Source organism: Mesorhizobium sp. B2-5-7 (genome assembly GCF_006440875.1).
GTDB classification, from domain to species: Bacteria; Pseudomonadota; Alphaproteobacteria; order Rhizobiales; family Rhizobiaceae; genus Mesorhizobium; species Mesorhizobium australicum.
On the sequence record NZ_VFUO01000011.1, the window covers coordinates 1 to 54,217 of the forward strand.

Here is a 54,217-nt window from a genome sequence, read left to right on the forward strand (position 1 = left end):
ATAGTGACGGGGAGAAAGACGCTGTCATCGCGGCCTTCGCCAATCATCACCTTGTAAGAGGAGCGCCGAGGTCGCGGCAACTCCCTTCTCCCCGTCACTATACGGGGAGAAGGTGCCGGTAGGCGGATGAGGGGCAGCGCCGACCTCTGAAGGGATAATCGTCAGACTTGCCCGACATCACTCCTAAACCAGAACCAGTCCCTGCCGCATCGCGATCGCGATGGCGTCCGTACGATTGGCGGCACCGAGCTTGATCAGGATCGCGGCGACATGGAACTTCGCTGTGTGGACGGAGATGTTGAGCCGCCGCGCGATCACCTTGTTGGGCGCCCCTTCGGCCAGCAGCGCCAGCACTTCTGCCTCGCGCGGCGACAGCGCTGGCCGGGCGGCGGCGCCATCGTCGACCGTTTCCTCGCCGAACAACCCGCTATGGCTTCCATCCCCATCGGCCGCATCACCGCGGTCGAAATCCTCATGCCTATCCAGCATCGAACGCCCTTCGCCGGACACCCGGTAGCCGGCGGCGGCCAGCCTGACGGCAGCGGCGATCAAAGCTGCGTCCGCGGCCAACGGCAGCACCGCAAACACCTGGCCTTGCGGCCGGCCCGCGCGGTCCGAAAGCAGTACTTTTGGGGTCGTGCTGCCGCCGACGCCGGCTCGATCGACCGAAGCCGTGCCGTTGGCGACAGCGTCATCGACGATGGCGACATCGGCGACCCCGCCGCCGGCCACGACCGGCAGCAGATCGTCGGCCATGGCAAGCGAAGTCGACAAGCGCTCGGCACGCACGGCATCGCGCAGTGCGATCAGCACCACGAGCTGGCGTTCGCCGCGCGCCACGTCAGGCCTTATCAGCGTGTCGCTTTCCATCCGTCCTCTCAGCTCAGCGGCTTTTCGCCGATCGTCAGCACGACGTCGCGCTGTTCGCCGCCGCGCACGACACCCAGCTTCACCGAAGCACCGGCGCTGTCGGGCCCGAGCCGGCGGATCAGATCTCGCGGACCATGCACAGCCTCGCCGTTCCACGCCACGATGATGTCGCCGAGCGAGAGGCCAGCGGCCTTGGCCGGGCCATTGTCGTCGAGGCTCATCACCATTGCGCCACGCGCGTCGCGGTCGCGTACCGGATGCAGGCCGGCGCCGAGGTAACCACGTGCGACATGCCCCTTTTCGCGAAGCGTCGCCACCGCGCGTTCGATCGTCTCATAGGGCATGACCAGCGCGCGGCCACGCGGGCCGAACAGAAGCATGCCGATCAGCGCGCCCTTGGCGTCCAGCACCGGGCCACCCTCGAAGCGGCCGCCGGCACCGACAGCCAGGTTGATGCGCCGGTCGATGGTGCCGCCGCGCATCGAGCGCCAGGCCGGGCCGACTTCGCCGACCGAGCCCGACACGGCCAGCACCGAGCCCTGGCTGCTGCCGACAGCTATGGCGATATTGCCTGGCCGAACGGGGCTGGCTCTATCGAGGACAGGCGCCGTGGCCGCATCCGCGGGCTTCAGCAGGGCGACGCCCGTCGAAGGATCGCGGCCGACCAGTTCGGCCTTCGCCGTCTCGCCGGAGGCCAGTGTCAGTTCGATCTCCTCGCCGGCCTCGACGGCTTCCTCGGCGGTGACGAAATAGCCGTCGCCCCAGTGGAAGGCGCTCGCCGTGCGGTGATGATGCGTGGCGAAGCTTGCCGTTGCCGGCGTCGCCTTGTCGGCGATATCGGCGATGGCATCGGACAATGCATTCAGATTGAAGTCGCTCATGATGATCTCCTGGGTTTTCTCATGCCCAGATATCGCTCGGCAGTACGCCAGGAGGTACTCGCCTGACGGCTAGTTGCGGGTTCGACTGGCCATCTGGTCAGGTCGCGGCGGTTCCGGCCGCTCCGCACATATAGTCACGATCAAGCCTGAAAACACGGAGCCCCCATGGCCCTCGCCGCGCCAAAATTCCAACCGGACGAGACATTGCTCGACGCCTATTCGACGACGGTTGCCGACGCGGTCGACCGCATCGGCCCGGCTGTCTGCCGCATCGAGCGCATCGGGGGGCCGGGCGGCCACGGCTCGGGCTTCGTCATCGCGCCTGACGGGTTGGTCGTCACCAATTTCCATGTCGTGGGTGACGCCAGGACGGTACGCGTCTCGATGCCGGACGGCACCTCCAGCGAAGGCCGCGTGCTCGGCCGCGACCCCGACACCGACATCGCCCTCGTGCGCGCTGACGGCAGCTTCGCCGACGTGGCGCCGCTGGGCGATTCCAAGCGGCTGCGGCGCGGCCAGATCGCGATTGCCATCGGCAATCCGCTGGGCTTCGAATGGACCGTCACCTCCGGCGTCGTCTCGGCGCTCGGCCGCTCGATGCGGGCTTCGACCGGCAGGCTGATCGACGACGTCATCCAGACCGACGCCGCGCTCAACCCCGGTAATTCCGGTGGTCCGCTGGTCTCGTCGGCCGGCGAGGTGATCGGCGTCAACACCGCCATGATCCATGGCGCGCAAGGCATCGCCTTCGCCGTCGCCTCCAACACCGCGAACTTCGTCATTTCCGAGATCATCCGCTTCGGCCGCGTGCGCCGCGCCTTCATTGGCGTCTCCGCCGACACGGTAAACCTGCCGCGGCGCGCGGCTCTCTTGTCGCAGGTCTCGACCAGCACGGCGGTACGGCTGCGCAGCGTCGAGAAGGACGGCCCGGCGGCCAGGGCGGGTCTCAGGGAAGGCGACATCATCGCCGCAATCGACGGCCGCCCGGTGACCGGCGTCGACGACCTCGTGCGCATGCTCGACGCCGAGCGCATCGACCGCGAGACGCTGTGCACCGTGGTGCGCCGCACCGGCGTCAGCCAGGTGGCGGTGACGCCGGTGGCGCGGGCAAGTTGAGGCTGCCGTTCAAGCCCCCGTTGGCGCCTTCCGCATACTGCGCCAGGAATTCCTCGCTGGGCGGGATCGGCTTGATGACGTCGATCAGCACGCCGTTGGGATCCCTGGTGATGAAGTGGCGCTGGCCGAAAGGCTCGTCACGCAGCGTTCGCAGGATAGGCAGGCCGGCAGCAAGGATCCGGTCATGGATCGCATCGGGATCGCGGACCTCGAAATTGATCAGCAGCCCGGAGGTCCGCCCCCGCCCCTCCTCGGGGATCGTCTCGTGGTCGCCCTGGACGATGCCGAGATTGACGCGCTTGTTGTCCACCGACCGCAGATGCACGTACCAGTCGCTCTCAAACAACGGCCGGAAACCGAAATGCCTGACATAGAAGGCCGCCGTGCCGGCGACATCGCCGGTCATCAGCACCGGATAGTAGCTCGTCGTCTTCATCTTTCCTTCTCCCGTCAACTAACATACAGTCTGCATGTAAATTGAATTAACATACAGGCTGCATGTATGCAACAGGAATCCGCGCGTCGTTCCAACCGCGATCGCACCGAGACAACGCGCGCCGACCTGATCGCGGCGGCGCGCAAACTGTTCACGGAAAAATCCTATGCCGAGACCGGCACACCGGAGATCGTTGCCGCCGCTGGCGTGACGCGCGGCGCGCTCTACCACCATTTCGCCGACAAGCAGGCGCTTTTCGCCGCCGTGGTCGAACAGGAAGCCGCGGCGGTGGCGCGAGAGATTGACCGCGCCTCCCCGCCTTCGCTCAGCGCCCGCGATGCGCTGATTGCCGGTTCCGATGCCTACCTCACGGCCATGCGCGCGCCCGGCCGCACGAGGCTCTTGCTGCTCGACGGCCCCGCCGTGCTCGGCCGCGCCGCCATGGACACGATCGACAACCGCCACGGCAACCGCTCGCTGCGCGAGGGCCTTGTCGCGGCGATGCGGACGCAGTCGATGAAAAGATTGCCGCCCGAAGCGCTGACCGCCCTGCTTGCCGCCGCCTTCGACCGCGCGGCGCTCGCCATCGAGGCCGGTGCGTCGGGCGAAGACTACCGTGCCGTGCTGACGGCGCTGATAGACGGACTGTCGCGCGCCTGAAGTGCCCCCGCGAATGTATCGTGCAGTCATCGCCCGGGTGCGGGGCGACGATGTCGCCATGCGTAAACTTGTCGCCGGCTGCCACTGCCCGACCAGGACATCACGATTGCCGCAAGCCGCGGCTAGTCCGTCCAGCGCCGGAACAATGCGCTGGCGTTCACGCCGCCAAAGCCGAAGCCATTGGAAATCGCGTAGTCCATCTCCATCGGCCGGGCGTGGTTTGCGACGAAGTCGATCCCGTCGCTTGCCGGATCGGGGGCGCTCAAATTGAGGGTTGGCGGTGCGACCTGGTCCCTGAGCGCCAGGACCGTGAAGATCGCGCCAAGCCCGCCGGCGGCGCCAAGCAGGTGGCCGGTCGCCGACTTCGTTGCGCTGACGGCTATGCCGAAATCTTCTCCGAAGACCCTTTTGATCGCGGCGATTTCCCCCAAGTCGCCGACTGGCGTGGAGGTCGCGTGCGCGTTGAGGTGGCGGACCTCCCGTGCCGAAATACCGGCTTGGGCAATCGCGATCTCCATGGCCCGGCGCGCACCGTCGCCATCCTCGGGGCCGGAGGTGATGTGATAAGCGTCCGCCGTCGTGCCGTAGCCGACCAGTTCGGCGAGCGGTTTGGCGCCGCGCGCAAGCGCGTGGCTCAATGCCTCGATGACCAGGATGCCGGCGCCTTCGCCCATGACGAAGCCGTCGCGCGACATGTCGAACGGGCGGGAGGCCTCCTCAGGACGATGATTGAAGGACGTGGAAAGAGAGCGTGCCGCGGCAAAGCCGCCGAGGCTGACCGTATTGATGCAGGCTTCCGTTCCGCCGCAGACCGCGATGTCGGCCTCGTTGGCGCGGATAAGACGCGCCGCATCGCCGATCGCCTGGATGCCGGCCGCGCAGGCCGTCACCGGAGCGCCGAGCGGACCCTTGAACCCATATCGGATCGAAATCTGTCCCGCCGCCATGTTCACCAGGAACGACGGCACCGTGAACGGTGAGAGACGCCGAACACCGCGCAGGTCGACGGTTCGCACCGCTTCGGTTATCGCGGGAAATCCTCCGACACCCGACGCGATGATCGTCGCGGTGCGGGTCCTGTCATCGTCCGAGACCGGGTTCCACCTGGCCTGGGCAACCGCCTCTTCCGCAGCCGCCAGCGCAAAGACAATGAAGCGGTCGGCCTTGCGCTGGTCCTTCGGCGCCAGGACGATGTCTGGATCGAAGCCAACTTCGGGGTCTTCCAGCAAGGAAGGAACCATTCCACCGACCTTCGCCGGCAGGTCTCGCACCATGTCGTCCGGAAGCTTTCGAAGCCCCGAACGGCCGGCCAGCAGGCGCGACCATGACGCTTCGACGTTGGCCGCGAGCGGCGTGACCGCTCCCATGCCCGTAACAACGATCCGTCGCATCTATTCTCCTATCACTTGGCCAGCGCGTGCGGCTTTCAAGCCGCGACGGCTTCGCGAACCTGAGCGGTGGCGGCACTCAGAAAAGCCTTCGCGAGATCGGGATCATTGACGGCGCGCGAGAGGACGACCGCGCCGACCATTGTCGAGAGAACGGCCATGGCTTTACCGCCGGGCGCATCGCCGTCCGCCTCGCCAACCCATGAGCCCAGCATCTCGAGGTATTCTCGGATGCCGGCCTCAAATGATGCCTTCACCTCGGCGCCTTGCCTGGCAGCATCCGAGCCAAGCGCAACCACCGGGCAGCCGTCCATCCTTTCCTCGCGATGCCCCGTGCTGAGATAGAAGTCGATCACGGCGCCAAGCGGATCCTCAGGGCTCGCCGCGGCCGCCGTCGACCATCGGTTCGCAGCGCTTTCCAATGCCCGTCTGGACGCCTGCGCGACCAAGTCGTCCTTGGACGCGAACTGCTTGTAGAACCCGCCTTGGGTCAGCCCGGCGCCCTCCATCAAATCCTTGACGCCGATGCCATCGAATCCGCGCTCCCGAAAAAGCCGGCTCGCTACATCGATCACGGTTTGCCGGTTCTGCTCAGCTTGGCTGCGAGTCACACGCATCATTCGTCTCCTTTTTTGATTGCGTTCATAATCTATATCAGTTATAGAGTACGAATGCAATCTATTTTCACAGAAGGCGATGGGCATGAAAAAGAAACTCATTATTGGGCTGGGGAGCGTTCTGGTCGCGGGGTTTGGGGTGGCTGCATTCGTCACATTTCCCATTCGCACACAGGCAGCCGCCGTCGTGGCTGACCCGAGGCAGGAAGCACCGATCGTCAGACTCGTGACGGCAGTGGCGGTGACAGGATCCGAACGCGGCTTCACGGGTACAATTGCCGCGAGGGTGCAGAGCAATCTTGGGTTTCGCGTACCCGGCAAGATCATCGAGCGCCTTGTAAATGTCGGCGAACAGGTCAAGGCGGGGCAACCGCTGCTGCGGATCGATGATACCGATCTTGCCCTTGCCCTCACCGCCAAGCGCAACGCTGTCGCGGCTGCGCGCGCTGTCCTGGTTCAGACCAGTGCCGACGAGAAGCGCTATGCGGTTCTGGTCAAGAAGGAGTTGGCCGCAACCCCGCAGCGTTACGAGCAGGCGAAGGCAGCACTCGATACCGCGACTGCACAGCTTGCCGCCACCGAAGCGGAAGCGAAGGTCGCGGAAAACGAGGCGGCCTATTCCGTCCTGGACGCGAACGCCGACGGAACCGTCGTCGAAACGCTTGGCGAGCCAGGACAGGTTGTCGCCGCGGGACAGACCGTGGTTCGGATCGCGAACGCCGGCCCCCGTGAGGCGGTGGTCACGCTTCCCGAAACGATCCGGCCGGCGATCGGCTCGGTAGCCGAGGCGGGCTTGTATGGGGGCGATGGGCGGCATTTTACGGCGCATCTCCGGCAGTTGTCGGACGCTGCCGATCCCCAGACTCGTACCTATGAGGCCCGTTATGTGCTCGATGGTGAGGCCGCGGCAGCACCGCTTGGCGCGACGGTAACCATCCGGCTTGCAAGCCAGGCAAGTCAAACGGAAGTCCAGGTGCCGCTCGGAGCCGTGCTGGACGATGGTCAGAAGACCGGCGTTTGGAGTTTGGACGGCGCAACCTCGACCGTACACTTTCGGCCCGTCAAGCTTGTTCGTGTAACCAGCGAAACCGCCGTGATCTCCGGGCTGAGCTCGGGCGATTCGATCGTTTCGCTCGGTGCTCATCTCCTGCAGGAAGGCGCTCGCGTCAGGACTGCCTCTGAAAACAGGAGCAACTGATGAGCCTCAATTTTTCCGCGATCGCCGTTCGCGAGCGAGCCGTTACCCTTTTCTTCATCATTCTGCTCGTCGCCGCCGGCGCCTACGCTTTCCTCATGCTTGGACGTGCGGAGGATCCCAACTTCACCATCAAGACCCTGACGGTCACGACGGTATGGCCGGGCGCGACGGCGCGCGAGATGCAGGACCTCGTCGCCGAACCGTTGGAGAAGCGACTTCAGGAGCTGACCTGGTACGACCGTGTCGAGACGACGACACGGCCAGGCTATGCCTACTTGACGGTCACGCTGAAGGACAGCACTCCGCCATCCAGCGTGCAGGAGGAATTCTATCAGGCCCGCAAGAAACTCGGGGATGAAGCCCGCAACTTGCCGCCCGGCGTGCTCGGCCCCTTCGTCAACGACGAATATTCCGATGTGAGTTTCGCTCTTTACGCCCTCAAGGCGAAGGGCTTGCCCATGCGGGAACTCGCCAGGCAGGCCGAGACCATTCGCCAGGACCTTCTGCATGTGCCCGGCGTCAAGAAGATCAACATCCTCGGCGAACGTCCCGAACAGATATTCGTCGAGTTTTCCTATGCCAAGCTGGCAACCCTCGGCGTGTCGGCGCAGGATATCGTCGCTGCCCTGCAGCGGCAGAACACCGTCACACCGGCGGGCTCGATCGACACAGAGGGGCCGCAGGTCTTCATCCGCGTCGACGGCGCCTATGACAGTGTCCAGACGATCGCCGACACGCCGATCGTCGCCGCGGGACGGACGTTGAAGCTCTCCGACATCGCCGTGGTCCGGCGCGGCTACGAGGATCCTGCCACCTACGTCATCCGTCACCAGGGTGAGCCGACCATCATGCTCGCGGCGGTGATGCAGGAGGGCTGGAATGGTCTTGAACTCGGCAAGGCACTGGAGGAGAGGTCAGCAGCGATCGCACAGACGCTGCCTCTCGGAATGACGCTGGCCAAAGTGAGCGATCAGGCCGTCAACATCGGCTCGTCGGTCAACGAGTTCATGATCAAATTCGCGATGGCGCTTGGCGTGGTGCTGCTGGTGAGCCTGCTCAGCCTCGGCTGGCGCGTCGGCATCGTCGTGGCGGCCGCCGTCCCGCTGACGCTCGCCGTCGTCTTTCTCATCATGCTGGAAACCGGCCGGTTCTTCGACCGCATCACGCTTGGTGCCCTCATCCTGGCGCTGGGCCTCCTCGTCGACGACGCCATCATCGCCATCGAGGTGATGGTGGTGAAAATGGAAGAGGGCATGGATCGCATCAAGGCGGCGGCCTATGCATGGAGCCACACCGCGGCGCCGATGCTGTCGGGCACGCTGGTGACGATCGCCGGGTTCCTGCCGGTGGGCTTCGCGCGCTCGACGGCCGGCGAATACGCCGGCAACATCTTCTGGGTCGTGGGGTTCGCCCTCATCGTCTCCTGGGTCGTCGCGGTTTTCTTCACCCCTTATATGGGCGTCAAGATGCTGCCCGCGATCAAACCGGTCGAAGGCGGCGTTCACGCCATATACGACACACCGAACTATCGGCGCCTCCGCCGGCTCATCACCTTTGCCGTGCGCCACAAGTTCGTGACCTGCGCTGCCGTCGGCATCGTCTTCGCGCTTTCGGTTGTCGGCATGAGCGGTCTCAAGCAGCAATTCTTCCCGACATCCGACCGTCCCGAAGTGCTGGTCGAGGTTCGCCTGCCGGAGGGCACCAGCATCGAGACGACGACCGCCACGGTCGAGAAACTGGAACACTGGCTTGGCGGCCAGCCCGAGGCCAAGATCGTCACGAGCTATGTCGGTCAGGGCGCTCCCCGCTTCTTCTTCGCCATGGCGCCCGAATTGCCCGATCCCGCCTTCGCCAAGATCGTCGTCCTGACACCGGACGCGGACGCGCGCGAGGCCTTGAAGCACAGGCTCCGTGAAGCGGTTGCGACAGGGCTTGCCCCTGAAGCGAACATCCGCGTTACGCAACTCGTGTTCGGGCCTTACACGCCGTTCCCGGTCGAGTTCCGGGTCATGGGGCCAGACCCGCGGCAATTGTACATCATCTCCGAAAAAGCCCTCGACATCATGCGCGGCGTACCGGACGTGCGGCAGGCCAATCGCGACTGGGGCAATCGCACGCCGGTACTGCGCTTCATCCCGGATCAGGACCGATTGAACCTTATCGGCCTGTCGCCGGCGGAAGTGGCCCAGCAGCTCCAGTTCCTCCTCACCGGCATCCCGGTCACGCAGGTCCGCGAGGACATCCGCAACGTCCCCATCGTGGCCCGCAGCGCCGGCGGCGAGCGACTGGATCCATCGCGTCTGGCGGATTTCTCGCTGATGAGCCGGGAGGGCCGCCAGATTCCACTCGACCAGATCGGTCACTCCGAAGTTCGTCTGGAAGAACCGATCCTGAAACGCCGCGATCGCACACCCGTCATCACGATCCGCTCGGACATCAATGAGGCGACCCAGCCTCCAGAGGTTTCCAAGCAGATCATGACGGCCCTTCAGCCGCTGATTCAATCCCTGCCTGCCGGCTATCGCATCGAAATGGGTGGATCGATCGAGGAGGCAACCAAGGCCAACACAGCGCTGGGCAAGGTCTTTCCGGCCATGCTCGCCGCCATGCTGATCGTCATCATACTGCAGGTGCGATCCTTCTCGACGATGGCGATGGTCATGCTGACGGCACCTCTCGGTCTCGTTGGCGTCGTACCGATGTTGCTGGCCTTCAACCAGCCTTTCGGATTCAACGCCATCCTGGGCCTGATAGGCCTGGCGGGTATCCTGATGCGCAATACGCTGATCCTGACCGAACAGATCAAGGAGAACCGTGCCGCCGGTCTTGACGACTATCAGGCGGTCATCGAGGCCACGGTGCAACGCACAAGGCCGGTGATCCTGACCGCACTTGCCGCCGTTCTGGCTTTCATCCCCCTCACGCACTCCGTCTTCTGGGGATCGATGGCGTTCACGCTGATCGGCGGCACGGCTGCCGGCACGGTGCTGATCCTGCTGTTCCTCCCTGCACTCTACGTCGCGTGGTTCCGGATCAAGCCGGCCACGGATGACCAGGAGAATTCAACGGAGGAACCGGAAGTGCCGGCAGCAATGGCGGCCGAGTAGGGCTCCGTTGTCGCAGGAGACGGTTCGAATTCTTGCCCGTTGGCTCTGCCTGGACACAGGCCAACGGCACGAACTTGCCGCTTACAGACGATCGTCCACGCGAGTCCGGCCGGTTCGCTTCATCAATTCTGGAGACATGCATGAACCGTCCAGTTCGAACACGAACTGATCCCGACGAGATGCGCGCGCGCATCCTGGCTGTGGCGGACGAGCAGTTTCGCCGCCTCGGCACCCATAAGACATCGGTGGCTGATATCGCCTCCGAACTCGGCATGAGCACGGCAAACGTCTATCGTTTCTTCCCCTCCAAGGGTGCGATCATCGAGTCCGTCTGCGGGCGGGTCGTCAACGAGGTCGCCGGGATCGCCTCTGCGATCGCATGCACGAGCGCGCCGGCCCCGGAGAAACTCGACCAACTCCTGACCGCGATGCACCATCACAGCAAGACCACACTGGTCAAGGAAAGGCGCATGCACGAGATGATTGTCGCCGCCATGCAAAACAACTGCGCGATCATCAAGGCGCATACCGAGCGGGTGGTAACGATCCTCGAAGCGATTATCCGCGAGGGCATCCAAACACGGGAATTCAAGGTCGAAGATCCAGTGGAAGCAGCGCGCGCGGTCAAGACCGCCTTCACGCCGTTTTTCCACCCGATTCTGATCGAGCACCGCCTTCGACACGGCGAAGATGACGAAGCTGGCCTGCGCGAGCAGATTCGCTTTATCCTGAAAGGTCTGGGAAAGTCCGACTGAGGCGCGTGCCGTTGGTCCGGCAGGGCTTAGCGATGGGAGGCGACCAGAAGATGGAGGTCGACACATTGGTTTCGCGACGACCAGCAAAGTGGAAGGACATTATCGCGACCGGCTGTGAAGCGTGGAGTTCCCCAACAGTCTCCGAAAGGCAGGTGATCGTGTCCTTGTACGCAGCGGAGAATGCAATGGCGAGGCAACCGAAACCGTCCAATCCCGTTGTGGCTGGCTCACCCACCTTGCGGGCTCACATTTGGGATGGACACATGAAAAGGACCTATGAAAAACCGACACTGCGCAAATGCGGAAAATTGACCGCCCGTACGGCGCAGCTCGTGGTTTCCGGGGTGACGCAGATCGAATGATTTTCGGCTGAGTTCCAGGATTCAGCCGCCGGCGTTCGCATCACCGTCGGTGTCCGGCTCCTCTTCGGGCACCTCGCCCGGCTCGAACTCGTTGAAGCAGCCGAGCCCGCGCTTGAACCGGTCGATCAGCCAGGCCGCCGCCGGCTTTGGACTGCGATCGTTGCGGTGCATGGCAAACAGGGGCGAACTCACTTCCTTGTAGGGTTCGAGGTCGAGTTCCACCAGGCGGCCGCTGGCCAGGTCGTCGGCGATCAGCCAGCGCGGCAGCCCGCCCCAGCCGAGCCCCTCGCGCATCAGTATGTGCTTGGTGCGCATGTCGGTCAGTCGCCACGTGCGGTAGGCGAAGACGCCGTAATCGCGTCCCTTGGTGCGCTCGGACTGGTCGCTCACGACAAGCTGCGTATGCTCGCGCACATCCTCGAGCGCCACCGGCTTCGGCAGCAGGGCCAGCGGATGATTGGGCGCTGCCGCCGGCACCAGCGACATGAAGCCGATGCGCACGAGATGCACGTCGACATCGCCTAGCAGGCCGCCAATGCCGAGATCGGCCTGTCCGCTGACGACAAGATCGGGGATGAGACCGAGCGTGCCGATATACAGGCGCAGCATCACGGTCGGAAACCGCGCCTCGAATGCCTTGAGCACCCGCACCAGCACGGGGGAAGGCAATGATACGTCCACCGCCAGCGCCACCTCGGCCTCCAGCCCGTGATGGTGCCCGTCGACGCGCGAGCGCATGCGCTGCAGCACGCCAATCATGCGCCGCGCGTCTTCCAGCATCGCCCGGCCGATCTCGGTCAGTTGCGGCTCGCGCGTGCCCTCGCGCTCGAAAAGCTTCAGCCCGAGCTGCGCCTCGAGATTGGCGATACCGTAGCTGATGACGGATTGCGCGCGGTTGAGCTTGCGGCCCGCTGCCGAGAAACTGCCGATATCGGCAACGGCGACAAGGATTTGGAGCTGGTCGAGGGTCGGGTTGGGCTGCATCGTTATATCTACTTTATGGATGGATCGTATCGAAAATATACCAGTTTATCTGATTGGTCGATGTCCCATATATGGCGGGACAATTCATCCCACTGGAGAGACCCGCTATGTCCATTCTTCTCGTCACCTCGAGCCCGCGCGGCGCTGCCTCGCACTCGACCCGCATCGCTACCGAGTTCGCCCAGAAGCTTCTCGCCGCTGACCCGTCGAACACGCTGGTCGTGCGCGACCTCGTCGCCAACCCGCTGCCGCATATCGATGCCGACTATGCGACCGGCATCTACACGCCGGCCGATGCCCGCACCCCGCGCCAGGCCGAAGTGGTCGGCGTTTCCGATGTCGTGCTTGACGAGTTGTTCGCCGCCGACACGGTGATCCTGGCCACCGGCTTCATCAACTTCAACATCTCCTCGACGTTGAAGTCCTGGGTCGATCACGTCGCCCGCTCCGGCAAGAGCTTTGCCTATGGCGAGAACGGCCCCAAGGGTCTCGTCACCGGCAAGAAGGTCTACATCGTGCTGGCCTCCGGCGGCATCTATTCCGAAGGTGCGGCCGTGCAGTTCGATCACGCCGTCCCCTACCTGCGCAGCGTGCTCGGTTTTATCGGCATGACCGATGTCGACGTCATCCGCATCGAGGGCGTCTCCAAGGGACCTGACGCGGTGGATGCCGCGCTCGCCAAGGCTACGGCCACGGTCGATGCATTGGTTGCCGCCAGCCGTGATGTCGCGGCTGCAGCGTAAGACTCTCGGTCCATGGTTTGTCAAAGGCAGGCGTTCGCGCCTGCTTTTTTCGTTCTAGCCGATCAGATGCCTCAACAGGCTGGCCGAAGCGACCCCGATCAGCACGGTTGGCAGCATGGAAAGCCGTGTCGCGGTGACCAAGGTGATGGCCAATGCCGCGAGATCGGCGGGATTGCGCGACACGAAGGCCGGCGCGATGACAGAGATCAGCACGCAGCCGGGTGCTGCCTCCATCACCGCCGTGGCGCGGGGACTGAGCACGCGGTTGCGCAGCACGACATAGCCGCCGATCCGCGTCAGATAGGTGACGCCGGCCATCAGCACGATGGTGAGAAGGGTCGCTGCGTCGATCATGCATCACCCGCCATCAGCCAGGCCGCGGCCAGCCCCGACACCGCGCCCGCCGCGACATACCAGGCGCCGGGAACGAAGAGGTAGACCAGCGCCGCGACGGCCAGGCTGACAAGCCAGGGCTGCGCCGCCGCGACGCCCTTCCACATGCCGCGCATCAGCACCAGGAAGACGGCCGGAAACGCCATGTCGAAACCGTAGGTCTCGACATGGCCCAGCATCGGGCCGAGCAAGGCGCCCAGCGTGGTGAAGGCTACCCAGGTCAGATACATCGCCAGCGCGGCACCCATGTAATAGCGCGGGCTGAAGGCCGGTGCGACACCGGCGGCGGCGCGCTGTTTGGCGTCGGCCAGGCCCAGCGCCCAGCTTTCGTCGCATAGGAAGAACAGCGCCGGAAACACCTTGCGCCGCGGCAGGTCGCGCAGGAACGGCGCGAGCGCCGCTCCCATCAACAGATGGCGGCTGTTGACCAGGAAGGTGATGGCGACGATGAGCAGGATGTGCGGCGGCGACGTCCACAGCTGGACCGCCGCGAATTCCGAGCCGCCGGCGAAGTTCAGCCCCGTCATCATGGACAGCTCGACCGTGCTCAGCCCTTTCTGCACGGCCTGGGCGCCAAGCACCAGCGCATAGGGGATGGTGCCGAGCAGCACCGGCGCGCAGGATGCCACGCCACGGCGAAACTCCGATCCCGAACCATTGCCGACCGTCTCGACTGCCTGTGAAATGCTCATACCCTGCCATTGGGCGGCCCCACAGCCGCCCTGCCCTGCGTTTGAAAATCCCGTGATGTCAGGGGCAAAACATACCTACAGCTCTCCGCAATTTGGTTGCGAAGATTGTTGTCTTTCGTCAGATTTTGGCATTCACTGTTACGAAGCCGCAGGAAAATGGAATTCAACGCCATGAAGCTCGACGACATCGACAAACGCATCCTGCGGGCGTTGCAGCGAGACGGCCGCATGGCCAACAATGATCTGGCCAATGAGGTCGGCCTGTCGCCCTCGCCTTGCCTGCGGCGCGTCAAGCTCCTGGAGGAAGCCGGTATCATCGACCGCTATGTCGCCGTGATCAATCCGGCCAGCATCGGCAAGGGCCTCACCTTCTTCACCCGCATCTGGCTGAAGGCACAGGACGAGGACACGATCGAACATTTCGCCACCGAGGTCGCCAAGCTGCCGCAAGTGATGGAGTGCTATCTCATGCTCGGCGACTGCGACGCCATGGTGCGTGTCGTGGCCGCCGGCATCGATGACTACCGGCGCTTCCAGTCGGAGCATCTCAGCCGCATCAAGGGCGTGCAGAACGTCAAGACCGACGTGCCCAGCCAGACGATCAAATACACATCGGAACTGCCGATCTAGGACAAGCCAGCGCAAATCCAAGGGTCTGTATCCGTCAAAGCGCTAACGTCCAGACTGGATAAAAAATGCAACCGGATTGTAGGATGGGCGCTGGTGCCGGCGTCCTTCGGACGCAAGGGCACGGCGAAGCTGGACCGTGCCACCACAAGACCGCGTTCCGGCATGGGAGAAAACCATGAACCATTCCTACCGTTGGGTCATCGTCGCGGCTGGCGCGCTGATGTCCTGTGTCGCCATCGGCACGATGTTTTCGCTGGCGATCTTTCTCGAACCCATGGCGCTCGATACCAACTGGTCGCGCGCGGGCATTTCGAGCGCCATGACACTCAATTTCCTGGTGATGGGCCTTGGCGGTTTCGCCTGGGGTGCCCTGTCCGACCGGTTCGGCGCCCGTATCGTCGTCACAATCGGCGCCGTGCTGCTCGGGCTGGCGTTGGTGTTGGCAAGCCGCGCCGGTTCGCTTCTCACCTTCCAGATCACCTATGGCGTGCTCGTCGGGCTCGCGGCCAGCGCCTTCTTCGCGCCGATGATCGCGCTGACGTCAGGCTGGTTCGACACCAATCGCGGACTGGCCGTATCGCTGGTCTCGGCCGGCATGGGCGTGGCGCCGATGACGATCTCGCCGCTCGCCCGCTGGCTGATCTCCGCCTACGAATGGCGTAGCGCCATGTTCGACATCGGCATCCTGGCCTGGGTGCTTCTGCTGCCCGCCGTGCTTCTGGTGCGCCAGCCGCCGAAGCCTGTCGCCTCGGGTGCCGCCGCATCACAAGCCGCCGAAGGCGCCGGCCTCACGGTCGGCCAGGCGCTGCGCTCGCCGCAATTCATCGTGCTGGGGCTGACCTTCTTCGCCTGCTGCGCGGCTCATTCCGGCCCGATCTTCCACATGGTCAGCTACGCCATGCTGTGCGGCGTCGCCCCGATGGCCGCTGTCTCGATCTACAGTGTCGAGGGTCTGGCAGGCCTCGGCGGCAGGCTGCTCTACGGCGTGCTGGCCGACCGGCTCGGGGTGAAGCCGGTGCTGATCGCCGGGCTGGCGATCCAGGCGATCGTCATTGCCGCCTATCTCTCGATCAGCCAACTCGACCAGTTCTATATGCTGGCCGTCATCTTTGGCGCCACCTATGGCGGCGTCATGCCGCTCTACGCGGTGCTGGCGCGCGAATATTTCGGCCAGCGCATCCTCGGCACCGTATTCGGCGCCGCCACCATGCTCTCCAGCCTCGGCATGGCGCTGGGGCCGCTTGCCGGCGGCATGATCTTCGACGTGTATGCCAGCTACCATTGGCTGTTCATCGGCTCGGCGCTTATCGGCCTGGGTGCCGCGGGCATAGCGATCGCCTTCCCGCCGCTGCCACGCAGGGCGTTGCAGACGGCATAGGCTTCTCCACGCTGCAATCGTCGCCAGAGGGCAGACGGGCTTGACGGGCGATGGCCGGTCAAGCCACGCCTATCTCGCGGTCACGCCGACTTGAGAACCGTGAACGGCCGCTTTTGAATGGCCCGCTTGGTCTGGAAATTCGCGGCCGGAGCGGGACGGCCGACGTGAAAGCCCTGGACCTTATCTATGCCGAATTGGCGCATGAGGACCATCTGCTCTTCGGTCTCCACCCCTTCGACCAGGATCTTGTGGCCGCGATTTCGGACCAGCGCGATGATGTCCTGCAGCATTGCCATGCCCTTGGGGGTGCCGCAGTCGTGAAGGAACGAGCGGTCGATCTTGACCGTATCGAAGTCGATGAGACGAAGCCATGAAAGGCCGGCGAAGCCCGTCCCGAAATCATCGAGCCAGATCCTGATCCCGAGCAGCTTCAGGTCGCTGATGCAGCGCAGGATGTCGGAATGCATCTCCATCTCCAGCCCCTCGGTGATCTCGAAGGCCAGCCTGTTTCCGGTTACGCCGGTCTCGCCCAGAATGGTCGCGACCGACGTCGCGAAGCCGGGCGTCTTGAGCTGGATGGGCGAGACGTTGACGCTAACGACGCGCACGTGATCCTGCGCCAGGAGTTCGGCGCACACCGTCCTTATTGCCCAGCGCCCGAGCTCGAGGATGGCGCCGGTTCGTTCCGCGACGGGAATGAACAGGCTCGGCGGAACCAGGGTGCCGTCGAGCATCTTGAGGCGCATCAGCGCCTCCACGGCCTCGAACCCGCCCGACGCGACGTCCTGGATGGGTTGGTAGACGAGCGAAACGAGGTCCTGGCCAATGGCGATCTTCAGCAAGGCCGCCAGGTTCTCGCTCTCGTCGCTGCTCTGGGGATCGGTCGGATCGAACAGCCGGGCACAGTTTCGGCCGCTGGCTTTTGCAAGATAGAGCGCTCGATCGGCCTCGTGGATGATCTTCTCCAGCTTGGCGGCGGTCTGCTTCCTGGTGAACGCCGCGCCCACGCTCGCCGTCACGATCGAGATGCCATCCCGGCGCAACTCATGCGCGATCGCCAGGTTCTCGATCGTGCGGCAAATGGCTTCCGCCAGATCCGCGACCTCGCCTTTCTTGTCCATGCGCGCCAGGACGATGAATTCCTCGCCGCCATACCGGCCGATGGAGCCGTCATGCTGCTTAATCAGGTCGCTGAGCGCATCGGCGACCTGGATCAAGCAACGGTCGCCTTCCTGATGGCCATAGCAATCGTTGAACTTCTTGAAGAAGTCGACGTCGATGAGGATCGCCGCGAAACCGTGGCCAAGCTTTTGCCAGTCGTTCCAATAGTCGCGCAGTTTTTCGTCGATCGCGCGCCGGTTCTCCAGCCCTGTCAACGGATCCGTCCGCGACAGCCTGAGCAGGGCCTTGCCGCGCTCGGTCGCCTCCTTGTGCTGGATCTTGGCTTCCAGCGCGTTCAGGAAGACGTTGTAGCGTTCTTCGTTCAGCTTCCAGTTAACATAGGACGTGAATGTGAAGCACGAAACGTAGAAAGTGCCGAAGACCATCTTGTATATCAGCGTAGCGGGTAAAAAGTAGTTCACCACATACAAGATGCACAAAATTATCGTCGACGTTATGATCGAGACCTTGAAGCGGAATGTGAAGAAGAGATTGGCACTCATCATGAAAATAGTGCCAAAGACCATATAATAGGCGACGCTTTCCTTGTTCGCGCCCATGGACGCGGGGCAAAGCCAGCCGATATAGCCAAAGATGATGGCCGCGGCGCAGGTTACGTCAAGCCAGTCGGTGGCGGCTCCCCTGCGAAGCTGTGCTTCCAGGACCAACAGTGCAGTCAGTCCGACAGCGAAGCGGGCCGTGATTGTAAGGGCGGCCACGTCGGGTATCAGCAGCAGATCCGATACCGAAAACAAGACGTAGATGACGACGGCGATCCAGAGGCCTGGCCTGGCTTCCTTCCTTCGCTTCGCCTGGGCTTCCGTGCGGTAAAGGGTTCGAAGTTCGGCCGCCCCCAGCTCCTGGCGCGGCGGTTCCGCATCCACCGCATCGGCCACTGCGGATGACGCGCGTTCGTTCACGACAAATCCCGACTGAAGGACATTTCGCGTTCCGAACTCTTTTCCAGCTTCTGCCCCCAACGCAGACCGACTCCTTGGCGCGACACGACTTGCCGCGCGATCAAATGCAATGACGCAGGACAAGTTTCCGTTAACTCGAACCCGGAATCCCGCTCTCAAAAACCCCAAAGAATTGATATGGTTAGCGGGAAATTAATCATATCGATAGAATGCAACGGAGCCGCCGTTGGCAAATCGAGTATTCTACGCAATAAGTTAACTGACTGTTAACTATGGAGCCTTGGTGTGCAAACTGTCTTTGACGGCCAGAGTCTGATTACTGCTGAAGCGATCGCCGGTGGTCTCCGTCGAGGAAAGCCCGAGCATCATGGCGAAGCGTTCGAAACCGCTCGCGCGGAGCTGGCGCTCATCCTCCACGCCACACAGCAACAGGTCGAGCAGCAAAAATTTCCCGCCGAGATCGTTCGCCGCCTGCTGTCGCTTCTCAACGCGCTGCGCGCCAAGGTTCATCCCGACGTTTGGCAGGCCTTGATACCGGTGGCGCAGAACCACCCGATCCAGAAGTACTTTCTGGAGGATCCGCTGACACATTGGTCCTTCACCAAGCCCAGGGGTTATTCCGGCGACGCGCAGTTGCTCGACTACATCTATTGCGACCCGCACGTTGCCGAGAGCGTCGCAAGCGCCTCGGAGGTCGGCAAGGCGCTTTACAGCCACACCCAGAACGTTCCGTCATGCGTCGCCGCACGCGAGCGCCGCGATCTGCTGACCCGCTATGTCGATGAAACCGCGGCCAGGAACGGGCCCGAAACGGAAGTCCTGGCGATCGCTGCCGGCCATCTGCGCGAGGCGAACCGTTCGGCCGCATTGGCCGAGGGCGGCCTCAAGCGCTGGGTCGCGCTCGACCAGGATCCCCAGAGCGTCGGACTGATCGCGCGCGACTTCCAGGGCACCGCGGTCGAGGCCATCGACGGCTCGGTGCGCACTGTGCTCACCAGAAGCCACAAGCTCGGCAAGTTCGACCTCATCTATGCCTCCGGCCTTTACGACTACCTCCAGCACAACGTCGCCGTGAAACTCACCAAGACCTGCCTGCAGATGCTGAAGCCGAACGGGACCTTCCTGTTCGCCAACTACGCCGAGGGCACTCCTGACGCCGGCTACCGGGAAACGTTCATGGACTGGGTGCTGCTGCTGCGGTCGGAGGTCGACATGTGGAACATCATCAACGCCAGCGTCGACCGCAACGCAGTCGACGCGCAGGTCTACTTCGGCGAGAACCGCAACGTGCTTTACGGCGTCATCCACAAGCGTGGATAATACCCATCTGGATGCGATCCGGCTGACGTAAGGACCTCGAGCGCTTCGACCGCGGTGCTCGAGGATTTCGGTCCTCTTACGCGCACCCCAGGCTCGCTTCGGGGACGGCCCGCCCTAGCCGAAGATCCGCTCGCCCTGTTCGTCGACGAGTTGGATGCCTTTCTTGATCGAGATGTCGACGGCGTCGTCCAGCCCGGCGAAACGGTCGGCGCGGATGAATTTGTGCTCCTTCACCACGCCGTCGACTTCCTTGGAGACGACGCCGCAGGTCTGGTACTGGCCATCAGCCTTGTAGGGCGTGGCGCTGATCGTGAAGCCCTTGTGCTCGACCTGCTTGGCGGGCGCGGCATTTCCAGGCTCGGCCGCTTCGCCGCCACCGCCGCCGCCGAAAAGACGCTTCAAAAAAGACATCGCTCAAATCTCCCTGTCGCCGGCGACCGCGGTTCGCGTGCGATTCACGACGTTGTCCCTCCAGCATGCGCGAATGTGCCGCCGCGTTCCAGTCCCCTGATGAAGACGGAGACCAGGAGCTCGATCTGCCGGCCGATCTCATCGGTCTGGCGGCGGTCGGACCTGGCCGCATAGCCGCTGGTGACGATGCCATGTACGCTTGACCAGAGGGTTCGCGCGGCGATCCGGCGCGTGTCCTCGTCGAGATCGAAGCCGCCATCGGCAAGCACGCTGGCGATGATCTCGAACAGCTGGTCGAGCCGCGCCTCGTAGACATCGGGCTCGGTCAGCGCCGGACGCCTCCTGTTGAAGGCAAGCAGCGCCGGCCAGCTGCCGGGATGCGCCTCGACGAAGCGAATATAGGCGCCGGCCAGTGCCAAAAGCCGCTGGCGCACGTCGGTGATGCCACGCCTGGCGAGCTCGGCCATCGCCGCGGCGCCCGCGCCCCCCAGCCGGTCGAGCAGGCGCATGTTGACGGCGCGGTGCACCCCGTCCAGATCGGAAAACAGGTTGTAGACCGAGCCGACCGAGATGCCCGCCTGTTCGGCAATGGTCCTGGCCTTCAGATTGTCCATGCCGCCCTCGTTGAGCAGCGCTTCGGCAATGGCCAGCACCCGCTCGCCCGTCTCTTCCTTGTCGAGTGCCATGCTTTCCTTCTGAATGAGCGCGCCTTGCAAATGACCTGCTGTTTTCGACCCGACGCCGCTTCGTTTACCACATCCAGGGTATCGTGAACAGTGTTCAAAAGGTCTTGAACGAGGTTCATTCCTGCTATCGGCTACTGGGCCATGGGCATCCTGCTGCTCACCGGCAGCCTCGTGAACCTGGTCAAGTACCGCACCGACGAGCGCATCTCCGCCGAGACCACCGCCAAGATCGAGAAGGCGCAACGAGAAGCTGATCAGTGAACATGTCGGCAAGGAATGATGCCGACCTGCCCTGACGAGAAAAGCCCGGATCTCCCCGGGCTTTTATATTGAGCTTTCGCGCTTCAGGAGACGCGCCGCATCGTGGGTTCAGCGATGTGTCAGCGCTTCCAGCGCTTCGGCGGCGGCTTCCAGAATGGCGATCGCCTCGGCCTGCTTTTCTGCCGGGGCATCGACGATCTCGCCGAGTGCCGCGCGCAGCCGATGGCGGATGGCGCGGAATTCGTCGCGCGTTTCGGAGCGCTCGCCACGGCCACCGCGGCCGCCGCGACGGTCCTCGCCGTCGTCGTTCCAGCCGAACCAGTCGCGCGCCTTGGCCATCTTGCGGCCGAAGCGCTCGAGATGATCGAGCACGCCGTCGATCATCTCGCGATTGTCGGCCAGATGCGCCTGCCCGGCCTCGGTGATCGAGAACACCTTCTTGTTGCCTTCGCTCGAGGACACGGCATAGCCGGCCTCTTCCAGGAAGGTCAGCGTCGGGTAGACCACGCCCGGGCTCGGGGTGTAGATGCCGCTGGTGCGCTCTTCCAGCGCCTTGATGATGTCGTAGCCGTGACGCGGCGCCTCGGCCAGCAGCGACAGCGTGATCAGCTTGAGGTCGCCGTCGGCCAGCATGCGCCCGGCGCGAAAGAAGTCCCCCGGGCCGCCGCGACCGCCGCCGCCCCTGCCCCCGAACGGGCCGAAGCCGCTGCCCCCCCTGCCACCGAACTTGCCGGCCATATGCATGAACATGCGCTCGCCGAAATGATGACGGTCGGAATGATTGTGCCCAAAATTGTGCTTGTGCATTGATTGCTCCTTGAGTTCTATCTCACGATATATCTTAATTAGGCACACCCCATCGATGAGTCAAGATATATCTTACGATGTATCTTAGCCAGCGGCGGCGTCCACGCGTCAGGCGCGGCAGGAATGGATGGTGTGTGAGTGGGCTACCAGCGGCCCTTGCGCCGATTCCAGCCGTAGAGCAGATCGGCGAAGCGATCGTAGGCAATGCGGGTCGGCGGCAGCATGAGCCGATTGCCGAACAGGCGCGCCAGCCATCCCTCGCCAGGCGTTGTCAGCCAGACCGCGATGGTCACGTCTGCACCGACCAGCAGCCTGCCCTGGGCGTCGGTCGCATGCAGCCGGCGGCGGATGTCCTCCAGCGAGACGCCATGCGACGACAGCGCATCCGGCTCCAGGTTGATGTCGCGGAATTCGATCCGACCGGCCTTGACCGCCTCGACCAGCCGCCGCTTCTGCCGGCCGATGCCGGCATCGCAGACGGGGCAGCGCGTGTTGTACCAGACGGTCAGCACGGGCCTGGACATGTGTCAGCCGTGATCGTGCCGGTGGTGCAGATCGGGATAATGCGGATGCTTGTGGCGCAGCGGCGCATGCCGGTGCAAGTGCGAATGCGGCTCCGTCACCGGCCCGTCATGATGATGCTGGTGGTGCTCGTCATGCACATGGCTGTGCTCATGCTCCAGCGCCTCGTGCTCATGCTCGTGATCGTGGCGTTCCGACAGATGCAACCAGAGCCCGACGCCCATCAGCAACCCTGCAATCGCCAGCTTCAGCGTCACGGCATCGCCGAGCATGACGATGGCCAGCAAGGCACCGATGAACGGCGCCAGCGAATAATAGGCTCCGGTGCGCGCCGTTCCGAGATGGCGCAACGCAAGGATGAACATCACCAGGCTGACGCCGATGCCGAAGAAACCGACAGCCGCCGCCGAGGCGACAATCGGCGCGGCGGGAAGCGAGGCGCCGCCGATCAATGCCAGGCCGACATTGACGGTACCGGCCACTAGCCCCTTCAGCATGGCGATCACCACCGGGTCTGTGGCCGATATCCGGCGCGTGAAATTGTTGTCCAGTCCCCATGCCAGGCACGCCCCCGCGACCAGCAACGCGCCAAGGTTGAAAGTGACGCCATTACCTTGCCACGAAAGCAAAACAGCGCCAGTGAGAATGGCAAAGGCACCGAAAAGCAGGTGCCGGTCGACATTTTCGCGATAGACGAGCCAGGCGATCGCCATCGTTGCCAGCCCTTCGAGGTTGAGCAGCAATGCAGAACTGGATGCCGTGTTGAGGATGAGGCCGAACATCAGCAGGACCGGTCCAACAATGCCGCCCATGCCGATGGCCAGTGCAAGCCATGGAATATCCTCGGCGGCCAGTCGCGCCTCGCCGGCATTGGCTTGCCTGCCGCGCAACAGGCGATAGAGGGCAAGGCCAAGGCCCGCGCCGAGATATAGCAGGCCCGCAAGCATGAACGGATTGACGCTGTCGAGCAGCAGCTTGGACAGGGGCGGCGTCGCGCCGAACAAGACGGCTGAGCCGAGGGCAAGCGGTACGCCGGGCCAAAGATGCGAATGGGAATGGGTCATGGCTCACCCTATCATGGTGGCACGCCATGTCATCGACCACACCGCCAGGCACGGTTTGCGAGATCGCCCAAGGGAAGTCCGCGCCTCAGTTCCGATGCATGACGGCCCGACGCGTCTGTTGTCGCAAAACAGCGCCCACTCTTCACAGAGGCGCCCGTTGGGCAGGTGGCAAAACCCGTTGCCGGGCCTTGTCCTTCTTGATTGTCAGGCGTCCGCCAATCGCTGCGCAATGGACCGATGCGGGATTGACCGTGCCGACCTGTTTGCGCAAGGCGGATACCGTCATCCAAGCGACGAGATGATCTCGCGGTAAGCGAGCTCCGGGAAAGCCTTCATCGTCTGCGACCTGATATTGCCGCCCGCGGCCAGCATCAGCGCGAAACGCGCCAGCACCGCATCGTCGGGCGCCTCGACCACCGCCACCATGTCGAATTCGCCCATGGTCAGGTGAACGACTTGAACGATCCTCCCATCTCGCCCAGTTGCTTCCTGGCGGCGTCGAGGCGCTTGGGCGAGTCGCGCACGTTCTTGGCGCCGTGCTCGGTCCAGTTCATCAGCATGATGTAGGTCGTCATGGTAGGCCTCTCTCCGGGGCCACGGAGCACGGCACTCAGGCCATGGGCTTGTCGACACGGCCTCGGCCGGGGCTGGCTTCCGGGGTTGTCGCCCGAAAATGCATCCGACGCCGGAGTATCCTCCCACTGCCGACATCCTGCAAGCGCTACCGCGCGGGAACCCAATGCCGAGCGGGCGCGACCTCCCGCCAGCCGACACAACAAAGGCGCTGGCAGGCATCAACCGCAAATCAGCCGGCGGCGTTCAGGTAAAGCCGGTTTAAAAACCCGCCGGATTGCGGCAATCTCCATCGTGGCCCCCAGGCCGGCAATACCCCATCCGGGCCAACCCAGCCGCAGGAGAGCTTCATGCGCGAGACATCAGAGCTGCCGCCGGAACAGATCGAAATTCCCGCCGCCTGGATCGGCGAGGACATGGCGAAGCATCCTGAAAAATGGCTGGTCGACCTGGAGCCAGAGGACGTCGCGGAGTTGGAAGCTGCCGCAACCGGCTTTCTCGCCGGCTCGCACGATATCGGCAGTCTGACCAAGGCTGATTTCCCCTTGCCCCGGCTTGCCGGCCACCTTGGCGCGCTTCGCGAAAAACTGATTGCCGGAATTGGCTTCGAGGTGCTGCGCGGTCTCCCGGTCGAGAGATATTCCACCGAGATGGCGGCAACGATCTTCCGCGGGGTTGGCGCCCATCTGGGAAGCGCTCGGTCCCAGAATGCCCAGGGCCATATACTCGGCCATGTCCGCGACATCGGCGCCGACGCCAGGGACCCCAGGACACGCATCTACCAGACGTCGGAACGCCAGACATTTCACACCGATTCCGCCGATGTCGTCGGCCTGCTCTGCCTGCGCGATGCCATGCAGGGCGGCGAGTCCCTGCTGGTGAGCACGGTGACGATCTACAACGAGATGCGCAAGAGACGGCCCGATCTGGTCCGCCTGCTGTTCGATCCGATTGCCACCGACCGGCGCGGCGAGATCCCGGAAGGCGAAAAGCCCTACTTCGAAATCCCGGTGCTCAACTGGCATGCCGGACTGCTGACCGGCATCTATCAGCGTCAGTACATCGACAGCGCGCAGCGCTTCCCCGATGCCATGCGCCTCACTCCAGCCCATGTCGAGGCGCTGGATCTTTTCGACAGCCTTGCCAATGATGTCAGGCTGAACCTGTCGATGCGGCTCCGGCCTGGCGACATGCAGTTCGTCTACAATCATTCGCTGCTTCACGACCGCATGGGCTTTCGCGATTGGCCGGATCCCGACAAGCGGCGCCATATGCTGCGCCTGTGGCTGTCGGTCCCCGGCGACCGTCCGCTGCCGGACTGCTTCCGGCAGCGCTATGGCTCGATAGAGATCGGCAACCGGGGCGGCATCACCGTCAAGGGCGCGCGGCTGAACGTGCCGTTGCTTTGACGCCCGAAACGAAAAAGGGCGCCGATCGGCGCCCTTAACTGTTCGCGACAAAAATGAACTCAGCTATCGAGGAAGCTGCGCAGCTTGCGCGAGCGGCTCGGGTGCTTGAGCTTGCGCAGCGCCTTGGCTTCGATCTGGCGGATACGCTCGCGGGTGACCGAGAACTGCTGGCCGACCTCTTCCAGCGTGTGGTCGGTGTTCATGCCGATGCCGAAGCGCATGCGCAACACGCGCTCCTCGCGCGGGGTGAGCGAAGCCAGAACGCGCGTGGTGGTCTCGCGCAGATTGGCCTGGATCGCCGCGTCGATCGGCAGGATCGCCATCTTGTCCTCGATGAAATCGCCCAGATGCGAATCCTCCTCGTCGCCCACAGGCGTTTCGAGCGAGATCGGCTCCTTGGCGATCTTCAAGACCTTGCGCACTTTTTCGAGCGGCATGGCGAGCTTCTCGGCCAGTTCCTCCGGCGTCGGCTCGCGGCCGATCTCGTGCAACATCTGGCGCGAGGTGCGCACGATCTTGTTGATCGTCTCGATCATGTGCACCGGAATGCGGATGGTGCGCGCCTGGTCGGCGATCGAACGCGTGATCGCCTGCCTGATCCACCATGTCGCGTAGGTCGAGAACTTGTAGCCGCGGCGGTACTCGAATTTGTCGACGGCCTTCATCAGGCCGATATTGCCTTCCTGGATCAGGTCGAGGAACTGCAGGCCACGATTGGTGTATTTCTTGGCGATGGAGATGACGAGGCGCAGATTGGCCTCGACCATTTCCTTCTTGGCGATCGCGGCTTCGCGCTCGCCCTTCTGCACCTGGTTGACGATCTTTCGGAATTCCAGGATCGAAATGGCCGTTTCCGTGGCCAGATTCTGGATCTCGGCGCGCAAATCCTTGATCGCGTCCTTCTCGTTCTTGGTGAATTCCTTCCAGCCGCGCGAGGTCAGGTTGGCGATCGAACGCGTCCAGTTGGGGTCGAGTTCCGAGCCCTGATATTCCTTCAGGAATTCCTCGCGGCGCACGCCATAGCTTTCGGCCAGGCGCAACAGCTTGCCCTCGTTCTGCACCAGCCGCTTGTTGATGTCGTAGAGCTGCTCGACCAGCGCCTCGATACGCGCCGTGTTGAGCGACAGCGACTTCACCGCCTTGATCAGCTGGTCCTTCAGCTCCTTCAGCCGGCGGTCCTGGCTGGGCGACAGCGTGCCGGCGGCGGCCAGACGGTTCTCGACCTGCTGGTCCTGCAGCTTCCTGAGCTTCTTGTAAGTGTCGGCGATGACGTCGAGCGTCTCCATCACCTGAGGGCGGAGTTCCGCTTCCATCGCCGCCAGCGACAGGCTCGCCTCGTCCTCGTCTTCCTCGTCATCATCGCCGATGCCGCGCGTGTCGGCGCCGACATTGGTGATGTCGTCTTCGTCATCGCGTCCGCGACGCGACTTTTCCTCGACCTTGGGTGCTTCCTCGACGCGTTCGACCACCGGCGCCTGCTTGGCTTCGGGGCCGGCATAGGTGGCTTCGAGGTCGATGATCTCGCGCAGCAGGATCTTGGATTCGTTGAGCTCGTCGCGCCAGATGATGATGGCCTGGAAGGTCAGCGGGCTTTCGCACAGGCCCGCAATCATCGTCTCGCGCCCGGCCTCGATGCGCTTGGCGATGGCGATTTCGCCTTCGCGCGACAGAAGCTCGACCGAGCCCATCTCGCGCAAATACATGCGCACCGGATCGTCGGTGCGGTCGGTCGGCTCTTTCTTGGTGGTGGTGGCGGCGACCGCGGTGCCGGTCTGCTCGGCCAGCTCGTTGGCGTCTTCCTCGGCATCGGCGGCGGTGTCGCCGGCCTCGGCCTCTTCGCCCTGTTCGTCATCCTCGACGACGTTGATGCCCATGTCGGACAGCATCGCCATCGTGTCCTCGATCTGCTCGGAGGTCACTTCCTCGGAAGGCAGCACCGAATTCAGCTCGTCCATGGTGACATAGCCGCGCTTCTTGGCGGCCTTGATCATCTTCTTGACAGCATCATCGGAAAGGTCGAGCAGAGGCCCATCGGTGGCGCCTTCGCGTTCGGTCTCGACCTCTTCCTTTTCCTTTGTCGCCATAGTCTTTATCTTCTCCTAGCGGCCGGCCATCGGGGCCGCGTAAGCTGTCGGACCAGTCAAATCGGATACGCCCGTTTTTCTAAACGCGCCTTACCCGGCCCACAAACTGCATCCACTCTTTTGTTTGGTGCATGCCGTTGCCCCAAAACCGGGTTTCACTCTTGGGCGGCATACATTAAGTCCAGATTAACCCTGATATCTGTGGCAGGCGGGCCGCCTGTCCAGTGACCAAGTACCTTGCATCGCTTGTTTCCCGTCGACGCGGGTGCGGGTTAACGTTTCGAATCGTCCTGATTCCGTCATTCTGTCCGAAGGTCAAGCGCCTCTGGCATGATTCGCATGAAAAAAGCGAATCAATTACCCGACTTAGCGCACCGCGCCCCCAAGGGAAGCGCGGCCGCGCCTTCATTCCTGCACTCAGCTGCACTTAGGCTCGCCCAGCCCTGCCCGACGAAACGCCAAATCCTTCGATCAGCGCTTCCGTCGCTTGTACATCCTGAAACTGCGCCTGAATTTCGATCAGATGGCGGAAATTTTCGTCCGAAGGATCCGCCTCGAGCGCCGCTTCCGCCTGTTTCAGTTCCTTATGTAAGGTGCGCGCGCTGCGCTGCAAGTGCAACGCCTGGTTCAGGGCGTCGCGGGCGTCCTCGAGCGCCGCCGTCTCCAGCGCCGGCCATTGCCGCGCCCGCTTGATCAGGCCGACGGCGCGCTCCCAGATCTCGGCGCAGCCGGCCCGCTCGATCGTCGCCACCACGGCGTGGCGGTCGTTGGCCATGTCATGCGCCATCGCATCGAGGATGGCGGCATGCAGCCGGGTCAGATCGGAATTGGCGAGATCGAGGAACTCGACATGAGCGAAGTTCTCGTCGATCAGCGCCGGATGGTTGATCAAGGCGACGATGATCGTCGCCTCGCGCACCGACATCCCTTCGCTGCCGCGCTTGACCAGCGCCGACTGGCCGAGGCTTTCGGTGATCGCCATGCGGCCGCCACCAGGCTTGGCGAATTGGCCACCGGGTGCGGTTGCCTTGCCCTGCCCCGGTTTCCAGTCCTGGCGGCCTTGGCGCGCATTGCGCTGCGAGCCGAAGAAGCTCAGCACCCGCTCGCGCATTTCCTGCTGGTAGTGGTAGCGCGTGCTTTCGTCGCGGATGCGGCTGCTGAGTTCCCGCAGCGTCTGTCCCAATTCCGCCCGCCGCTCCGGTGTGTCGAAGACACCGCCCGCAGTCTCCCGCATCCACAGGAGGTCGACCAGCGGCCGCGCATCGGCCAGCACGGCGCGGAAGGCATCCGGCCCCTCGGCCTTGACCAGGTCGTCGGGATCCTTGCCTTCCGGCAGCAGCGCGAAGCGCGCCGAGCGTCCGGCCTGTACCGACGGAAGCGCCATGTCGGCGGCCCGCCACGCCGCCTTCAGCCCGGCCTTGTCGCCGTCGAAGCACAGCATCGGCTCCGGCGCCATGCGCCACAACAATTCGAGCTGGTTTTCGGTAAGCGCGGTGCCGAGCGGCGCCACGACATTCTCGAAGCCGGCCTGCGCCAACGCGATCACGTCCATGTAGCCCTCGACGGCGATGACCGTACCGCCTTTCGCCAATGCCTTGCGGGCGCGGGCGAAATTGTAGAGGACATTGCCCTTGTGGAAGAGCTCGGTGTCGGGCGAGTTCATGTATTTGGCGAGCGCGTCGGGCGCCAGCGCGCGGCCACCGAAGGCGATGATCTTGCCGCGCGAATCCGGGATCGGAAACATGATGCGGTCGCGGAACCAGTCATAGGAGACCGGGATATCGTCGCCATGGCGCACCAGCCCGCAGGCCTCGATATCGGCCTTCGGCACGCCCTTGGCCGCCAGATGTTCCTTCAGCGCATTGCGGCTGTCGGGCGCGAAGCCGAGCCGGAACGACTGCTGCGTCGCCGGCGTCAGCCCACGGTCGCGCAGATAGGCGCGGGCTTTGGCGCCTTCAGGCCCTTGCAGGCGTTCCTGGAAGAAGACGGTCGCCATTTCCATGACGTCGGTCAGGCTGGCGCGTTCCTTCTCGCGCCGCTCTTCCTGCGCATCGCGAACCGGCATCGGCACGCCGGCCATGTCGGCGATCTTCTCGACCGCCTCGGGAAAGCTCAGTCCCTCGAGTTCGGTGAGGAACTTGAAATGGTCGCCCGAGACCGAGCAGCCGAAACAGTGGTAGCGCCCCTTCCTGTCCTCGCAGTGGAAAGACGGGCTCTTTTCGCCATGAAACGGGCAGCACGCCCAATAATCGCCACGCGAGGCATTGGTCTTCTTGCGATCCCACGCGACGCGCAGGCCGATAACCGATGAAATCGGCACGCGGTCGCGGATCTCGTCGAGAAAGGCGGGTGGAAAGCGCATTAGGGAACTCGTTTCCCCACCATATAATCATGCCCGCGATTTCAGACGACCCCTAATGCGGACGATGCCCGGTTTCCACAGGCCAGATAGAAAGGCGGCCATTGCGGACCGCCTTTCTTTTTCAGTCCGGCACCAGTCGGAACTTACTGCGCGGCAAGCGCGCCGAAGACGACGCCGGAGAGGATGCCGACCAGCACATAGTCGTTGCCGACGCGGATCCATTCCTGGCCGCGGCCGGGACGGTGCAGGCCATAGCGGCCATAGTCGCGGATCGGCCGGTGCTGCCTCCAGCCGGAATATTTCTGGCCATTGCGCCAGTTGTTCCGCTTCACCACGACCTTCTTCTTGAACACACGCTTTTTCATATCCCGGTGGTCGCCGGGCCTCTGCCAGTCGACCTTGGTGTAGTTCGACTGTGGCGCGACCGGAGCATTCATCGGCGCTGCCTGGCCGGTGAGTGAGGTGGCGGCCAGCATCGAGAAAGCCAGAGCGGAAAGAACAATGCGTTTCATCGGAAGTCTCCTTGGTTGTCGATGCCAGAGGAATAGCCGCCAGGGGATGAACCGAAACTGAACGCCAGCATTACAATTGTGTAATGAATCTCGCTGTTTAGTCCGAATATTTGAACATAAGCGCAAGCAGCGGCGCCAACACCCTCGCAGGTCCGGCCGACCCACGGCTCAAGCCCGTGCAACCATTTGCGGACCCGTCCATTTTCCGACACCGGCCGTCGCCTCGCGACGAGCCCTTGAAATCGACAAATTTTTATTATCCGGCTAAAATATTCCGGCTATATTCCAAGGCTGCCATGACCATGATTCGTACCCTCGCTTTAACCACCGGTCGCCATGCTGCCCGCCGCACGCGCCATGCCGGCATGCAGGCGCCGCGATGAGCGGTTCCGTCGTCCTTCTGCATCTGGCCGGCGCGGTGGCGCTGATGCTGTTTGCCACCCGCATGGTCAAGACCGGCGTCGAGCGGGCCTATGGCGACGTGCTGCGTCATCGCCTGCGCGCCACCATGCGCAATCCGATCATGGCGGTGCTGGCCGGCACCGGCCTTGCGATCGCGCTGCAAAGCTCCACTGCCGTCACCTTGCTGGTCGGCTCCTTCGCCGGTTCAGGCATCGTCTCGGGCGCCGCCGGTCAGTTGGCCGTGCGTGGCGCCGAGATCGGCTCGGCTCTGGTGGTCAAGCTTCTGACCTTCGACCTCACGCTGTTGGTGCCGCTCTGCCTGATTGCCGGCACGGTGATGTTCATGGCCACGGAGCGGCGCGACTGGCGCCAGACCGGCCGCATCCTGGTCGGCATCGGCCTCCTGATCCTGTCCCTCGAAATGATCGGCCAAGCGTCCGAGCCGCTGCGCAACAGCCAGCTGCTGCCGGTCATCCTCAATTACTTCTCCACCGATTCCATCACCGCGTACCTGCTGGCGGCAATGATCACCTGGCTGTTCCAGTCGAGCATCGCGGCGGTGCTGTTGATGGCGACGCTGGCCGGCCGTGGGCTGATCAGCCCTGAACTCGGCCTTGTCCTCATCCTCGGCGTCAATCTCGGTTCGTCGCTGATCGCGCCGATGCTGACACGCTCGGCCAGTCCCGAAGTGCGTGTCGTGCCGGTCGGCAACCTCTTGATGCGCGGGCTGGGTTCGCTGGTCATGCTGATCCTGTTCATGATCTTCCGGCCGCATGTTGCCTTCCTCGGCCCGACGGCGGCCGATCAGATCGTCAACGCCCATATCCTGTTCAACGTGGTCATCCTGCTCGCCGGCCTGCCGCTGGCCGGTCTGGTCTACCGAGCCTCCGAAAGGATCGTGGCGCTCGGCGCCAAACCGGCGCCGGCCGCTGCGCTCGACGTCGTCGAACTGTCGGCGCTCAACGAAAGCGCGATCGATGTGCCGAGCCAGGCCCTGGCCAACGCCACACGCGAGGTGGTGCGTGTCTGCGAGACGGTCGAGATCATGCTCAAGCGCATCATCGAACTCTACGAGGACGCAGACTCGGACAAGATCAAGGCGCTGGCGGCCCTCGACGACCGTGTCGACCGCAGGCACGCGGCCATAAAGCTCTACCTCGCCAAGGTCACCAGGAATCCGATGACCGAAGACGAGGCGCTGCGCTGCCAGGAGCTGATCGGCGCCTGCGTCAAGCTCGAGCAGGTCGGCGACATCATCGTGCGCAACATGCTGGTGCATGTGAAGAAGAAATTCGACCGCGGGCTGGAATTCACCGACGAAGGCTGGAGCGAATTGTGCGCCTTCCATGGCTCGGTGTTGGCCAATGCCCGGCTCGCCTTCAACGTCCTTGTCTCGCGCGATCCCGAAACCGCGCGCCAGCTCGTGCTGGAAAAGGACCGGCTGCGCGACCGCGAGAAGGAAACCAGCGCCAGCCATTTTATGCGCCTGCGCGAAGGCACCGCCAAAAGCGTCGAAACCAGCTCGATCCACCTCGACACCATCCGCGACCTGAAGCAGATCAACTCGCTGCTGGCCTCGATGGCCTACCCGGTTCTGGAAGAGCGCGGCCTGCTCACGGGATCGCGGCTGAAGGCGAGCTGACCGGCGGAAGCTTCCTGCAATCGCACCGATTTGGAACACGCTTCCATCATTCGGGAAAGAGCGCCAAATTTAGCCTTTGCTTATCCAGCCATCCGTCGGCTAAGCATCCGTTTCCACCGGGAGGAAATCGATGGATACCCATTCGCGCAGTTTCGCCAAGGCGCTTTCCTGGCGCGTGACCGGCACCATCGATACGATGATCATCTCGCTGGTGGTGACCGGAAGCATCAAGCTTGCGGCCGCCATCGGGGTGACGGAGGTCTTCACCAAGTCGCTGCTCTATTATTTTCATGAGCGGGCATGGCTGAAGATTCCTTACGGACGCAAATCCGTGACTTGAAGGGCTTGCGATCGATCGGTCCCGTCAAGAAAACCTAAACCGGCGACAAAAATTTCTGGATTGCCTGCCAAGGCCATCCATGGTTTGAGCCCTGCATTCGGGGGTTCCTTTTCATGTCGCTGCCGCTCATCGCCCTGTTCATCGCCGCCTTCGCTTTCGGCACCACCGAATTCGTCATCGCCGGCGTGCTGCCGCAGGTGGCGCAGGGGCTAGGCGTTTCGGTTCCTTCCGCCGGCTACCTCGTCTCCGGCTATGCCTGCGGCATCGCCATCGGCGGGCCGCTGCTGGCGCTTGCCACCAAGAGCCTATCGCGCAAGACCTTGCTGCTTGGCCTCGCCGTCGTCTTCACCCTCGGTCAGGCGGCCTGCGCGCTGGCACCCGACTTCACCTCGATGCTGTTGCTGCGCATTGCCGTGGCTGTCGCGCATGGCGCCTATTTCGGCGTCGCCATGGTGGTCGCCGTCGGCCTTGTGCGCGAGGATCAGCGCGGCATGGCGGTCGCCGTCATCCTGTCGGGTCTCACCGTCTCCAACGTCATCGGCGTGCCGGCCGGCACCGCCATCGGCAACATCTGGGGATGGCGCGCGACCTTCTGGGTGATGTGCGCGCTGGGCGTGGCGGCAACGCTCGCCATGGCCGCCTTGCTGCCGCGCACCACCGGATATCAGGCCAAGGCGGCGAGCCTTGCCAGCGAAGTCCGCGTCCTGGCGCGCCAGCAGGTCTGGACTTCGCTGATCCTGATGCTGATGCTGATGCTCGGCCAGTTCTGCCTGTTCACCTACATCACCCCGACGCTGCTGGAGGTCACCGGGCTCGACGAAAACCTGGTGCCCTGGGTGCTGCTGCTCAACGGCGTCGGCGCCACGCTTGGCGTCTTCCTGGGCGGCAAACTGTCCGACTGGAAACTGATGCCGTCGCTGATCACCATGCTTGCCCTGCAGGCAGTGACGCTGGCCATCATCTATGCCGTCAGCCCCTATCCCGTGCCGATGGTCGTCGCGATCATCGTCTGGGGCGGCCTCAACTTCGCCATCGGCACGCCGATCCAGACCCGGATCCTGGCCTGGACGGCGGACGCCTCGAACCTCGCCGCCTCGCTCATCCCGTCCGGCTTCAATATTGGCATCGCGCTGGCCGCATCGCTGGGCGCCGCCATGCTCAATGCCGGCTGCGGCTATCGCAGCCTGTCGCTTGTTGGCGCCTCTGCGATGCTGGTCGCCGTCATCGTGGCTGTCATCTCCCATCTTTGGGAACGGCGCAGCGACATCGGCCCGCCAGTACCGGCGGCCGCCGAATAACATGGCAAGGACTGTCGCCGATTTCGGCCTGACCTGCGGCAACTTGCCGGCGGGCCCGCACAACGCGATCACCGACGTGCCTGGCGTGCGCGTCGGTCACCGCACGCTGCGCGACGGCGACATCAACACCGGCGTGACCGCGATCCTGCCGCATGGCGGAAACCTGTTCCGCACCAAGGTGATGGCGGCAAGCCATGTCATCAACGGCTTCGGCAAGACCGTCGGGCTGATGCAGGTCAAGGAACTCGGCGCCATCGAGACGCCTATCCTCTTGACCAACACGCTTTCGGTCGGCACCTGCGCCACGGCGCTGATCCGTGACGCCATCCGCCGGAACCTCGATATCGGCCGCGCCACCGGAACGGTCAATCCGGTGGTCGGTGAATGCAATGACGGTCCGTTGAACGACATCCAGGCCATGGCGATATCAGAGCAGCATGCCCTTGCCGCGCTGGCGGATGCCCGAGAAGGCGCGTTCGAACAGGGCAATGTCGGCGCCGGAACGGGAATGAGCTGCTTCGGCTTCAAGGGCGGCGTCGGCTCGGCCTCCAGGAAAATCGCGCTTGCCGGCGGACATCATCTTGGCGTTCTGGTCCTGTCGAACTTCGGCAGAGCCGGCGACCTCGTCCTGCCCGATGGGCGCCGGCCCGGCCCCAGGCGGCAGTCCGAGGCCGAACGCGGCTCGATCATCGTCGTTCTGGCGACCGATGTGCCGCTCGAACACCGCCAGCTCGAGCGCCTGGCGCGCCGTGCGGGCGCCGGCATCGCCAGGCTCGGCTCCTTCTGGGGCAATGGCAGCGGGGACATCGCCATCGCCTTCAGCACCGGCAACCCGGTCGACCACGATGAAAACCGCGATCTGGTGCCGCTGCTCGCGCTCAACGAAGCACGCATCGACATTCTCTTCCGGGCGGCGGCGGAGGCGACGCAGGAGGCGGTGTTGAACTCCATGCTGTCCGCCGAGGCATTCACCGGCAGGGCCGGCACGCATCGCGCATCGCTCGCCGACTGGCTGCGCGACCAGCCCGAAAGGCGATAGCCGCGGAAAACGCCATCAGATGGCCGCCGGCGTGGAGTTTCCAAACCGCCTCTTACAAATCGATCCGGAACCGCAGGCTCTGCACCCCGCCATAGGCGGCGTCCTCGAAGAAGCGCTCGACGAGTTTGCCGCCATTGGCCAGAATCACCTTGTGCGAGGCCGGATTGCCCGGCTTGGCGGTGATCTCGATATGGGGAAGGCCTACCGCCCTCGCCTCGTCCAGCATCAGCCGCAACGCTTCGGTGGCGTAGCCGCGCTCCCGCTTCCAGGGCACGACGGCGTAGCCGATGTGACCAAGCACGTGCGAAGGCAGTTCCGGCGTGCCCTTCTGCCAGCGAAAGCCGATCGAGCCCGCCGCCTCGCCGTCCCAGATCCAGCGGCGGAAGCCCGGCAGGCGTGGCACCTGTGTTCGAGCGCCGCCTTGTAGGACGGCAGATGCTCCAGCGCGGGTTTGACGATTTCGACCATGATCGATGCCTCCTGAAAACGCGGCAGGCATAGCCTTGGACAGCAGGGTGCTCAAGTCGCCTGGAAATGGATCTCACCCTTGTTCAGGAAGCAGGTCTTGCTGAACAGCGAAAGGTCGAGCGGATTGGGCAGCCTGATATCGCCGATATCGGGGACCGGTTTTTTCGACAATTCGTACGAACGGTCGATCTGCGCGATGAACACCAGGATAAGTCCCCTGTCGCGCGCGAATGATCGCAGCCTGCGTATCTGGATCGTCAGATCCGGATTTTCCCGCTTCTGGTCGAGCAATTGCAGGTAGTCGATCACCACCAGCGTGCCGGCCCCGGCCGAGGCCAGCCGCGCCACCATGTAGTCGGCCGAGATGGCATCGGAACTGTCGAATTCGAACCGACCCTCGAATTGCCGTGGCTCGACCCCGATCGCGCGGAAGCGGTCGAGAATGTCCGGCTGCGTATATTCCAGCGTGAAGAACACGCTGCGCCGGCCGCGCCTCATGGCTTCGACCGCCAGTTCCAGGCTCATCAGCGTCTTGCCGTGGCCCGGCCGCGCGCCGACCAGCAAGAGGTCGCCGGGCGCCAGTTGTGCAAACAATCTGCCTGCGGGCCCAGTTTCCGCGGCCTTCGCCGCAAGCAGGCTCCAGCTCGCGAAACCTTCTTGTGCCGCAATACGGTCGAGCGCCTGGTGGAGCGGTATTTTCACCTCGCGGGACAACAGCCTGGCTTGACGCTTCAGATGATAGACGGGCCAAAACAGCCTCATCGCAAAACCTCCTGGTGCGAGCAGTTTTTGCAACCCCTCCTTATGCCTGGTGCTCGAACAGTCGGTGCGGTGATTGGATGGCCCCGCATGAACGATGCTTTCCCGGCGGAGGGAGGAGGCGTGGGCCGCGCCAGAATCAGATCATAGCCCAATCGCGCCGGCTCGAAAATCGGGCGTTCGTAGATATGGAGGCTCCCGCCGCAAGCCTTGACCCAGCATGTCCGTTTATGGATGGTTGCGCGTCGGTCTGGTCTTTTCGCGCCTACTTGCCGGTGCGCTAAACAAGATGTGTTTCGCCTGACGGCGCGCCGCGTTTTATGATCGCCTCGGGTGATTCCGCGGGGATCACAAACGGCTTCGACAGGAGAATGGGTCCGGTGCGGTTGAGATCTGTCCCGTTGGGTGTCGTTACGTTCCTCGGTCTCCTCGTCGTCGTCATGGCCTTGATGGCATCGGCCCGGTCCTTTGCCGCGCCATCGGCCATTCCGGCCTGGCTGCAGGCCCATGTCGGCGATGGCGATGGCCAGATTTCACAGGTGGTGCTGGAGCGGGCGCGCGCGCTTTACCTGAAAAAAGTCGCCCAGGGCGTCGTCCGGAACCCCTGCTACTTCGCCATGGACGCCACCCGTCCCGGCGATTTGGGCAATGGCGTGCTCGGGCGCCGCTACTATGTCGTATGCGAAGCCAGCCAGTCGTTTCGCGCGATTTCGTCGGGGCACGGCGGCGGCCGCAACCTGAAAGGCACGGTGGATTTCTCCAATGGCAGGCGCTGCGCCAGGAATTTCGGCAATGCCATGGATTCGGAGCTGACCGCCGGCGGTCCGTACATGACCCGCGAGGCGAAAACCTCGTTCAAGGGCTATTATCGCATCGGCGCCAAACAGGACGTGGCTTTTCAGCGCACCTTCATCCAGTTCGACGGCGAAGGCGAAGCCGCCAACGCAAGGCAGCGCGTGATCGGCGGCCACGCGGCGCAGGTGCTGCGCGGCATGTGCCTGCGCAAGAGCCCGAGCAGTTCTTATGCCGACCATGACGGCTTCGTGCCGTTCGGCAAGCTGGTGGATTATGCCGGCGGCCGCAGCAATGGCTGCACCAGCTGGTCGCCGGCCGATGCCAGGCAGCTCATCTCGATGGTGAAGGACAACCCCACCACGCTCTATATCTATCCGGAATCGCGCGACATCGCCGCCGTGGCAAACGGCCATTCCGGTTCAGGCACCTACTGGAACGCATCCTGCCTGAAAGAGATCGGTACGCCGAAATTCTGGCCGCGAAAAACCCTCGAGCCGGTCATTTCCCAGTACAAGAAGGACCATCCGGCGCCGCCGCCGCAGCCACTGCCGATGTGCAAGGAGCCGTGACATGGACCCACGGCCCCCTGCTCCGGCTCAGTGCAGGAAATCGAGCACGGCCTGCATGAACTCGGTGGGGTATTCCACGTTCGACAGGTGAACCGCGGGCAGCACGACAAGCTTCGCCCCGGGCACGGCTGCCGCGATCAGTTCGCTGTGGCTGGCCGCTGTCACCGTGTCATGCTGGCCGGCGATTACCAATGTCGGCCGGTCGATCAGGGCCACCGTGCGGCGAAGGTCGGCGTCGCGAACCGCGGCGAACAGACCCGCCAGGCCCAGACGGTCGATAGCGAGCAGCATGGCGCGGAATTTCTCGATGACGGGCTCGTTGGCCGCCACCATGCCGGCCGGGAACCAGTTGTTGAGGAACACTTCGGCGGTTTCCGACATGTCCGGCGCCTGCCGCACGACGGCGATTCGTTCGTCGAAATAACTTGCCGGCGAGAGGTGAGATGAAGTGTTGCTCAGGATCAGCCGGTCGACCCGCTCGGGCGCGTGGATGCCGAGCCACTGCCCAACGAAACCGCCCAGCGACAGGCCGAGGAAATGCACCCGGCCAAGGCCGAGCGCATCGATGAGTTCGATCACGTCGCGGCCAAGCCGGTCGAGCGAATAGGCGCCGATCGGCACGCTCGATCCGCCATGGCCGCGAAAATCGTAGCGCAGAACGCGGAAATGACTGGACAGTTCGCCGACCTGGCCATCCCACATGTGCAGCGTCGTGGCGATGGAGTTGGACAGCACCAGCACCGGTTGCCCAGCGTCACCGTCGAGCCGGTAGGCGATGCGCGTGCCGTCGCCGACAGTCACGAAATTCAGCTCACTCATGATTAAAATCCTTTTGGAACGTTGAATGAGGCAAAGCGTAGCTGTGGCCGGGATTTGGTGATATTACAAAGATAGGACGATCTCTGTAATCAAAGCTGACATGGCCGAATTCACCTTGCACGACCTCCAGTGCTTCGACGCGGTGATCCGCTGCGGCGGCTTTCAGCCGGCCGCGGCCCTGCTCCATCGCTCGCATCCGGCGGTGTTCGCCGCCGTCGCCAGGCTCGAACGACAGCTCGACCTCGTCCTCCTGGATCGCGGCGGCTATCGCGTGCGGGCGACGGAAGCGGGGCTGTCGTTCCATCGACGGGCGCAATCGCTGCTGCGCGAACTGGAAGGCCTGAGCATCCACGCCGCCCAGCTCTCGATGGGCGAGGAAAGCGATATCCACGTCGTGATCGGCGACCTCTGCCCGCGCCCGCAGGTGCTGGGCATGCTTGGGCGGTTCTTCGCCCAGTGCCCCGGCACGCGGCTGCATCTCCATTTCGAAGCCGTCGGCGGCCCGTTGGAACGCCTTTTTGACGACAAAGCCGATCTCATCCTGCACTGGATCGACAAGGGCGACGTACGGGTGGAATGGATCGATCTCGGCAAGGTGTCGTTCATTCCCGTCGTGGCGCCGGGCTTTCTGCCGGAGCGCCTCGAACAACCGGTCACACTGGAGAAGATGCAGGCATTCACCCAGTGCGTGATGCGCGACACCGCCCTGCATTCGCCACGACAGGACTATTTCGTGGCCCAGGGCGCGCGGCGATGCCTGGTCCCCGATCAGGCCATGAAGAAGGAACTCATCCTGCAAGGGCTCGGCTGGGGCCACCTGCCTCACTTCCTGATCGCGGAAGAGCTGCGCGACGCCCAGCTGTTATCCATAGCCGGCAGTCATCTGCCGGGCCGCACCGACGAATTGGTGGTGGCGCGCCGCCGCGACCGGCCGCACGGCCCGATCGCCAATCGCTTGTGGGACCATATCCAGCGGGAAGCACCTGCATTGCGCCGCGCATTGGAGCCTCGGGGCTAACAGCGCAGCTTGGCGTCGAGTGGCCGTGTTGGAAGCCGACGACGCGAGAGTAGAAAGCCCTACTGCAGCAGCGCCTTGACGATGCCGCTCGCCTTGCCGAAATCCATCTGGCCGGCATATTTCTGCTTCAGCGCCGCGATCACCTTGCCCATGTCCTTCTGGCTGGCCGCACCGGTCGCCGCTATCGCCTCGCGCGCCGCCGCCGTGACCGCGGCATCGTCAAGCTGCGTCGGCAGGAAGCCGCGGATGATCTCCATCTCGCCGCGTTCCTGCGCGGCCAGTTCCGGGCGCTTGCCGTCCTCGAACGCCTTGGCCGATTCCTCGCGCTGCTTCACCATCTTGGCCAGGATCTGCAGGATTTCCTCATCGCTGGCGGGTTCCTTGCCGGCACCGCGATTGGCGATGTCGCGGTCGTGGATGGCGGCCTGGATCAGTCGCAATGTCGGCAGCCGATGCTTGTCCTGCGCCTTCATCGCGGTCTTCAGGGATTCGGCGATTTTCGCGCGCATTGCTCTCTCTCCTTCGGTCGGCGCGGACAATAGCGCCGGGGACAGGCCAACGCAAACTCTGATATGCCCGGGCAAGCCTATGATATTCCTCAATGAAATAAATCGCGACCCTCTTTCGCATGATCATTGACCGCCCTGTCCCCTTCCCCTATGTACTGGGCCTTGCATGAACTGAAGCTTGGGTGCGTGGAGGCCGCGAATTCGCCGCTTCGCGCCGTTTGCCGCGCCAACGCCCGCCGGGCTATGGAAGCGCGCGGCTTGATAGGAGTGCCGCCATGGCCGAGATGACGCCCGCCTGGGCCACTGAAAAGCCGACCGCCCTTCTGGTGCTGGCCGACGGCACCGTCATCGAGGGTCGCGGCCTCGGCGCCACCGGCTCGGCGGTCGCCGAGGTCTGCTTCAACACGGCACTTACCGGCTACCAGGAAATCCTCACCGACCCGTCCTATGCCGGCCAGATCGTCACCTTTACCTTCCCGCATGTCGGCAATATCGGCACCAATGGCGAGGACATCGAAGACCTCAATCCGGCCGCTCGTGCCGGCGCCGTCGGTGCCGTGTTCAAGGCCGATGTCACCAACCCGTCCAATTACCGCGCCGCCGGCCATCTCGACCAGTGGCTGAAGAAGCGCGGCATCGTTGCGCTCTCTGGCATCGACACCCGCGCGCTCACCGCGCTGATCCGCGAAAAGGGCATGCCCAATGCCGTCATCGCCCACGCGCCCGACGGCGTCTTCGACCTCGACGACCTGAAGCGGCGTGCAGCCGCATGGTCGGGCCTGATCGGGCTCGATCTCGCCAAGGAGGTTACGTCGGGCCAGTCTTCTGTCTGGCGCGAGACGCCTTGGGTGTGGAACGAAGGCTTTGGCGAACAGGCCGAGCCTTCGCTGCACGTCGTCGCCATCGACTACGGCGTCAAGCGCAACATATTGCGGCTGCTCGCCGGTCTGGGCGCCAAGGTGACCGTGGTTCCGGCCAGCACCGGTTCGGAAGAAATCCTCGCCATGCGGCCCGACGGCATCTTCCTCTCCAACGGCCCCGGCGACCCGGAAGCCACCGGCGACTATGCGGTGCCGGTCATCCAGGACCTGCTCAAGACCGACATTCCGGTGTTCGGCATCTGCCTCGGCCACCAGATGCTGGCGCTGGCGCTGGGCGGCAAGACCGCCAAGATGCATCAGGGCCATCACGGCGCCAACCATCCGGTCAAGGATCACACCACCGGCAAGGTCGAAATCGTTTCGATGAACCACGGCTTTGCCGTCGATGCCGACTCGCTGCCCGCGGGTGTCGAGGAAACCCATGTCTCGCTGTTCGACGGCTCGAATTGCGGCATCGCGTTGACCGGCCGCCCGGTGTTCTCGGTCCAGCACCACCCCGAGGCCTCCCCCGGCCCGCAGGACTCGCACTACCTGTTCCGCCGCTTCGTCAACCTCATCCGCGAAAAGCGCGGCGAGGAATTGCTGGCGGAAAGGGCCTGAGACGCGTCGCGCCACCCCTCACTTGCCTCCGGCTTATAGCTGGGCTCCATCTTCCACGACATCGTTCGTGACAGTCATGACTGTCGCCGGCCTGGTCACCTTGGTGACGAAGACGATGACCGCCAGCACCAGGAAGCATGCACCGACCAGATAGGGCGCGCCGCCGAAGGTGACGGGCGCGCTGGGGCCGGTGAACCAGGAAAAGATCGCGGTATAGAGCAGCGGCGTGACGATCGAGGTGATCGAGAAGATCGAGGTCATCGCGCCTTGCAATTCGCCTTGTGCCGAAGGGGGAACCTTGGCTGCGGCGAGGCTTCTCAGCGGCGGATCGGCCAGCGCTTCCAGGCAGCCGACGACGATCACCGCGTAGACCATCCAGCCTTGCGAGGCGAAGGCATAGCCGAAGGCGCTGGCCGCGGTGAACGTCAGGCCGATGACCGCCGTCCTCCACTCGCCGAGCCTGGGGATGACGCGCGGCAGCACCGTGCCCATGACGATGGCGCCGCACAGGCCGAAAGCGCCGAGCGAGAAGCCGATCTGCTGCTCGCTCCAGCCGTAGCGGTAGTTGGAGACGAACGACCACACCGCCGGATACATCATGTGGCCGAGCGTCATCAGGAAGAAGACCAGCCCAATCCAGCCGATGCCCTGATATTGGCGCATCTGCAGAAGCGTGCCGACCGGGTTGGCGCGTTTCCACTCGAAGCGGCGGCGGTGCTTTTCATCGAGCGTTTCGGGCAGGAAGAACATTGCGATGAGGAAGTTCACGAAGGCGAGCCCGGCGGCGAAAAAGAACGGCACGCGCGGCCCGAACGTACCGAGCAATCCGCCCAGCACCGGCCCGATGACGAAGCCGACGCCGAAGGCGATGCCGAGCAGGCCGAAATTCTTCGCCCGGTTCTCGTCGTTCGAAATATCGGCGATGAAGGCCGACGTCGTCGAATAGCTGGCGCCCGAAATGCCGGCCAGGACGCGGCCGATGAAAAGCATCGGATAGGACCAGGCGATGGCACAGATCAAATTGTCGATGGAGAAGGTCAACACCGAGGCGAGCAGGATCGGCCGCCGCCCGAATCGGTCGCTCAGGCCGCCCATGATGGGCGCGAAGAAGAACTGCATGGCCGCATAGACGAAGAACAGCCAGCCGCCCTCGATCGCCGCTTCGCTGATGCCGACGCCGGTCAATTCCCTGAGAAAGGCCGGCAGCACCGGCATGATCATGCCGAAGCCGATGATATCGAGCAGCAGCGTGGTGAAAACCAGCGCAAGGCCCCGCTTGGCGGTTTTGGGGTCGATCATGATGGGTCAAGCTCCTCTGGCCGCCTAGGGGGCGCGGGCGGACGCACCTTATAGGCGAGCCCGCGGAAAGGAACAGTGCGGGAACAGGCAGGAAGCTTTGATCCTGACACTCCCTGACGGCGCGTTGGCCGCCAGGTCCATGTCCGAAAACGGCTGCTTAGAGCGGGCCGCTCATCGTGTTGCAGTCCGAAAGCTTGCCGCTCTTGTATCCGCGTGTCAGCCAGGTCTGCCGCTGCTGCGAGGTGCCGTGGTTGAAGCTTTCCGGCACGACATAGCCCTGCATCTTCTTCTGCAGCGTATCGTCGCCAATCTGCTTGGCCGCGTTCAGCGCGCTTTCGAAGTCGCCTTGCTCCAATATGCCCTTCTGCCCGGTGTAATGCGCCCACACGCCGGCGAAGCAGTCGGCCTGCAACTCGATGCGCACCGACAGCTGGTTGGCATCGGCTTCGCTCATGCCTTGCCGCATCTGGTTGAACTTCCCCATGATGCCGGTGAGGTTCTGCACGTGGTGGCCGACCTCATGCGCGATGACATAGGCGCGGGCGAACTCGCCGGAAGCGCCGAACTGCTGGTCGAGCTGCTGGAAGAAGGTCATGTCGAGATAGACCTTGTGGTCGCCCGGACAATAGAACGGTCCCGCCGCCGCCGAGGCAAAGCCGCAGGCGGAGCGGACCTGGCCGGAAAACAGCACCAGCTTCGGGTCCTCATAGGTCAGGCCTTGCGACTTGAAGATGCCGGTCCAGGTGTCTTCCGTCTCGGCGAGCACGGTCGCCACGAACTGCTTCATCTCGTCATTGGCTGGCGTTGCGCCGCTGTCCTGGCCGCCGCTGTTGTCCGATATCTGGCCACCGCCGCCTGGCAGCAGGCCACCGTCGCCACCGCCCAGGATCGTTGAGGGATCAAAGCCGAAATACCATCCTGCCAGCACCACCAGGATGACGAGGAATATGCTACCGCCGCCACCGGCGCGGCCACCGATCGGAATGCGGAACTGGCCGCCACCACCACCGATCCCGCCGCCGCCGCCATCGCTGCGGTCGTCCTCGATATTGTCACTCTGACGACGGCCTCTCCAGAGCATGGCAACTCCTCGTGCTGCAAACTTCCCCATTGCTCCGGCAGGGCCGGCTCAATCCAACAAACAAGTATCGCAATGGTTGCTCCAAGTCACAGCATTTTTGTGGCCAGGCAGCGCCGCATGGCCGCTCCACCACACTGGCCGGGAGCGCCGCAAGGCCTGTCGCATCGCCGGCATTGGAAGGGGGTTCCAGGCTTGAGGACGATCAGGTGTTTCCTGTCGATGCCGGTGGCGTTGCCGTGCCTCGGGCTTGCGAATGCCGGCGCGGTGACGCTCGATCCCAGCGTCGCCGTCACCGATCCGGCCACGTTGCAGGCGCTGGAGCGCGGCGGCCTGTCGATCAGCCATTTGCTCGGTCCCACGCTCGGCCTCACCCGCGACGCCGACAATAGCAGCCAGTTTTCGGTGCCGGCGCTGGCCAGCGTGCGCGACACGGTCAAGCGCGAGATATCAGACGAGCCGAAGACCAGCGAAGGAAATTGGGCCGGTCCGGCGGTTCTATCAAACGCTGAACCGCCCTAGCCGCCTTCCAGGCTCCGCCAGAACTGGAGGACCGTTGCGGCGATCGCCTCCGGCGCGTCTTCCTGGACGAGATGCTTGGCGCCGGCGACTGTCTGAAACGTCGCACCGGGAATGCGCCGCGCCAGCTCCCGGCCGTCCTTTATCGGGATCCAATCGTCATTTTCGCCCCACAGGATGGTGACCGGACAGCGAATCTCGCCATATCGCCACTCCACTTCCTCCGTGTACTTGTCGTCCACCTGCGCGACTTGCCTCCAGAACGCCTTCTGGCCCTCGTCGCCAAGCCATGGACGCAGATAGGCCTGCATCTCGTCTGTGCGCAACGAATTGTCCGTCGCGCCATCGATGTAGGCCCGCAAGATCGCTTCGTGGACATATGCGGGCAGCCCGGCAAAAACCTTCTCGTTCTGCCTGGCTGCCTGGACCAGCGGCGAACCTTGCGGGCTGATCGCCACTGGATCGATCAGCACCATCGAGCGGAACTCCAACCGTTGAGCAGATGACCGCGCAGAGCGGTCGATCCGCCGAAATCATGCGCGACCACGTCGGGCCGTTCCAGCTTCCAGTGGGCATAGAGCGCCGCGAACAGCTCTTTCTGCATGCCACGCGACACATCGCCGTCCGGCTTGTCCGACCAGCCATAGCCAAGCATGTCGAAATAGTGGACGCGTCGCTGCTTCGCCAGCCATGGCGCGATGCGGCGCCACTCGACCGAGGAGAATGGCGTGCCGTGGAGAACGACGGCGGGCGGTCCTTCCCCCATGACGCCCCAGGCAATCGAATGTCCCTGAAAGACAAAGCGTTCAGGCGGGCGCCACTCGATGGTCATCCGCATCGGTCCAGAACTGCTGCCGCTTACTCTTTCTGCTTGGCGCCGGCGCTCTTGCCGTCGGAGCTTTTCGAGCGTTCCTCGAAACGATCGGCGCCTTTCTTCAGCGGATGTCCCGTTTCGGCCTCGGTCTTGCGCTCGTCCCTGGCGGCCGCCTGTTCCAATCCTGTGGCTGCCTGCTTGCCTTTTGCGGTCGGTGCCTGCTCGATGCCCATTGCTTCCTCCCTGGCGCGCGATAGGCGCGCAATGAGAGGGGAACGCGCATAAGCGCCGGCAGTTCCAGCGGCTAACATGGTCGAAAACGCGGCAATGAAGCGCTTCAGCGCGCCGTCATCGCCTTGCGGAATGCTTCCAGCGTCTCGGCGCTGACATGGTGTTCGATGCCCTCGGCATCGATGCGCGCCGTCTCGGCGCTGACGCCGAGCGAGCGCAGAAAGGCCTCGACCGTCTGGTGGCGGATGCGGCTTTCCTCTGCGACCTTGCGGCCGGCTTCGGTCAGGAACACGCCGCGATAGGGCTTTCGCGACACAAGCCCATCGGCGCAGAGCCGCGTCAGCATCTTGGCCACCGTCGGCTGGGCGACGCCGAGGCGCGCGGCGATGTCGACCTGGCGCGCCTCGTTGCCGTCCTCGATCAGGTCGGCGATCAGTTCGACATAATCCTCGACCAGCGCGCTGCGGCGCGCTTCGCGCGTCTGCCGGAACCCTTCCGAATGGACATCGGCATCGAGCAACGGCTCACGCGGGACCGGTCTGTTCTTCAGCGCCAATGCGCGCTCCTCCTCGGGAGTTTGCCGTCCCTGCTTTTATAGCACGGGCTCTGATTCTTCAGGCCGTTTATTTGCATTCCAAGAGAGGCGCAACCGGCGTATCCGAGGTGCCGCCCTCGCACGCATCGCGCGACACGCTAAAAAGCACCGACAATGAAATATAGCCTATTGCATAATGTTGAGCCATGGCATACCTTGAGGGCATCCTCCGGAAGTCGCGGAAAGCCTTTTCATGTCAGAAGCAGACGTCACAACCTCCCGGTCCGCATGGCGGTTCGCCAGACGGGATGAAGACGATCAGCCCAGCCTGCGCGAGGTCAACTCCTCCATCGCGGTGCCGACATCAGGCGTCTGGTTCCGCCGCCTGTTCGCCTTCATGGGTCCCGGCTACATGGTCTCGGTCGGCTATATGGACCCGGGCAACTGGGCGACCGACCTCGCCGGCGGCGCCCAGTTCGGCTACACGCTTTTGTTTGTCATCATGCTGTCCAACCTGATGGCGATCCTGCTGCAGGCGCTGGCCGCGCGCCTTGGCATCGCCACCGGCCGCGACCTCGCCCAGGCCTGCCGCGCCTACTATCCGCGCCCCGTCAATCTCGTGCTGTGGATCGCCTGCGAACTCGCCATCATCGCCTGCGACCTCGCCGAGGTGATCGGCACCGCGATCGCGCTGCAGCTTTTGTTCGGCATCCCGCTGATCGGCGGCGCCATGCTCACCGCGCTCGACGCCTTCCTGGTTCTGCTCCTGATGAACAAGGGGTTCCGCTATCTCGAAGCCTTCGTCGTCGCGCTTCTGATCATCATCTTCAGCTGCTTTGCCATCCAGATCTTCGTTGCCGCCCCGCCGGCCGGCACGATCCTCCATTCGATGTTCGTGCCGTCCTCCGAAATCGTCACCAATCCGGCGATGCTCTACATCGCCATCGGCATCATCGGCGCAACGGTGATGCCGCACAATCTCTACCTGCATTCCTCGATCGTGCAGACCCGCGCCTATGAGCGCACGGAGGCCGGAAAACGCGATGCCATCAAATGGGCGACGACAGACTCCACCATCGCCCTGATGCTGGCGCTGTTCGTCAACGCCGCCATCCTGATCGTCGCGGCCGTCGCCTTCCACGAAACCGGCCACCAGGATGTCGCCGAGATCGACCAGGCTTTCAAGCTGCTGTCGCCGCTGCTTGGCCTCGGCATCGCCTCGATCCTGTTTGCCGTGGCACTGCTGGCGTCGGGCTTGAATTCGACGGTGACGGCAACGCTCGCCGGCCAGATCATCATGGAAGGTTTTCTGCGCCTGCGCATCCCAAACTGGGCGCGGCGCCTGCTGACCCGCGGCCTCGCCATCATACCGGTGGTGGTCGTCACCGCGCTCTATGGCGAGAAGGGCACTGGCCAGTTGCTGGTCTTCAGCCAGGTGGTGTTGTCCATGCAGCTGCCTTTCGCGGTCGTCCCGCTGGTGCAGTTCGTGTCCAACAAGAAGAAGATGGGCAATCTCGCCATCCCGCGCGGCGTCGCCGCACTGGCCTGGGTGGTCGCGGCAATCATCCTGGTGCTCAATTTCAAGCTGCTCTACGACACCATGTTCGGGGTTGGCTGAAGTTCCGTTTAATCACGGGACAAACCGCCGGATCGCGCTATCTTCCCGATGCCATGAGCGACCTCGAAGATATCCGGACATTCTACGCGCGGCTGATGGCGGTCAACGCCGCCTCATCGGACCCGCGCCTGGAAGAGGTGTTCGCCAGCGTACCGCGCGAGGCCTTCCTCGGCCCCGGCCCATGGACGGTCATCACCGGCAACGGCACGGTCACCACGCCAAGCGCCGATCCGGCCCACATCTGCCAGAACGTCCTGGTGGCGCTCGATACCGACAAGGGCATCAACAATGGCGAGCCCTTCCTGCACGCCATGTGGATCGGAAAACTCGCGCCAAAGCCTGGTGAGGCCATCACGCATATCGGCGCCGGCAGCGGTTACTACACAGCTTTGCTGGCCAAACTGGTTTCGCCATGCGGCACCATCACCGCCTTCGAGATCGACGAAAACCTGGCCGGGCTGGCGCGCAAGAATCTCGAAACCTACGGCAATGCGACCATTGTCCATGGCGATGCCGTGACGTCGCCGCTGCCGCCGTCCGACATCATCTATGTCAATGCCGGTGTCGTTGCCCCTCCCGCCGGATGGCTGAAAGCGTTGCGCCCCGGCGGCCGCATGATCTTCCCCTGGCGTCCCGCCGAGCGCGTCCCGCTGGCGATGCTGGTGACCCGCACCGAAAAGGGCTTTGCCTGCGATCCGTTCATGCGTGCCTGGTTCATCCCATGCTTCGGCGCCTCGCTCGCGGATCTTGCGGCGAAGATCCCGACACGCGAGCAGGCCACGCGCAGCCGCTCGATCTGGCTGGTCGAGGACAGGCAGCCGGACCGCACCGCCACGGCGATCTTCGAGCATGTCTGGTTCTCGTCGAAAGCCGTGAGCGTCCGCGGCTGACCTATCGAGGGCGGACCAAATCTCGCGGCCTTTGTCGGGACGGGCGCGGTTGCTCCGTCCTTGGGTTGAAGTCCGGCCGCGATGGCGTGGCCGCAAGCAAGGGAGAGCACAATGAGAAAGATCATCGCCGCGACCTTCGTCAGCCTCGATGGCGTCATGCAGGCGCCGGGAGGGCCGGAAGAGGATCCGGTCGGTGGCTTCGAATTCGGCGGCTGGACGTTCCACTATTTTGACGAGGTGGGAGGCGCGGCAATGGAGGAATTGTTCTCCAAACCCTTCGCCCTGCTGCTCGGCCGCAGAACCTACGACATCTTCGCCGCGTACTGGCCCTACCAGAAAGATCCGATCGCGGATGCGTTCAACCCCGCGACCAAGTATGTGGCAACCCATCGGCCGGATACTTTGACCTGGCAGAACACGCACGCGCTTGGGCCCGATATCATCACGGCTTTGCGTCGCCTCAAGCAGGAAGATGGACCTGACCTGCTCATCCAGGGATCTGGCGATCTCATTCAGACCCTGCTCGCCAACGGGCTGATCGACGAGATCCGGCTGATGATCTTCCCGCTGTTGCTGGGCAAGGGCAAGCGGCTGTTCGGCGAGGCCGCGATGCCGGCCGCTTTCAAGCTTGTCAAATCGCAGACTTCGACCACCGGCGTCATCATCGCGACCTATGAGCGCGCGGGCGAAATCAAGGTCGGCTCCTTTGTCACGGGCGAGCCATCCCAGGCCGAACTCGAGCGGCGCAAGAACTGGAAGTAAATTCGGGCATCAAGCAGCCTGCGATCGCCGCGCCAGCCCATCACGTATATGCCGTGCGAATTCCTGCGCCGCCGTGCTCACGCCATGCCTCGGCAGGTGCAGGTTGATGGCAAAATTCGGCAGCGGCGGCAGGCCGGTGTCGAACGGCAATATGTCGAGATCGGCTGGCACGGTGGCAGCGAGCCATGTGGTGACGGCGAGGTCGGAACGCACCGTCGCGGTCGTCGCGTCGATGTTGCCGTTCTCGAACACGCTGCGCCATTCCAGCCCATGCTCGTTAAGTGCCGCCAGCACCACCGGCCGGAAGGCGCAGGTGTCGGCAACGATCGAGACGGGCAATGGCCGCTTGGCGCGAGCCACCCCACCCCTTGCGCCGACCCAGACCAACCGATCGATGGCCAGGCATTCGCCAGAGGTCGGGCCGACCCGCTCCTCGATTACCGCGAGGTCGATGGTTCCGGCCGCCAGTGCCGCCGCCAGTTCCGGCGAGGAGGCGCAGACCAGCGATATCTCGACCTGCGGATAGGCCTCGGCATAGGCCTTCAGGACGGGAGCCAGCAAGGTGCCGACAAGGTCGTAGGGAACGCCGAGCCGCACCTGTCCGGCGACAGCGCTCCCCACCATCTCGGTCCATATCTCGTCATTGAGGCTGAGCAGGCGCCTTGCCTTGTCGAACAGCCGCTCGCCGGAATGGGTCAGCCGCAGACCGCGCCGGTCGCGCTCGAACAGCCCGCAGCCGAGCGTGTCTTCCAGCCGCTTGACCTGCTGGCTGACCGCGCCCTGCGTCAGGTGCAGCGCGTTGGCCGCCGCCGTCATGCTGGCCTTGTCGGCGACGGTGACGAAGGTGCGCATGAGACTGGTATCGAGATTGCGGATCATCATCAGCATTATAAATGCTAATGATCATCATCGCAAACATTGCATTTACTGATGTCACGCTCAGTCTACCATGAAGCCTTTGACAAAGGATGCTCCATGCTCCAGCCGATCCTGCCGCTCATCCTGTTTGCCTTCGTGGCTACCGCCACGCCCGGCATCGCCACGACCTTGTCGACCGCTTCCGGAGCGCAGTTCGGTTTTCGCCGTTCGGTACCGCTGATGATCGGCAGCGCCGCCGGCCTCGCTACCGTGACGGGGGCGGCCGCCGCCGGCCTCGCCAGCCTGCTGCTTGCGGTGCCTTCGCTGCAACTGGCGATGAAGGTGATCGGCTCGCTTTATCTTCTGTGGCTGGCGATCAAGATCGGTCGCGCAGGGCCACCCAACCTTGACGTCACCATGGCCAAACCGAACAGCTTCCTGGGCGGCGCCGGCATCCAGTGGATGAATCCCAAGGGCTGGGCGATGGGCCTGGGCGCGGCGGCTTCGTTCGCCGCCCTCGCCGACGGACCCGGACAACTCGCACTGCTGCTCGGCTCGACCTTTGGCCTCACCGCTGCCATCTCGCTGTCCGTCTGGTGCATCGCCGGCATGGTGCTGGCCAGGCTGCTCAAAACCGAGTGGCAATGGCGCGCGCTCAACATCGTGCTGGCGCTGGTGCTCGCCGCCTCGATCATCCCGATGTGGCGGACGGCCTGACGGCCGGCCGCCACGTCAGCCTAAGCCGCGTAGCGCGGGGCCGGCTTGTCGGCGTGCAGGCTGCCATAGAAGGCCTGGCGGGCGCCTAGGAATGTGTCCAGCTTTCCCGTGTCGGCAAGCGCCGGCACGGTGACGGCCTCGCCCCTGGCCAGGCCGACAAGGGCGGCGTCGACCATATCGTCGGCGGTCATGACGATCTCCTTCGGCAACTGGTCGATATCACCGCCGGAAAGCTCCCAGAAATCGGTTCGGGTCGCGCCCGGCAGCACCACCTGCACCGTCACTCCGGTGCCCGCGACCTCGCGATGCAGGGCTTCGGTGAAGTTGACGACATAGGCCTTGGTGCCGCTGTAGATGCCGCCGAACGAGGTGTCGAAGGCCAGGACCGAGGCGATGTTGACGATTCCGCCCCGGTTGCGCGCCAGGAACCCAGGCAGCACGGCACGCGTCAGCCGGGTCAGAGCCACGACATTGACCTTGATCATGCGCTCGGCCGCGTCGGCATCGGCGGTTGCCACCACTGCCTGACCGCCAAGGCCGGCATTGTTGACCAGCAGCGTCACGGTTTCGTCGGCTGATATCGACTGCTCGACACGGCGCACATCGCCGTCGTCGGACAGATCGGCGCTGATCACGCTCACGTTGCGGCCGTGGTCATGGCGCAACTTCTCGGCCAGCGCCTGCAGCCGGTCGGCACGGCGCGCCACCAGCACCAGGTCGTAGCCCTGCCCCGCCAGACGGTCCGCATAGACGGCGCCGATCCCCGACGAAGCGCCGGTGACGACCGCCGTGCCCTTGTTGTCATTCTTGCTCATTGTCACGTTCCTTGTGTTCGCTGTCTTCGGCCCCGGTGGATAAATATCCGCCGGCCAGGCTGTTATTCGAATTAGTGGTATATGCCACTTTTCGCGAAGTAGGTATATGCCACCATCTTGTCAACGGCGGCGGCGAAAACTATTTCTGCGGCAGGCTGGCGCACCTGCCAGACAATTCCAGCAAGTGCCCAGCGGTTCTGCGCCCAGAATTGCGTGACAAGAGAGAGCATTGGAGGCGATGCGTTTCGCCGGAGATGCTCCACAAGGAGCGATCATGAGTGAAGCTGACGGATTTAGCCGTTGCAACAATGCCACCTTGCGGCGCACCGCGCGCAGGCTCGGCCGGTTCTATGACGACGCGCTGGCGTCTTCCGGCCTGAAGGGCACGCAGTTCGGTCTGCTGTTCCAGATCAGTGTCGGCAGCGAACCGGCGATGGGAGCCATTGCCGAGGCGCTGATCATGGATCTGTCGGCGCTCGGCCACACGCTGAAGCCCCTGGTCCGCGACGGCTATGTCGAAACCTTCCCCGACAAGGACGATCGCCGCGTCAAGCGCGTACGGCTGACGCCATCAGGACAGGCCAAGCTCGACGAGGCGATCAAGCTGTGGAGCGTCGCCCAGCGGCAGTTCGAGGCCATGATCGGCGCGGAGCAGGCCGCGAAACTGCGGGCCACACTCGATGAAGTGGCTGCGTTGAAGCTGGAACTGCCCGCGGCCACTCCTTCCAGCTGAAGAAGCGGCCGCGAAAAAACAAGGATGCAAGCCTCGGAGCCGGCCTTATTCCGCCGGCATGGTGACGGCCCGGGCAAACACCCGCCCCGCCAGCACGATGCCGAGCCCGACGATCGGAAACACCGCCGCGACCAGGCCGAGGTCGGCGGGCGCGCCGTAGCGCAGCACGCCACCACCGACCACCGCGCCCACCGCCACGCCGAGATAGAGCGCCGAGCCGTTGAGCGACAGCACGATCGGGGCGGCGTCCGGCGCCAGCTTTATGATGCGGCTGGCCTGCGCCGGCGGGAACGCCCAGCCGACGATGCCCCACGGCACCATCATCGCCATCAGCGCCGGTCCGGCAATGTGCTGCGGCAGGAAGGTCGGAATGACCGACAGCATGACCAGCATGGCCGCACTCAACGCCAGCGACCAGCCGACGGTGCGCGTGGCGCCGAAACGGTCGGCCGCCTGGCCGCCGGCAATGTTGCCGATGACGGCGCCGACGCCGAAGGCGAGCAGCATGCCGGGCAGCGCGATCTCGCTCAGCCCGCCGCCCTCTATGGCAAGCGGCGCGACATAGGCAAAGACGGTGAACGCACCGACCAGCGCCAGCAATGTCGTCACCAGGATCGGCATCACGCCGGGACGCATGGCGGCCGCCAGCCGGCGCTTCAGCGGCAGCCTGGTGCCGATGATGCCGCGCGGCAGGCGGTACCACAGGATGGCGCCGGACAGCGCGCCAAGGCCGGCAATGGCATAGAAGGTGCCGCGCCAGCCGGCGATGGCCGCGACCAGCGCGCCAAGCGGTGCACCGACAGCGACGGCCACCGTGGTGCCGCCGACGACGACGGCGATGGCACGGGCGCGGTGATGATCATCCACCAGCGCCACCGCCGTGCCTTGCGCGGTCGCCGCGAACAGGCCCGACGACAGCGCCATGATGATGCGTGCGACGAGCAGCACTTCGAAGGAGGAGCTCAGGGCGGCGACGACATTGCCGACGACGAAGAACACCAGCGTCCACAGGATGACGCGGCGCCGGTCCCATTCGCCGGTCAGCGTCGCCAGGATCGGTGTGCCCACGGCATAGGCGAGCGCGAAAGCGGTGATCAGCGAGCCGGCGAGCGGCACCGAGATGCCGGCATCCCTGGCGATATCGGGCAGGAGGCTGGAGATGACGAAGCCTTCGGTCGAGATCGCAAACGATCCGAGCGCAAGCCAGAAAATTCTCTTGTCCATGGGAAAGCGTCCTTAGTTCAAAAGTTATTGAACAATTGGACATAAAAGGGCATCATGTCAATGAAGCCAGGCAAAAATAGCATAACCATGCTGACAGCCCTGTGTCAGGACGGCCATGAACTGGAGAAACAGTGTGTATGGACCGGGCAGGATCGACGCGTTGAAATCGGCCCGAACTGTGCTTAGGTTCCAGCCATGACCTTGCCACACCCCAATACGGACCAGATCAGCCTGCCCATTGTGCTCGGCGTGCTCGGCGACCCGACGCGGCTTGCGATCGTGCGCTATCTCGCCAGCAAGGAAGGCGTGCCGCTGAACTGCAGCCGCTTCCTCGATCTCGGCTCCAAGACCAATCTGAGCTACCACCTCGCCAAGCTGCGTGAGGCCGGTGTCACCCGCGCCGAAGTGGTCGGCACCAACCGCATGATCACGCTGCGCCGCGCCGATCTCGACGCCCGCTTCCCCGGCCTGCTCGACAGCGTCATCGCCGCGGCCGCGGGCGACGCCGCCCTGCCGGCCGTCGGCGGCCACGACATCGAAGTGTCGGCCTGACGCATTTTCTTTCCCTCGCTAAGCGGGAGGAAATCATGTCCCTGTCAGGGTCGCCCTTTCGACCAGTCCTTCGCCAGCCTGTGGAGCCCCCTCGAAAATGCGTTAGCCCGCTACGACATCGTTACATTGGG

At 63.9% G+C, this 54,217-nt stretch carries 55 protein-coding genes and 2 pseudogenes; 24 read left to right on the forward strand and 33 right to left on the reverse strand.

Annotation, left to right across the window (positions count from 1 at the left end):
- Positions 1-183 precede the first annotated feature (183 nt).
- Complete coding sequence (locus FJ543_RS30020; RefSeq protein WP_140878640.1) at positions 184-870, reverse strand: helix-turn-helix transcriptional regulator; 687 nt, start codon at positions 868-870, stop codon at positions 184-186.
- 8 nt (positions 871-878) lie between these two features.
- Positions 879-1,751, reverse strand: a complete 873-nt coding sequence (locus tag FJ543_RS30025) for a S1C family serine protease (protein WP_140878641.1) — start codon at positions 1,749-1,751, stop codon at positions 879-881.
- 165 nt (positions 1,752-1,916) lie between these two features.
- Here FJ543_RS30025 and FJ543_RS30030 point away from each other — a divergent pair, with 165 nt between their 5' ends.
- Complete coding sequence (locus tag FJ543_RS30030; protein WP_140878642.1) at positions 1,917-2,867, forward strand: trypsin-like peptidase domain-containing protein; 951 nt, start codon at positions 1,917-1,919, stop codon at positions 2,865-2,867.
- On the opposite strand, the gene FJ543_RS30035 is transcribed toward FJ543_RS30030, so the two are convergent.
- Entirely contained in the window at positions 2,827-3,303 is a 477-nt protein-coding gene (locus FJ543_RS30035; protein ID WP_140878643.1) for a VOC family protein, read from the reverse strand. The genes FJ543_RS30030 and FJ543_RS30035 overlap by 41 nt on opposite strands.
- 66 nt (positions 3,304-3,369) lie before the next feature.
- Between FJ543_RS30035 and FJ543_RS30040 the strand changes: the two genes are divergently transcribed.
- The gene (locus FJ543_RS30040) at positions 3,370-3,963 is read left to right on the forward strand and encodes a TetR/AcrR family transcriptional regulator (RefSeq protein ID WP_140878644.1); all 594 of its coding nucleotides are present in this window, start codon (positions 3,370-3,372) and stop codon (positions 3,961-3,963) included.
- A gap of 122 nt (positions 3,964-4,085) precedes the next feature.
- Here the strand turns inward: FJ543_RS30040 and fabF are convergent, their stop codons facing one another.
- Complete coding sequence (gene fabF, locus FJ543_RS30045; protein WP_015316238.1) at positions 4,086-5,354, reverse strand: beta-ketoacyl-ACP synthase II; 1,269 nt, start codon at positions 5,352-5,354, stop codon at positions 4,086-4,088.
- A gap of 35 nt (positions 5,355-5,389) precedes the next feature.
- A complete protein-coding gene (locus tag FJ543_RS30050) occupies positions 5,390-5,968 on the reverse strand; it encodes a TetR/AcrR family transcriptional regulator (protein ID WP_140878668.1) in 579 nt (192 codons plus the stop codon).
- Positions 5,969-6,053: 85 nt separating this feature from the next.
- Here FJ543_RS30050 and FJ543_RS30055 point away from each other — a divergent pair, with 85 nt between their 5' ends.
- The 3 genes from FJ543_RS30055 (at position 6,054) to FJ543_RS30065 (ending at position 11,028) form a co-directional block, all read left to right on the forward strand.
- Positions 6,054-7,166, forward strand: a complete 1,113-nt coding sequence (locus FJ543_RS30055) for an efflux RND transporter periplasmic adaptor subunit (protein WP_140878645.1) — start codon at positions 6,054-6,056, stop codon at positions 7,164-7,166.
- Positions 7,166-10,273, forward strand: a complete 3,108-nt coding sequence (locus FJ543_RS30060; protein WP_140878646.1) for an efflux RND transporter permease subunit — start codon at positions 7,166-7,168, stop codon at positions 10,271-10,273. Before FJ543_RS30055 ends, FJ543_RS30060 begins: the two co-directional genes overlap by 1 nt.
- Positions 10,274-10,413: 140 nt before the next feature.
- Positions 10,414-11,028 (forward strand): TetR/AcrR family transcriptional regulator, encoded by a 615-nt coding sequence (locus tag FJ543_RS30065; protein WP_140727057.1) that lies wholly within the window; start codon positions 10,414-10,416, stop codon positions 11,026-11,028.
- Positions 11,029-11,411: 383 nt separating this feature from the next.
- On the opposite strand, the gene FJ543_RS30070 is transcribed toward FJ543_RS30065, so the two are convergent.
- Positions 11,412-12,374 carry a LysR family transcriptional regulator gene (locus FJ543_RS30070; protein WP_140878647.1) on the reverse strand — a complete coding sequence of 321 codons (963 nt, stop codon included), beginning with the start codon at positions 12,372-12,374 and terminating at the stop codon, positions 11,412-11,414.
- Between the two features lie 107 nt (positions 12,375-12,481).
- Here FJ543_RS30070 and FJ543_RS30075 point away from each other — a divergent pair, with 107 nt between their 5' ends.
- Entirely contained in the window at positions 12,482-13,117 is a 636-nt protein-coding gene (locus FJ543_RS30075; RefSeq protein WP_015316231.1) for an FMN-dependent NADH-azoreductase, read from the forward strand.
- Between the two features lie 54 nt (positions 13,118-13,171).
- Here FJ543_RS30075 and FJ543_RS30080 read toward each other — a convergent pair whose 3' ends face one another.
- Positions 13,172-13,471 carry an AzlD family protein gene (locus tag FJ543_RS30080; RefSeq protein ID WP_140878648.1) on the reverse strand — a complete coding sequence of 100 codons (300 nt, stop codon included), beginning with the start codon at positions 13,469-13,471 and terminating at the stop codon, positions 13,172-13,174.
- Positions 13,468-14,202: an AzlC family ABC transporter permease gene (locus tag FJ543_RS30085; RefSeq protein ID WP_140878649.1), complete on the reverse strand. Its 735-nt coding sequence runs from the start codon at positions 14,200-14,202 to the stop codon at positions 13,468-13,470. The genes FJ543_RS30080 and FJ543_RS30085 overlap by 4 nt, the downstream gene beginning before the upstream one ends.
- A gap of 171 nt (positions 14,203-14,373) precedes the next feature.
- On the opposite strand from FJ543_RS30085, the gene FJ543_RS30090 reads away from it, so the two are divergent.
- Together FJ543_RS30090 and FJ543_RS30095 are read left to right on the forward strand one after the other, a co-directional pair.
- On the forward strand, positions 14,374-14,832 hold the full coding sequence (locus FJ543_RS30090; protein ID WP_015316228.1) for an Lrp/AsnC family transcriptional regulator: 459 nt from the start codon (positions 14,374-14,376) through the stop codon (positions 14,830-14,832).
- A 175-nt stretch (positions 14,833-15,007) separates the two neighbouring features.
- Complete coding sequence (locus FJ543_RS30095; RefSeq protein ID WP_140878650.1) at positions 15,008-16,210, forward strand: MFS transporter; 1,203 nt, start codon at positions 15,008-15,010, stop codon at positions 16,208-16,210.
- 80 nt (positions 16,211-16,290) lie between these two features.
- Here FJ543_RS30095 and FJ543_RS30100 read toward each other — a convergent pair whose 3' ends face one another.
- The gene (locus FJ543_RS30100) at positions 16,291-18,291 is read right to left on the reverse strand and encodes an EAL domain-containing protein (protein WP_051041256.1); all 2,001 of its coding nucleotides are present in this window, start codon (positions 18,289-18,291) and stop codon (positions 16,291-16,293) included.
- Positions 18,292-18,576: 285 nt separating this feature from the next.
- Between FJ543_RS30100 and FJ543_RS30105 the strand changes: the two genes are divergently transcribed.
- Positions 18,577-19,611 carry a class I SAM-dependent methyltransferase gene (locus tag FJ543_RS30105; RefSeq protein ID WP_140665880.1) on the forward strand — a complete coding sequence of 345 codons (1,035 nt, stop codon included), beginning with the start codon at positions 18,577-18,579 and terminating at the stop codon, positions 19,609-19,611.
- Positions 19,612-19,725: 114 nt separating this feature from the next.
- Here the strand turns inward: FJ543_RS30105 and FJ543_RS30110 are convergent, their stop codons facing one another.
- From FJ543_RS30110 to FJ543_RS30140, 8 genes and pseudogenes are all read right to left on the reverse strand, one after another.
- Complete coding sequence (locus FJ543_RS30110) at positions 19,726-20,022, reverse strand: HlyU family transcriptional regulator (RefSeq protein ID WP_015316224.1); 297 nt, start codon at positions 20,020-20,022, stop codon at positions 19,726-19,728.
- 44 nt (positions 20,023-20,066) lie between these two features.
- Positions 20,067-20,708: a TetR/AcrR family transcriptional regulator gene (locus tag FJ543_RS30115; RefSeq protein WP_140878651.1), complete on the reverse strand. Its 642-nt coding sequence runs from the start codon at positions 20,706-20,708 to the stop codon at positions 20,067-20,069.
- A gap of 369 nt (positions 20,709-21,077) precedes the next feature.
- Entirely contained in the window at positions 21,078-21,776 is a 699-nt protein-coding gene (locus FJ543_RS30120) for a PadR family transcriptional regulator (protein WP_140878652.1), read from the reverse strand.
- A gap of 143 nt (positions 21,777-21,919) precedes the next feature.
- Complete coding sequence (locus FJ543_RS30125) at positions 21,920-22,300, reverse strand: DCC1-like thiol-disulfide oxidoreductase family protein (protein WP_181174112.1); 381 nt, start codon at positions 22,298-22,300, stop codon at positions 21,920-21,922.
- 3 nt (positions 22,301-22,303) lie between these two features.
- A complete protein-coding gene (locus tag FJ543_RS30130) occupies positions 22,304-23,362 on the reverse strand; it encodes a DMT family transporter (RefSeq protein ID WP_140878653.1) in 1,059 nt (352 codons plus the stop codon).
- Positions 23,363-23,365: 3 nt separating this feature from the next.
- Positions 23,366-23,527, reverse strand: a complete 162-nt coding sequence (locus FJ543_RS32340) for a hypothetical protein (protein WP_348643283.1) — start codon at positions 23,525-23,527, stop codon at positions 23,366-23,368.
- Positions 23,505-23,648 (reverse strand): DUF333 domain-containing protein, encoded by a 144-nt coding sequence (locus FJ543_RS32085; RefSeq protein WP_246678895.1) that lies wholly within the window; start codon positions 23,646-23,648, stop codon positions 23,505-23,507. The genes FJ543_RS32340 and FJ543_RS32085 overlap by 23 nt, the downstream gene beginning before the upstream one ends.
- A pseudogene (locus FJ543_RS30140) lies at positions 23,645-23,937 on the reverse strand (GYD domain-containing protein). The gene FJ543_RS32085 and the pseudogene FJ543_RS30140 overlap by 4 nt, the downstream one beginning before the upstream one ends.
- 348 nt (positions 23,938-24,285) lie before the next feature.
- Between FJ543_RS30140 and FJ543_RS30145 the strand changes: the two are divergent.
- On the forward strand, positions 24,286-25,344 hold the full coding sequence (locus FJ543_RS30145) for a TauD/TfdA family dioxygenase (RefSeq protein ID WP_140878654.1): 1,059 nt from the start codon (positions 24,286-24,288) through the stop codon (positions 25,342-25,344).
- Positions 25,345-25,403: 59 nt separating this feature from the next.
- On the opposite strand, the gene rpoD is transcribed toward FJ543_RS30145, so the two are convergent.
- The 3 genes from rpoD to FJ543_RS30160 form a co-directional block, all read right to left on the reverse strand.
- A complete protein-coding gene (gene rpoD / locus FJ543_RS30150; RefSeq protein WP_140713786.1) occupies positions 25,404-27,428 on the reverse strand; it encodes an RNA polymerase sigma factor RpoD in 2,025 nt (674 codons plus the stop codon).
- A gap of 427 nt (positions 27,429-27,855) precedes the next feature.
- Positions 27,856-29,790, reverse strand: a complete 1,935-nt coding sequence (gene dnaG / locus FJ543_RS30155) for a DNA primase (RefSeq protein WP_140617794.1) — start codon at positions 29,788-29,790, stop codon at positions 27,856-27,858.
- A gap of 143 nt (positions 29,791-29,933) precedes the next feature.
- Positions 29,934-30,302, reverse strand: coding sequence for an RcnB family protein (locus tag FJ543_RS30160; RefSeq protein WP_140878655.1), 369 nt, complete (start codon positions 30,300-30,302; stop codon positions 29,934-29,936).
- Between the two features lie 379 nt (positions 30,303-30,681).
- Here FJ543_RS30160 and FJ543_RS30165 point away from each other — a divergent pair, with 379 nt between their 5' ends.
- From FJ543_RS30165 to FJ543_RS30180, 4 genes are all read left to right on the forward strand, one after another.
- Positions 30,682-32,346: a Na/Pi cotransporter family protein gene (locus FJ543_RS30165; protein ID WP_140665049.1), complete on the forward strand. Its 1,665-nt coding sequence runs from the start codon at positions 30,682-30,684 to the stop codon at positions 32,344-32,346.
- Positions 32,347-32,476: 130 nt separating this feature from the next.
- Entirely contained in the window at positions 32,477-32,686 is a 210-nt protein-coding gene (locus FJ543_RS30170) for a DUF2061 domain-containing protein (protein ID WP_015316213.1), read from the forward strand.
- Positions 32,687-32,799: 113 nt separating this feature from the next.
- On the forward strand, positions 32,800-33,984 hold the full coding sequence (locus tag FJ543_RS30175) for an MFS transporter (protein ID WP_140878656.1): 1,185 nt from the start codon (positions 32,800-32,802) through the stop codon (positions 33,982-33,984).
- A 1-nt stretch (position 33,985) separates the two neighbouring features.
- The gene (locus FJ543_RS30180) at positions 33,986-35,023 is read left to right on the forward strand and encodes a P1 family peptidase (protein WP_140878657.1); all 1,038 of its coding nucleotides are present in this window, start codon (positions 33,986-33,988) and stop codon (positions 35,021-35,023) included.
- A 52-nt stretch (positions 35,024-35,075) separates the two neighbouring features.
- Here FJ543_RS30180 and FJ543_RS30185 read toward each other — a convergent pair.
- Positions 35,076-35,491 (reverse strand): annotated as a pseudogene (locus tag FJ543_RS30185) (GNAT family N-acetyltransferase).
- A 51-nt stretch (positions 35,492-35,542) separates the two neighbouring features.
- Positions 35,543-36,253, reverse strand: a complete 711-nt coding sequence (locus FJ543_RS30190; RefSeq protein WP_140878658.1) for a DNA helicase — start codon at positions 36,251-36,253, stop codon at positions 35,543-35,545.
- Between the two features lie 377 nt (positions 36,254-36,630).
- Between FJ543_RS30190 and FJ543_RS30195 the strand changes: the two genes are divergently transcribed.
- Positions 36,631-37,614, forward strand: a complete 984-nt coding sequence (locus tag FJ543_RS30195) for a hypothetical protein (protein ID WP_140878659.1) — start codon at positions 36,631-36,633, stop codon at positions 37,612-37,614.
- 27 nt (positions 37,615-37,641) lie between these two features.
- Here the strand turns inward: FJ543_RS30195 and FJ543_RS30200 are convergent, their stop codons facing one another.
- Positions 37,642-38,433, reverse strand: a complete 792-nt coding sequence (locus FJ543_RS30200) for an alpha/beta fold hydrolase (RefSeq protein ID WP_140878660.1) — start codon at positions 38,431-38,433, stop codon at positions 37,642-37,644.
- Between the two features lie 100 nt (positions 38,434-38,533).
- Between FJ543_RS30200 and FJ543_RS30205 the strand changes: the two genes are divergently transcribed.
- Positions 38,534-39,451: a LysR family transcriptional regulator gene (locus FJ543_RS30205; RefSeq protein WP_140878661.1), complete on the forward strand. Its 918-nt coding sequence runs from the start codon at positions 38,534-38,536 to the stop codon at positions 39,449-39,451.
- A gap of 59 nt (positions 39,452-39,510) precedes the next feature.
- Here FJ543_RS30205 and FJ543_RS30210 read toward each other — a convergent pair whose 3' ends face one another.
- Positions 39,511-39,960 carry a GatB/YqeY domain-containing protein gene (locus FJ543_RS30210; RefSeq protein WP_015316206.1) on the reverse strand — a complete coding sequence of 150 codons (450 nt, stop codon included), beginning with the start codon at positions 39,958-39,960 and terminating at the stop codon, positions 39,511-39,513.
- A gap of 275 nt (positions 39,961-40,235) precedes the next feature.
- Between FJ543_RS30210 and carA the strand changes: the two genes are divergently transcribed.
- Positions 40,236-41,441, forward strand: coding sequence for a glutamine-hydrolyzing carbamoyl-phosphate synthase small subunit (gene carA, locus FJ543_RS30215; RefSeq protein WP_140878662.1), 1,206 nt, complete (start codon positions 40,236-40,238; stop codon positions 41,439-41,441).
- A gap of 33 nt (positions 41,442-41,474) precedes the next feature.
- Here carA and FJ543_RS30220 read toward each other — a convergent pair whose 3' ends face one another.
- Positions 41,475-42,740 (reverse strand): TCR/Tet family MFS transporter, encoded by a 1,266-nt coding sequence (locus tag FJ543_RS30220; RefSeq protein ID WP_140878663.1) that lies wholly within the window; start codon positions 42,738-42,740, stop codon positions 41,475-41,477.
- A 157-nt stretch (positions 42,741-42,897) separates the two neighbouring features.
- Positions 42,898-43,821 (reverse strand): neutral zinc metallopeptidase, encoded by a 924-nt coding sequence (locus FJ543_RS30225; protein ID WP_015316203.1) that lies wholly within the window; start codon positions 43,819-43,821, stop codon positions 42,898-42,900.
- Between the two features lie 117 nt (positions 43,822-43,938).
- On the opposite strand from FJ543_RS30225, the gene FJ543_RS32090 reads away from it, so the two are divergent.
- Positions 43,939-44,340 carry a hypothetical protein gene (locus FJ543_RS32090; RefSeq protein ID WP_224592661.1) on the forward strand — a complete coding sequence of 134 codons (402 nt, stop codon included), beginning with the start codon at positions 43,939-43,941 and terminating at the stop codon, positions 44,338-44,340.
- Here the strand turns inward: FJ543_RS32090 and FJ543_RS32260 are convergent.
- The 4 genes from FJ543_RS32260 to mntR form a co-directional block, all read right to left on the reverse strand.
- Complete coding sequence (locus tag FJ543_RS32260; RefSeq protein WP_263489241.1) at positions 44,337-44,813, reverse strand: alpha/beta hydrolase; 477 nt, start codon at positions 44,811-44,813, stop codon at positions 44,337-44,339. The genes FJ543_RS32090 and FJ543_RS32260 overlap by 4 nt on opposite strands.
- A complete protein-coding gene (locus FJ543_RS32265) occupies positions 44,804-45,169 on the reverse strand; it encodes an alpha/beta fold hydrolase (protein WP_263489240.1) in 366 nt (121 codons plus the stop codon). The genes FJ543_RS32260 and FJ543_RS32265 overlap by 10 nt, the downstream gene beginning before the upstream one ends.
- A gap of 26 nt (positions 45,170-45,195) precedes the next feature.
- Positions 45,196-45,384, reverse strand: coding sequence for a hypothetical protein (locus tag FJ543_RS30240; RefSeq protein ID WP_015316201.1), 189 nt, complete (start codon positions 45,382-45,384; stop codon positions 45,196-45,198).
- Between the two features lie 104 nt (positions 45,385-45,488).
- Positions 45,489-45,938, reverse strand: coding sequence for a manganese-binding transcriptional regulator MntR (mntR, locus tag FJ543_RS30245; protein WP_140761141.1), 450 nt, complete (start codon positions 45,936-45,938; stop codon positions 45,489-45,491).
- A gap of 232 nt (positions 45,939-46,170) precedes the next feature.
- Here mntR and FJ543_RS30250 point away from each other — a divergent pair, with 232 nt between their 5' ends.
- The 3 genes from FJ543_RS30250 to FJ543_RS30260 all read left to right on the forward strand — a co-directional run bounded on the left by FJ543_RS30250 (position 46,171) and on the right by FJ543_RS30260 (position 49,187).
- On the forward strand, positions 46,171-47,535 hold the full coding sequence (locus FJ543_RS30250) for an Nramp family divalent metal transporter (RefSeq protein ID WP_140878664.1): 1,365 nt from the start codon (positions 46,171-46,173) through the stop codon (positions 47,533-47,535).
- A 53-nt stretch (positions 47,536-47,588) separates the two neighbouring features.
- Complete coding sequence (locus FJ543_RS30255; RefSeq protein ID WP_140617780.1) at positions 47,589-48,425, forward strand: protein-L-isoaspartate O-methyltransferase; 837 nt, start codon at positions 47,589-47,591, stop codon at positions 48,423-48,425.
- A 111-nt stretch (positions 48,426-48,536) separates the two neighbouring features.
- On the forward strand, positions 48,537-49,187 hold the full coding sequence (locus FJ543_RS30260; protein ID WP_015316197.1) for a dihydrofolate reductase family protein: 651 nt from the start codon (positions 48,537-48,539) through the stop codon (positions 49,185-49,187).
- Between the two features lie 9 nt (positions 49,188-49,196).
- Here FJ543_RS30260 and FJ543_RS30265 read toward each other — a convergent pair whose 3' ends face one another.
- Positions 49,197-50,075, reverse strand: coding sequence for a LysR substrate-binding domain-containing protein (locus FJ543_RS30265; RefSeq protein ID WP_015316196.1), 879 nt, complete (start codon positions 50,073-50,075; stop codon positions 49,197-49,199).
- Between the two features lie 87 nt (positions 50,076-50,162).
- Here FJ543_RS30265 and FJ543_RS30270 point away from each other — a divergent pair, with 87 nt between their 5' ends.
- Positions 50,163-50,762: a LysE family translocator gene (locus FJ543_RS30270; RefSeq protein ID WP_140713756.1), complete on the forward strand. Its 600-nt coding sequence runs from the start codon at positions 50,163-50,165 to the stop codon at positions 50,760-50,762.
- A gap of 20 nt (positions 50,763-50,782) precedes the next feature.
- On the opposite strand, the gene FJ543_RS30275 is transcribed toward FJ543_RS30270, so the two are convergent.
- Entirely contained in the window at positions 50,783-51,577 is a 795-nt protein-coding gene (locus tag FJ543_RS30275) for an SDR family oxidoreductase (RefSeq protein WP_140878665.1), read from the reverse strand.
- Between the two features lie 274 nt (positions 51,578-51,851).
- On the opposite strand from FJ543_RS30275, the gene FJ543_RS30280 reads away from it, so the two are divergent.
- Positions 51,852-52,310 carry a MarR family winged helix-turn-helix transcriptional regulator gene (locus FJ543_RS30280; RefSeq protein WP_140878666.1) on the forward strand — a complete coding sequence of 153 codons (459 nt, stop codon included), beginning with the start codon at positions 51,852-51,854 and terminating at the stop codon, positions 52,308-52,310.
- Positions 52,311-52,355: 45 nt separating this feature from the next.
- Here the strand turns inward: FJ543_RS30280 and FJ543_RS30285 are convergent, their stop codons facing one another.
- Positions 52,356-53,534, reverse strand: coding sequence for an MFS transporter (locus tag FJ543_RS30285; RefSeq protein WP_140878667.1), 1,179 nt, complete (start codon positions 53,532-53,534; stop codon positions 52,356-52,358).
- Positions 53,535-53,729: 195 nt separating this feature from the next.
- Here FJ543_RS30285 and FJ543_RS30290 point away from each other — a divergent pair, with 195 nt between their 5' ends.
- Positions 53,730-54,086 (forward strand): helix-turn-helix transcriptional regulator, encoded by a 357-nt coding sequence (locus FJ543_RS30290; RefSeq protein ID WP_015316191.1) that lies wholly within the window; start codon positions 53,730-53,732, stop codon positions 54,084-54,086.
- Positions 54,087-54,217 lie beyond the last annotated feature (131 nt).

What these genes read in the sequence shown, in the direction of transcription:
- FJ543_RS30020 (WP_140878640.1), bottom strand. Translation starts at nt 870, where the DNA reads ATGGAAAGCGACACGCTGATAAGGCCTGACGTGGCGCGCGGCGAACGC.
- FJ543_RS30025 (WP_140878641.1), bottom strand. Translation starts at nt 1,751, where the DNA reads ATGAGCGACTTCAATCTGAATGCATTGTCCGATGCCATCGCCGATATC.
- FJ543_RS30030 (WP_140878642.1), top strand. Translation starts at nt 1,917, where the DNA reads ATGGCCCTCGCCGCGCCAAAATTCCAACCGGACGAGACATTGCTCGAC.
- FJ543_RS30035 (WP_140878643.1), bottom strand. Translation starts at nt 3,303, where the DNA reads ATGAAGACGACGAGCTACTATCCGGTGCTGATGACCGGCGATGTCGCC.
- FJ543_RS30040 (WP_140878644.1), top strand. Translation starts at nt 3,370, where the DNA reads ATGCAACAGGAATCCGCGCGTCGTTCCAACCGCGATCGCACCGAGACA.
- fabF (WP_015316238.1), bottom strand. Translation starts at nt 5,354, where the DNA reads ATGCGACGGATCGTTGTTACGGGCATGGGAGCGGTCACGCCGCTCGCG.
- FJ543_RS30050 (WP_140878668.1), bottom strand. Translation starts at nt 5,968, where the DNA reads ATGCGTGTGACTCGCAGCCAAGCTGAGCAGAACCGGCAAACCGTGATC.
- FJ543_RS30055 (WP_140878645.1), top strand. Translation starts at nt 6,054, where the DNA reads ATGAAAAAGAAACTCATTATTGGGCTGGGGAGCGTTCTGGTCGCGGGG.
- FJ543_RS30060 (WP_140878646.1), top strand. Translation starts at nt 7,166, where the DNA reads ATGAGCCTCAATTTTTCCGCGATCGCCGTTCGCGAGCGAGCCGTTACC.
- FJ543_RS30065 (WP_140727057.1), top strand. Translation starts at nt 10,414, where the DNA reads ATGAACCGTCCAGTTCGAACACGAACTGATCCCGACGAGATGCGCGCG.
- FJ543_RS30070 (WP_140878647.1), bottom strand. Translation starts at nt 12,374, where the DNA reads ATGCAGCCCAACCCGACCCTCGACCAGCTCCAAATCCTTGTCGCCGTT.
- FJ543_RS30075 (WP_015316231.1), top strand. Translation starts at nt 12,482, where the DNA reads ATGTCCATTCTTCTCGTCACCTCGAGCCCGCGCGGCGCTGCCTCGCAC.
- FJ543_RS30080 (WP_140878648.1), bottom strand. Translation starts at nt 13,471, where the DNA reads ATGATCGACGCAGCGACCCTTCTCACCATCGTGCTGATGGCCGGCGTC.
- FJ543_RS30085 (WP_140878649.1), bottom strand. Translation starts at nt 14,202, where the DNA reads ATGAGCATTTCACAGGCAGTCGAGACGGTCGGCAATGGTTCGGGATCG.
- FJ543_RS30090 (WP_015316228.1), top strand. Translation starts at nt 14,374, where the DNA reads ATGAAGCTCGACGACATCGACAAACGCATCCTGCGGGCGTTGCAGCGA.
- FJ543_RS30095 (WP_140878650.1), top strand. Translation starts at nt 15,008, where the DNA reads ATGAACCATTCCTACCGTTGGGTCATCGTCGCGGCTGGCGCGCTGATG.
- FJ543_RS30110 (WP_015316224.1), bottom strand. Translation starts at nt 20,022, where the DNA reads ATGTCTTTTTTGAAGCGTCTTTTCGGCGGCGGCGGTGGCGGCGAAGCG.
- FJ543_RS30115 (WP_140878651.1), bottom strand. Translation starts at nt 20,708, where the DNA reads ATGGCACTCGACAAGGAAGAGACGGGCGAGCGGGTGCTGGCCATTGCC.
- FJ543_RS30120 (WP_140878652.1), bottom strand. Translation starts at nt 21,776, where the DNA reads ATGCACAAGCACAATTTTGGGCACAATCATTCCGACCGTCATCATTTC.
- FJ543_RS30125 (WP_181174112.1), bottom strand. Translation starts at nt 22,300, where the DNA reads ATGTCCAGGCCCGTGCTGACCGTCTGGTACAACACGCGCTGCCCCGTC.
- FJ543_RS30130 (WP_140878653.1), bottom strand. Translation starts at nt 23,362, where the DNA reads ATGACCCATTCCCATTCGCATCTTTGGCCCGGCGTACCGCTTGCCCTC.
- FJ543_RS32085 (WP_246678895.1), bottom strand. Translation starts at nt 23,648, where the DNA reads ATGACGGTATCCGCCTTGCGCAAACAGGTCGGCACGGTCAATCCCGCA.
- FJ543_RS30145 (WP_140878654.1), top strand. Translation starts at nt 24,286, where the DNA reads ATGCGCGAGACATCAGAGCTGCCGCCGGAACAGATCGAAATTCCCGCC.
- rpoD (WP_140713786.1), bottom strand. Translation starts at nt 27,428, where the DNA reads ATGGCGACAAAGGAAAAGGAAGAGGTCGAGACCGAACGCGAAGGCGCC.
- dnaG (WP_140617794.1), bottom strand. Translation starts at nt 29,790, where the DNA reads ATGCGCTTTCCACCCGCCTTTCTCGACGAGATCCGCGACCGCGTGCCG.
- FJ543_RS30160 (WP_140878655.1), bottom strand. Translation starts at nt 30,302, where the DNA reads ATGAAACGCATTGTTCTTTCCGCTCTGGCTTTCTCGATGCTGGCCGCC.
- FJ543_RS30165 (WP_140665049.1), top strand. Translation starts at nt 30,682, where the DNA reads ATGAGCGGTTCCGTCGTCCTTCTGCATCTGGCCGGCGCGGTGGCGCTG.
- FJ543_RS30170 (WP_015316213.1), top strand. Translation starts at nt 32,477, where the DNA reads ATGGATACCCATTCGCGCAGTTTCGCCAAGGCGCTTTCCTGGCGCGTG.
- FJ543_RS30175 (WP_140878656.1), top strand. Translation starts at nt 32,800, where the DNA reads ATGTCGCTGCCGCTCATCGCCCTGTTCATCGCCGCCTTCGCTTTCGGC.
- FJ543_RS30180 (WP_140878657.1), top strand. Translation starts at nt 33,986, where the DNA reads ATGGCAAGGACTGTCGCCGATTTCGGCCTGACCTGCGGCAACTTGCCG.
- FJ543_RS30190 (WP_140878658.1), bottom strand. Translation starts at nt 36,253, where the DNA reads ATGAGGCTGTTTTGGCCCGTCTATCATCTGAAGCGTCAAGCCAGGCTG.
- FJ543_RS30200 (WP_140878660.1), bottom strand. Translation starts at nt 38,433, where the DNA reads ATGAGTGAGCTGAATTTCGTGACTGTCGGCGACGGCACGCGCATCGCC.
- FJ543_RS30205 (WP_140878661.1), top strand. Translation starts at nt 38,534, where the DNA reads ATGGCCGAATTCACCTTGCACGACCTCCAGTGCTTCGACGCGGTGATC.
- FJ543_RS30210 (WP_015316206.1), bottom strand. Translation starts at nt 39,960, where the DNA reads ATGCGCGCGAAAATCGCCGAATCCCTGAAGACCGCGATGAAGGCGCAG.
- carA (WP_140878662.1), top strand. Translation starts at nt 40,236, where the DNA reads ATGGCCGAGATGACGCCCGCCTGGGCCACTGAAAAGCCGACCGCCCTT.
- FJ543_RS30220 (WP_140878663.1), bottom strand. Translation starts at nt 42,740, where the DNA reads ATGATCGACCCCAAAACCGCCAAGCGGGGCCTTGCGCTGGTTTTCACC.
- FJ543_RS30225 (WP_015316203.1), bottom strand. Translation starts at nt 43,821, where the DNA reads ATGCTCTGGAGAGGCCGTCGTCAGAGTGACAATATCGAGGACGACCGC.
- FJ543_RS32090 (WP_224592661.1), top strand. Translation starts at nt 43,939, where the DNA reads ATGGCCGCTCCACCACACTGGCCGGGAGCGCCGCAAGGCCTGTCGCAT.
- FJ543_RS32260 (WP_263489241.1), bottom strand. Translation starts at nt 44,813, where the DNA reads ATGGTGCTGATCGATCCAGTGGCGATCAGCCCGCAAGGTTCGCCGCTG.
- FJ543_RS32265 (WP_263489240.1), bottom strand. Translation starts at nt 45,169, where the DNA reads ATGACCATCGAGTGGCGCCCGCCTGAACGCTTTGTCTTTCAGGGACAT.
- FJ543_RS30240 (WP_015316201.1), bottom strand. Translation starts at nt 45,384, where the DNA reads ATGGGCATCGAGCAGGCACCGACCGCAAAAGGCAAGCAGGCAGCCACA.
- FJ543_RS30250 (WP_140878664.1), top strand. Translation starts at nt 46,171, where the DNA reads ATGTCAGAAGCAGACGTCACAACCTCCCGGTCCGCATGGCGGTTCGCC.
- FJ543_RS30255 (WP_140617780.1), top strand. Translation starts at nt 47,589, where the DNA reads ATGAGCGACCTCGAAGATATCCGGACATTCTACGCGCGGCTGATGGCG.
- FJ543_RS30260 (WP_015316197.1), top strand. Translation starts at nt 48,537, where the DNA reads ATGAGAAAGATCATCGCCGCGACCTTCGTCAGCCTCGATGGCGTCATG.
- FJ543_RS30265 (WP_015316196.1), bottom strand. Translation starts at nt 50,075, where the DNA reads ATGCTGATGATGATCCGCAATCTCGATACCAGTCTCATGCGCACCTTC.
- FJ543_RS30270 (WP_140713756.1), top strand. Translation starts at nt 50,163, where the DNA reads ATGCTCCAGCCGATCCTGCCGCTCATCCTGTTTGCCTTCGTGGCTACC.
- FJ543_RS30275 (WP_140878665.1), bottom strand. Translation starts at nt 51,577, where the DNA reads ATGAGCAAGAATGACAACAAGGGCACGGCGGTCGTCACCGGCGCTTCG.
- FJ543_RS30280 (WP_140878666.1), top strand. Translation starts at nt 51,852, where the DNA reads ATGAGTGAAGCTGACGGATTTAGCCGTTGCAACAATGCCACCTTGCGG.
- FJ543_RS30285 (WP_140878667.1), bottom strand. Translation starts at nt 53,534, where the DNA reads ATGGACAAGAGAATTTTCTGGCTTGCGCTCGGATCGTTTGCGATCTCG.
- FJ543_RS30290 (WP_015316191.1), top strand. Translation starts at nt 53,730, where the DNA reads ATGACCTTGCCACACCCCAATACGGACCAGATCAGCCTGCCCATTGTG.